We start from the raw sequence: 57671 nt of genomic DNA, 5'->3' as shown, positions 1-57671 counted from the left end.
GCAAAGGATAGACTAAGCTAAGTGCAGTAGCTGTGAAAAGTAGGCTATCTGGCACGGCCTTGAACTCGAAATCGATTGCCGAAAGTGCTAGTAAAAGTATGAAAAGTAGCGCTAAAATAGCGGCTTTGATGATATCTAGCTCGCAGATATACGCGCTCGCGGCTAGCGCGCCAGCTAAAAACTCCACTATGGGATAGCGGATAGAGATTTTTTCTTTGCAAAATGCGCATTTTCCGCCCAAAAACAGCCATGAAAACAGCGGGACATTGTGGTAAAATTTCAGCGGAGTGCCACATTTAGGGCAGTGCGAAGCAGGGAAGTTGATACTCTCGCCACGCGGAAGCCTGTGGATTAAGACATTGCTAAACGAGCCGACACAGATGCCAAAAAGGGCGAAAATCGCCATATAAAGGTAGTATTCCATAAAAATCCATTATTAAGTTGATAAATTTTGCAAACGGCTATTTTACAATTTTTTGGCTAAATTTTGGGCAAATTCGGGAGTGAAATTTAAAATTTACGAAATTTGCTGTCATTGTGTAAATTAATAGTGTTGCTAAATTTGTCATTGCGAGGAGCTGTGTGGTAGCAACGAAGCAACCTACGAGTTAAAAATTTAAAGCATGCAAATTTGCACTCGTTGCGAGCTTTCGTAGAAAACGAAGTAATTTGAAGAATTATCATTGAATTTTGGAATTTTATTTTGGAAATACTGCGCCGAAATTTTATAATTCCAAAATTTTAAAATTCAAAATCTTTTAAATTTTATTAGATTGTTTGAATTTTGTGTATTTTTGTTTTGTGATATTATAAACCACCAAATCTGCGATTTTTGTTTTTAAATTCGCTGATAATTTGCGATAATTCTGCGTTAGAAAATTCTGGCCACAAAGTATCGCTAAATGCAAGTTCGGCGTAACTTGCCTGCCAAAGCAAGAAGTTTGAAATGCGTTTTTCGCCACCTGTGCGGATTAGCAAATCCACATCGCCACTTCTAGCGGTATCTAGGTGCGCTGAAATTTCGCTCTCGCTAAATTCGCCCCCAGCGTTTGAAATTTCACGACACGCTCGCACGATTTCATCACGCGCGCCGTAATTTATCGCCAAATTTAGATTTAAATTCGCACAATTTTGCGTAAAATTTTGCAAATCATAAATTTTGCTTTTCAAATCATCGCTAAATTTCGCTATATCTCCGACGGCTTTGAAATTTATCCCATTTGCCAAAAAACTTTCTTTTTTATCAACCAAAAATTTCGCCAAAAGCTTCATCAAAAACTCAACTTCGCTTTTTGGTCGCTTCCAATTTTCGGTGCTAAATGCGTAAAGAGTTAGATTTCGGATTTTTTCGTTTATGCAAAATTCGCAGACACTCTGCACGACCTGTGCGCCCACTTCGTGCCCGCCAGTGCGCAGAAGGGCGCGTTTTTTAGCCCAGCGCCCATTGCCGTCCATAATGATTGCTAAATGGTTTAATTGATTCACGATTTAGATTTTTTTAAGTTCGTTTGCTAGTTTTAGCGCGATTTCATCTTTGCTCGCAGTGTCTAGCTCGGTAATAAAATCGTTTGTCAAAAGCGTGATTCTCGTGACATCGCCACCTAGTTTTACCACATCATCTAGCGTATTTAGGCACACTGCGTCGAGATTTTTCTCATCTAGCATGCGTTTTGCTTCGTTTAGTGCGGTCTCTTTGTCGGTTTCGAGCTTGAAGCCGATTTTTTTGATATTTGCATGCACTGAGCTTAGGATATCATCGGTCTTGCCAAGGCGCAGGTTCCACACATCGCCGATTTCTGTCTTTTTGACCTTGCCTTTGTAGCGGACTTTTGGAGTGTAGTCGCTAACAGCTGCTGCCATTATCAGGTATGAGCCATCAGGGAATTTCGTGCTATCAAGGGCTGATTTTAGACCGATTGTGCTCTCAAAAATCGTAAGTTTATAAGGCAAATTTGGATAATCCACGCTCGAAATCAGCGTTACATTTGCGCCTAGATAATAAAATGCGTCCGCGATTGCCTTTGAGGTTTTTCCGCTAGAAAAATTTGTAATTCCGCGGATATTGTCGATTTTCTCGGTTGTTGGACCGCCTGTGATGACGACATTTTTGCCTTCCCAAAATTTATCCTTATGGATTGCGCGTTTTACGGTTTGAAGTATCGCCTCTGTGGTGGCTAGGCCACCTTTGCCCTTTTCGCCACAAGCTAGCATTTTTTCGATAGGCTCGACAAACAAGGCTTTGACATTGCTTTTTAAAATTTCAATGCAGTTTTGGGTTATGTTGTTTTCAAGTAGCGCAGGATTGGCTGCTGGTGCGATTACGACCTTGGCTTTGGCGAAGGCTGCGTTTATGGTTTGTAAAAATACATTATCGCAAACTCCCCAAGCAAGCTTGTTTATCGTATTTGCCGTAGCAGGAGCGATTAAGACTAAATCTACTTTTGAGTAGTTTATGTGATTTACCCCTTTTTGCCAGTCTTCGTTGCCGCTGCATAGCACAGGGTGATCGCACAAAGCCTCGAAAGCCTTGTAGCTCACAAACTCGCTCGCACCCTCGCTAAGTGCGACATAAACATCGAAATTCGCCTTTTTAAGCGCAGAGAGAATTTCAAACGCTTTATAAAAACTAATGCTTCCACAAACTGCTAGTAAAATTTTCTTCTTACTCATTGTTGCTCCTAAAAAATTTATAGAAAAATTCAGCTTTGTTTGTTTGTTTTGATCTAGCTATCGCTAGTGCGCCATTTGGGACATCTGAAACGATAGTTGAGCCCGCTGCTATGATGACATCATTGCCTATTTTAACTGGGGCTACGAACTGCGTATCAGAGCCTACGAAGACATTTTTTCCGATTATGGTTTTGTATTTTTTCTTGCCGTCATAGTTGCATGTAATCGTGCCGCAGCCGATATTTGTGCCACTACTAATCTCACAATCTCCAAGATAGCTTAAATGGCCTGCTTTGATATTATTAACCTTTGCATTTTTTAGCTCGACGAAATTTCCGATATGAGTGCCCACAATCTCGCATTTTGGGCGTATGTGCGCCATAGGGCCAAGGTCAGAATTTTTGATAAGTGAGCTTTCGACTACGCTTGAACTTTTGATTATAGAGTTTTCGATCACGCACTCGCCGATAATGCTGACATTTTCTTGCAATTCACACTCGCCGATAAATTTCGCCCTGCAATCGATATAAATCGTGCTAGGAAGGCGCATTAGCACGCCAGCTTTCATCAAGCGCTCTTTTATGCGATTTTGCATAATTTCCTCAGCCACGCTTAGCGCAAATTTATCATTTATGCCCATGAAATTTTGCTCATCAACCCACACAGCAGAGCATTTTAAGCCCATATCCTTGGCAATTTTTATGCTATCTGTGAGGTAATACTCTTTTTGGGCGTTGTTTGGTGCGATTTGAGGCAGTATTTTTTCTAGCACCTTTGTGTCGAAGCAATAGCACCCAGCATTAGCGTCGCAAACTAGTTTTTCTTCCTCGCTAGCGTCCTTTTGCTCGACGATTTTTAAAATTTCGCCGTCTTTTGTGATAACCCTGCCATATCCAAATGGATCTTTTGCGCGAAATACGCTTAGGGCGACATCTGCGTCGCTACTGCAAAGCGAGCGCAAATCCGCGCTGTCGATTAGTGGCATATCGCCGCATACGATTAGAGTTTTTTGGCTATCAAATTTGATATCTTTTAGTGCGCCTGCGGTGCCTGGGAAGTTTTCGTGGTCTTGTTTGTAAATTTTGGTGTTTGGATACTCGCTCAAAACTGCCTCTTTGACACGATCAAATTGATAGTGCAAAATCACGCTCACATCATCGCTAATCTCATACGCGCGCTCTAAAACATGGCTTAACATCGACTTTCCGCAAAGCTCAAATAGGACTTTTGGGCGGTCTGACTTCATACGCGTGCCAAAACCAGCGGCTAGAATTACTACTGAAATTTCACTCATAATTTTCCTAAAAAATAAAAATTTAGGGATTTTATCACAGCAAAGATTAATAAAAGATTACTTTTGCGGGCTGAAATTTTAAAATTTACCGCTAAAAAAATTTGTAATTTAAATTTAAACTCAAATTTTATAAAATCCTTAGAATTTTTAAAATTTTGGGGCAAATTTTGACAAAACTTATCATCGTTACCTTTATTTGGGCGTTTAGCTTTTCGCTGATTGGCGAGTTTTTGCGCGGGATTGATAGCGCGTATTTGGCGCTTTCGCGCGTGGCTTTGGCGTTTGTGTGCTTCGTGCCGTTTATGAAAATTAGGGGTGTAAATTTGCGCCTAGCAGGGCAAATTTGCGCGATTGGCGCAGTGCAAATTGGCATAATGTATATTTTTTATTACAAAAGTTTTGCGTATCTTAAAGTCTATGAAGTGGCGCTTTTTACGATATTTACGCCGTTTTATGTAACGCTGATATATGACGCGTTTGCTAGGCGTTTTCGCTCGCTTTATCTACTTAGCGTCTCATTTGCGGTTTTAGGGGCGTTTGTGATTAAATTTAATGGCATAAATTCTGAGTTTTTAACCGGATTTTTGCTGATTCAAGGGGCGAATTTGTGCTTTGGTGCAGGTCAGAGCGCGTATAAATATCTGTGCGAAAGCAAGGGCCTTGGCGAGCAAAAAGAGCTTTTTGGCTATTTTTTCCTAGGCGCGGTGATTGCGTGCGCGCTTGTGGCGGCGCTTTTTGGAAACGCGGCGAAATTTAATCCAAACGCAGAGCAGGTCGCAATCATAATTTTTATGGGCGTGGTAAGCTCCGCGCTTTGCTATTTTTTGTGGAACAAAGGCGCTTGCGAAGTTGATGCTGGCATGCTTGCGATTATGAATAACGCTCTAATCCCAGCCGCGATTATCGTAAATTTAGCCCTTTGGCATAAAGACGCTGAGCTTGGCAAATTCCTAATCGGTAGCGTGATAATCGCATTTTCACTAATCCTACACAAAAAAATAATGAAATTTTACGCAAAAGCCTAAATTTGGTTAGTTTTGATTAGCTTTCGTAAAATTTAGAGATAGAAATTGTAATTAAAATTTCGCAAAATTTCATTAGGTTTAAATTTGTTCGCTAAAATTGCGGATTTGAATTTAAAAAAAAGTTGGAGAAGATGAAAAAAATAGTCAAAATTTTAGTTATTTTAGCCCTGATTTTGGGCGGATATTTCGCGTATAAAAAATTTGGCGCAAAAGATGAAGCCCCAAAAATCCTAACCACAAAAATGCAAAAAGGCAATATCCGTGGCACCGTGACAGCCACTGGCGAGGTTTATGCGCAAGAGTTAGTCGATGTGGGTGCGCAAGTAGGCGGTCAAATCAAAAAGCTCTATGTCAAAGTCGGCGATGTGGTCAAGGCTGGCGATATGATAGCCCAAATCGACTCAGTTACCCAAGAAAACAATATCGCCAAGGAAAAGGCGCAGTTAAATATCTATGAGGCAAATTTGGTTTCAGCCAAAATAGCTAGCGATAATGCCCAGATCCAATACAACCGCGAGCTTAAACTCTATAAAGCAAACGCGACCTCGAAAGAAGCCTTAGAAAACGCCAAAAACAATCTCGCTGCAAAAGAGGCAGCCAAAAAACAGATCGAAGCGCAAATCGAGCAGACCAAACTCTCTTTAAGCACAGCTGAGACAAATTTAGGCTACACCAAAATCACAGCCCCTACTGGCGGGACAATCGTATCAGTCCCGGTCGAAGAGGGAAAGACGGTCAATGCCAACCAAACCACGCCAACAATCGCAAAAATCGCGGATTTAAGCAAAATGGAGATAAAAATGGAAGTCGCCGAGGGCGATATTTCTAAAATCAGCGTCGGCACGCCGGTAGAATACTATATTCTCTCAAATCTCAACGATGTGCGCCAAGCCCATGTCTCACACATAGACCCAGGTCTTACTACGCTAAGTGATGGCAGCTACGACAAGGCTAGCACGAGCGCGAGCTCATCAAAAAGCGCTGTTTATTTTTATGTCAAATCCTCAATCGACAATAGAGATAATTACCTAAAAATCGGCATGACGACAGAGTGCGAAATCATCGTAAATCACGCAGAAGATACAAACTATCTGCCAACTTCTGTGATTAAACGCGATGAAAATGGGGATTATGTCATGGTAAAAAGGGCTTTTGGCTCAGAGAAAACCTATATCAAAAAGGGTATTAGCGATGATTTAAATACCGAAATTTTGGGTGGTTTGAGCGATGATGATGAGATTATCATCGCAGATGGTTCAAACGCCAATCAAATCGGCGATGGCAGTGGCGGACGCGCTCCTAGAATGAGATTTTAAAATTTAAAATTTAGCCATGATAAAGTTAGAAAATATAAACAAAAAATTCAAACTCGGCGACGATGAGGTTCATATCCTAAAAGATATAAATTTGCATATAAAAGCTGGCGAATTCGTATCAATCATCGGTCAAAGCGGTAGCGGAAAATCCACGCTGATGAATATCATTGGCTGTATTGATACCCCAACTAGCGGAAGCTATAAAATCGACGATAAAGAGGTTGCTAAGCTTAGTTCAGATGAGCTTGCAAGCCTTAGAAGCAAGAAATTTGGCTTTGTTTTTCAAAAATACAATCTCATCGCCTCAATCGACGCTACCGAAAATGTCGCCCTACCAGCCGTGTATGCAGGCGTGCCATCTCATGCTAGGATCAAGCGCGCAATAGAGCTTTTAGAAGGTTTAGAGCTAGGCGATCGCACGAAAAATTTGCCAAACAAACTCTCAGGCGGACAACAGCAACGCGTCTCTATTGCAAGAGCTCTCATAAATGGTGGCGAGATAATCCTAGCCGATGAGCCAACAGGCGCGCTTGATAGCAAATCTGGCGTCATGGTAATGGAGATTTTAAAAAAACTCCACGAAGAAGGTCATACTATAATCGTCGTAACCCACGATAGCAATGTCGCCTCAATCGCTGATAGGATTGTCGAGATCAAAGACGGGCAAATTTTAAGCGATAATGTCAAAATGGGGCGCACCTTTGATTTACATAAAGAAAAGCTAGAAAAAGAAAGCTCGCTTTTCTCCGCCAAAGATCAGTTTATAGAGAGCTTTAAAATGTCAGTTAGCGCGATATTTTCGCATAAGTTGCGCTCGATTTTGACAATGCTTGGAATTATAATCGGAATTGCCTCGGTTATCTGCGTCGTTGCCCTAGGAAACGGCTCAGAGGAGAGGATTTTATCAAATATCCGCTCGATTGGCACAAATACTATCAGTGTCTATCCGGGGCGAAATTTCGGCGATATTAGAGCAGGCGGGATAAATACTCTAACCAAAAACGACTCCCTAGCATTAGCGCACCAGCCTTATGTGGATTATTCTACGCCAAACTCACGCACGAGCGGAACGCTAACTTACGCTAGTATGAGTGCGACGGGGCAGGTTTTTGGCGGTGATGTAAATTCGCTCGCAGTTAGCGGAATAGATGTGGTAGAGGGGCGAAATTTCAACGAAGATGATATAAAATACTCAAATTCTGTCATCATCATCGATCAAAACACCAAAAAAACGCTATTTAAAGGCGTGGAACCACTTGGAAATACGATTTTATTCAACGGCAGGGCTTTACGCATAATCGGCATAGCTGGCGAGGATAAAAACGCCTTTGGTAGTAGCGAGAGTTTGCGCGTGTATGCGCCATATACGACCGTGATTGATAAAATTTCAGGCGATAGGCAGATTAGCTCGATTACGGTCAAAATCAAAGACGATGTCAGCACCGCAATGGCTGAGGAGAGTATCACACAGCTACTAATCCAGCGCCACGGCACGAGGGATTTTCATACGCGAAATTCAGATACGATTAAGCAAACGATAGAGAGCACGACAGGCACGATGAAAATTTTAATCGGCTCAATCGCCTTTATTTCGCTAATCGTGGGTGGAATCGGCGTAATGAATATCATGCTAGTCTCAGTTACCGAGCGCACCAGAGAGATCGGAATCCGCATGGCAATCGGCGCCAAAGAGGGCAATATCTTGCAACAATTCCTAATCGAGGCGATTTTGTTATGCTGGTTCGGCGGAATTTTGGGAATTTTGTTTGCGCTTTTAATCGGATTTAGTTTTAACTCGCTAAGCCCTGATTTTTCGATGAAATTCACCATTGCACCGATACTCGTATCCTTTGCGGCCTCATCTGCTATCGGGATAATTTTCGGGTATTTGCCAGCAAGAAGTGCAAGCAAACTAAACCCAATCGACGCATTAGCACAGGAGTAGAGATGAAATTTAATATATTTGTAAGCGCAGTTTTCGTGGCGTTTTTTGGCGGGTGTGCCGCGATAAATAGCAACCTTGATTACGAAGTGCAAGATAGCTTTATAGACGAAAACGAAACCTATGAAATCGCGCAGGATTGGTATAAGGGATACAATCAGCCATATTTAAATGCCCTTGTTGATGAGGCTTTGGCGAAAAACCACGATTTGCGCGCAGCGGCGTTAAATTTGGAGCGCGCGTATGCGAATTTAGGTCTTAGCAAAGAGGATTTATTCCCTACGCTTGGGGCTTCGTGGGGAGCGGGTACGAACCGCGATATTAGCAGAAGCGATGAGTGGAGCAAGACTTATAGCTCTGGCTTTAATGTCAGCTATGAACTAGATCTTTTTGGGCGGATTCGTTCGAACATAAATGCTAGCGAGTGGGACGCGAGTGCGAGTGTGTTTGACTTGCAAAACGCCCGTTTGACGCTGATAAATTCGGTCGTGAGCGGATATTTTGAGATGCTTTATCTAAACGACGCGCTAAAATGGACGAAGCAAAATTTAAAAGATTATGCGCAAATCGAGCAAATCGTCAAGGCAAAATATGATTACGGCAGATCTGAGCTCATCGAATACAAGCAGGTGCAAAACAGCATTTTGAGCCTTAAAAACCGCGTTTTGGAAATCGAGAAAAATATCGAGGATAACCGCAAATTTATGCGTGATTTAATCTCGCCTGAATTGGAGTTTCGCGCAGATTTGCCAAGCATTGAGAGCGTGAAATTTCTAGGCGCAGACCTTAGTGTGCCTTACACTGCTTTGCATAATCGCCCAGACATTAGAGCCGCGATTTCTAGGCTAAATGCGGCGTTTTATGACCACAGACGCGCAAGGCTAAATTTCTTCCCGCGCGTAAATTTGGGCGCAGGGTTAAATTCAGCAAATACAGATAAATTTAGCGATGGATTTGATTTGAAATTTTTGAGCGGAAATGTCAGCATTAGTCTGCCGTTTTTGGACTATGGACGGCTAAAATCGCAGTTAAGGATAGCTGAGGTGGATTTTTACGCTTACCGAAATTCTTACGAAAAAACCCTAAGTGGCGCAGTAAATGAGACGCTAAATTTGTATAGAATTTACGAAATCAATCGCGCAAGGCTTGCAAATTTAGCCGATACTTACAAAACAGCCAGCGAGATTGAGCGGATTTACCGCGTCAAATACGACGCAGGTGCTAGCGAACTAAAAGATTTTTTGGAGGCTAGATCGAGTGCGATTTCGGCGCGAATAAATCTACTTGCGCAAAGATATGCGAGTATGCAAAATGAAATTTCGATTTACCGCGCTATGGCTGGTAAATTTCGCCAAAAATTTTAAATTTTAAAATTTGTTTAGCATTGAAAAATTTAGTTTTTCAATGCTTTTTAAGTAAAATTTTTGTAAAATCCACACCTTAAATTTTTTAAAAAAGGAAGAATATGAAAAGAACATATCAACCACACAACACCCCTAGAAAGCGCACACACGGCTTTCGTGTAAGAATGAAAACAAAAAATGGACGCAAAGTTATCAACGCAAGACGCGCCAAAGGTAGAGCAAGATTGGCTGCGTAGGTAGTTTCGCTCCGATAAGCGAAAATCAGGTTTTTTCAGAAGTTTATAAAAGTGCTGCGAAATGGCACTGTGATTGCGCTGTCGTGTATTTTATGGACGGCGAGCGCAGGTTTAGTGCGATAGCTAGTAAAAAGATTGGAAATGCGGTTAAGCGAAATCGCACCAAACGCCTGCTAAGAGCGGCGTTTTATAATCAGCAAAATTTATTAAAAGATGGCACTTTTATCATTATCGCAAAAAAACAGATTGAAAACATGAGTTTTAAAGAGATAGAGCGAAGTTTGCGTTGGGCTTTTAAAAAGATAGGTTCGATAAAATGAGAAATTTTTGTGTTTTTTTGATTAAATTTTACAGAGCCTTTATTTCACCTCTTTTACCTGCGAGTTGTCGCTACTATCCCACATGCTCTACTTACGCGCTCTATCAGTTTAAATTTAACCACCCCTTACACGCATTTTTTGCTACATTAATTAGAATTTTAAAGTGCAACCCTTTTTTCAAGGGCGGAATAGATCACCCTATCATCAAGCATAATTTTAAATTTAATTTTTTTTGGGCATGCAAAAACAGTGCTTTGGGCGTAAAACCAAAAATTTGGTTTATACCATATTCAAAAAATCAGTATTATATAATATTTAGGAGATAATCGTGTTAGATCAAATATCCCAACAAAAACGCCTAGGACTAGCTATTTTGCTAGCTTTTTTGTTTTTTGTGGCATACGACCATTTTTATATGTCAAAAGTCAGAGCTGCTATGGAGGCGAACAAAACAGCCACTGTCGCACAAAGTGCGCAAAGCGTGGCAAAACAAGCCCCAACTAGCGCAAGTGCTAGCATAACTCCAAGCGCAAGCGCAGGTGCGAGCGCGCAAAATCAGTTAGTCAAAATCGTCGGCAAAGAGGCGAATTTTACGATTGATAATTTTGGTCGCATTAGCTCATACACACTAAATGATAAAAAATTTACAAAAGATGGCGAACCGATAAATTTAATCAGCAAAGATGGCGATTCAAAACCGCTTGAAATCAGATTCGAAGACGCTAGCTTAAACGAATTAGCATTTTCTACTCCATATACTGCTTCCGCTGATAGATTAGATATCACAAACAGCACAGCTAGCGTGGTTTTGACGCAAAATTTAGGCGATTTTGTGGTTAGCAAAAATTTGAAATTTAACCCAAATGGAAGTTACGAAATCGATATCAAATTTAACCGCCCGACTTCGTATTTTATCACACCTGGCTCTCGCCCTGATGTCGAGGTAGATGGATACACAATCCACGGAATCACAGTTGGCAAAAGCGACGATACAGTCGAGATTTTTGAAGACGGCGATGTGAGCGAAAACGAACGCGTCGAAAACGCTGTATTTGTGGCTAGCTCAGATAGATACTACACAAGCCTATTTTTTGGCGAAAATTTAAACACCACGATTACTAGCGCAAACGATATTTCGCAAGCCTTCATTAGAGCAAACGGCGATTTTAAGAGCATTGGCTATATCGGACCGAAGGATTATGTAACCCTAAAAGAGGTAGATCCAAAGCTAACTAATGTCATTGAGTATGGCTGGTTCACCTTCATCGCAAGGCCTATGTTTAAATTTTTGCGCTGGATTTACAGCCATGTAGGCAACTGGGGCTGGGCGATTGTGATACTTACGCTAATTATCCGCGCAGCACTCTTTCCGCTTAGCTACAAGGGTATGTTATCGATGAATAAGCTAAAAGATTTAGCCCCAAAAATGAAAGAGTTGCAAGAAAAATACAAAGGTGATCCTCAAAAATTGCAAATGCACATGATGGAGCTATATCGCAAAAATGGCGCGAACCCAATGGGCGGATGTTTGCCGATACTACTTCAAATTCCGGTATTTTTCGCGATTTATCGCGTGCTTTTAAACGCAATCGAGCTAAAAGGTGCCGAGTGGGCTATGTGGATCCACGATCTATCGCTAAAAGATCCATATTATATCTTGCCGATTTTGATGACAGCGCTTATGTTTTTACAGCAAAAAATCACGCCTACTTCATTTACAGACCCAATGCAAGAGAAGGTAATGAAATTCTTGCCACTAATGTTTGGTGTATTTTTCCTAATGTTCCCAGCTGGCTTGACGCTGTATTGGACTGTGAATAATATGTGTTCGATAGTGCAACAATATGTCATAAACAAAATCTTTGCTCGCCAAAAGCAAGCCCAAATTTCGGAGAAAAAACATGAAAATTGAAGCGATAAATTTAACGCAAGCTTACCAAAAAGCAGCAGATGAGTTTGGGTGTTCGATTACTGAGCTAAATATTAGGGTAATTCAACAGCCAAGTAGCGGATTTTTGGGCTTTTTTAAGAAAAATGCCATTATCGAGGTTGTCAAAAAGGGTGAGAAATTTCCACAAAGCGAAAATTTAAGCCAAAAACCAAATGACGAGAAAAAACCGCAAAATTCGCAAAAAACTAGAAGTGCAAATTCGCACAAAGTCCGCAAAGAAAAGCCAAAAGCTGCCATAAATGATGAAATTTGCAAAGATATTGAGCAAAAAATCACAAATTTAATCGCACAAAGCGGATTTAATCTTAGTGTTTGCGAGGTTAAAATTCACGATGAAAACAGCGTCTATATCAAAATCGACGGCGATGATAGCGCGCTACTAATTGGCAAGGAAGGCCACAGATACAAGGCGTTTTCGTATATGATTTATAACTGGATTAGTATGAAATACAACCTCTCTGTCGTTTTCGAAGTGGCTGAATTTTTGCAAAACCAAAGCAAACATATCGACTCGTATGTGGGCGCATTAAAAGCGAACGCAAACGGCTCAAAAATCGTAACCAAGCCATTTGACGGGGCATTTGTCAAAATCGCTAGCGACAAGATTAAAGAAAGCTTCCCGGATCGCACGATCGGTATCAAATCCACTCGTAACGGCAAAATCATCATAATCGACGAAAAAAATTAATGAATCAAACAATCGCTGCTATCGCCACCGCTCACGGAGTCGGTGGAATATCAATCGTGCGCATAAGTGGGGCAGGCGCCCTGCAAATCGCGCGCGAAATTTCGCATAAAAATGACTTCGCACCGCGCCACGCCACACTAGCGAATTTATACGGCGCAGACGGGGTGAAATTTGGCGAGGCGATTTTTATATATTTCAAAGCTCCGCATAGCTTCACTGGCGAAGATGTCGTGGAGATCCAAACACACGGCGGACTTATTAGCTCGTCTATGGCGCTTGATAGCGTGGTTGCGCTAGGAGCGCGTATCGCTGAGCCTGGGGAGTTTAGCAAAAGGGCGTTTTTAAACGGCAAAATGGATTTAAGCAAGGCTGAGGCGATTAGCGATTTGATACTTTCTCGCTCAGAAAGTGCGGCTAAAATTTTATCTCGTAACCTGCACGGCGAGCTTGAAGGCTTTGTAAATGACCTGCGCGCTAAGCTTGTCAAAACACTCGCATTTGCCGAAGTTTGCATTGATTATGCTGAGGAGGATTTACCGCACGATGTGCTTGAAAATTCGCTAAAAATGCTAAATGAAAACATAGAAAATTTAGAAAAAATCACCCAGATTAGCAAGAGCAGAAAAGGGCTAATCGAGGGCTTTAAGGTCGCGATCGTAGGCAAACCAAATGTGGGCAAAAGCAGTATTTTAAACGCGCTTTTAAACTACGAGCGCGCAATCGTCAGCGATGAGGCTGGCACGACTAGGGATAGAATCGAAGAGAGCCTTAAAATCGGCACTCACCTAATCCGTATCATTGATACAGCAGGCATTAGGCATGGCGAGAGCAAGACCGAAAATATCGGCATTTCATACTCAATCAAGGCGATTGATGAGGCAGATATTATCCTGGCTGTGTTTGATAGCTCTGCGAAATTTGAGAACGAAGATGAAAAAATCGTCCAAATTTTGGAGCAAAAAAGCGATAAAAAAATATTTTATATCTTAAACAAATCTGATTTAGCGCAAAATTTTGCATATAATTTTGCGCAAAAACCACTTAAAATTTCAGCCAAAAAGGGCGTCGATGAGATTTTAAAAGAGCTTGAAATTTACCTAAATTCGCAGAATTTCGACGGACTTATGCTAAGTAATACTCGCCAAATCAATGCTTGCCAAAACGCACTAAACGCCCTAAAAAGTGCGCGCGAAAAGCTAAACGAGGCCGAGCTTGAAATTTTTGCTTATGAAATGAATCGCGCCATAGAGCAGATTTCATCGATTTCTAGGCCCTTTGAGAGGGACGAAATTTTAGATGAAATGTTTGGGAATTTTTGCTTAGGAAAGTGATTTTATATCTTATTTAGCCAAAATTTACTATAATCACCCCTTTTAATAAGGGTGAAAATGAGAGAAAAATTTGAATATTTCCTAGTCGTAATTTTAATAAAATTAGCCAAAATTCTACCGACAAATTTCTTATATTTTTTCTTTGATTTCTTGGCGAAATTTGCCTTTTTTGCGCTAAAATCACGCGCAAAAATCGCTATAAAAAACCTCAGCCTTGCCTATCCACAAAAATCAGCTGGTGAGATTAAAACCCTAGCGCGCGAAAATTTCCGCTCTATTGCCAAAACCCTGACCCAAACCCTGCTTTTCTACCACGAAAGGCTCGATTTTAGCGCACTTATTGCAAACAAAGACGAGGCGCTAGAAAAGGTAAAAGCGCTAAAAGGCGATAGCAAAAACGGCATTTTGTTTTTCACGGCGCATTTTGGAAACTGGGAAGTTTTAGCCCATTTTTACGGTGCGAACGGCTTTCCTGTGGCGGTTGTGGGGCGCAGGGGAAATAACGAACTCATCGAAGATCGCCTAGTTACGCCATTTCGCAAAAAATACGGCAACGAGCTAATCTACAAAGATGACGCCATGCGCGGGCTTGTCGAGCGTCTAAGGGCGGGCAAAAATGTAGGAATCCTGCCAGATCAAAAGCCGGGCGGAAAAAACAGCCTAAAAACCACATTTTTTGGGCGCGAGTGTTACACCACAAAGACGATTGCGTCGCTGTATTTGAAATTTAACCCAGTCCTAATCCCCGTTTTCGCGCGTCGCATGAGTGATGGTCGCTACGAAATCGTCATCAAAGATTTCACCCCGCCAAGCGAAAATTTAGAAAAATCACAGGCCGAGCAGTTCATAACCCAGCAGTGCAACGATATCTTCGAAGAGGTCGTGCGAAGCGCGCCCGAGCAGTGGTTTTGGATGCATAATCGCTGGAAAGTTGATTGATGAGAGCGCTTATCTTTACCGACGGGCGCAAGGGGCATGAGAGCCAAAGCGTGGCGTTTTGTGAGTTAAAAGGCTTAGAATTTGAGCTTTGCAAAGTTAGCTACAAAAGTAAAATTTTAAAAATTCTCTCATATTTTTTGGATTTTTTGGGGCTGAAATTTAAAATTTTCGAGTGCGAAAACAAAAATTTTGCGAATTTTGACATTTTCGTAGGAGCTGGGTCTGTGACATACTATCCCTTAAAATACTGCGCCGCGAAATTTGGCAAAAAAAGCGTCGCGCTAATGTATCCAAAAGGCTATAAAAAGGACTTTTCGCTCATTTTCGCAAACGCTCACGACACCATGCAAACTGCGCCAAATGTGGTGATTTTGCCGACGAATTTAAACCTTAGCAAAGTGGCGAATTTTTACGCTCCCAAAAAACCTGCCATTGCATTTGTCATCGGTGGGCCAAACGCTTCGTTTGATATGAATAGCGAAATTTGCGAGATTGTGGAGAAAATCAAGGCGAAATTTCCCCGCCACGAATACGCTCTGACTACTAGCCCACGCACCCCGCGCGATATCGAAGCGCAGTTTGAGCGCGCGAATTTCGATTTTAGCGTGATTTATAGCAAAAATCAGATTAATCCAATCGGCGATTTTTTGGAGGGTTGCGAGTGGATTTTTATCACGCAAGATTCTGTTTCGATGATAAGCGAGGCTGTGTGCAATGGTCGCGCAAATGTCGCTGTTTTGGCACTTCCACGCAAAAATTCGCACAATAAATTTGACGATTTTATCGCAAATTTAGCGCAAAATGAGTGTTTGCGAATTTACGCTAAAAACGGCGAGTTAAAACCGACAAAAAAGATAAATTTAAGCCAAATTTTACAAGGAATTAGCCTATGAGAGTGGTGCAAATACTGCCAGAACTTAACGAAGGCGGCGTCGAGCGCGGTGTGGTCGAGCTCACAAGGGAGTTTGCGAAATTTGGTGTGGAAAATATCGTCATTAGCAATGGTGGAAAACTAGTAAGCGAGCTAGAAAAAAACGGCGTGCGCCACATAAAATTCGATGTTTGCTCTAAAAATATATTCACAGCATTTTCCCGCGCTAGTGCGCTAAAAGAAATTTTGCGCGAAATCGCCCCAGATATCGTGCATGTGCGCTCTCGCGTGCCTGCGTGGCTAGTGAAATTCGCCAAAAGGGGGCTAAATTTTGGGCTAGTTAGCACCGTGCATGGGCTAAATTCTGTGAATTTTTACAGCAAAATCATGGTAAAAGCCGATAAAATCATCTGTGTCAGCAACGCTACGAAGGATTATGTAGTGCGAAATTTCGGCGCAGATGTCAGCAAAATCAGGGTGATTCCGCGCGGAATTGATTTGGAAAAATTTAATCCTAGCAATTTAGACGCCGAATTTATGGCGAAATTTCGCGCCGAATTTGGGCTAAAAAAGGGCGATTTCATCGTCGCAAGTGTCGGCCGCATAACGCAACTCAAAGATTATGAAACGCTCATAAAAGCGGGGCAAATTTTAAAGCAAAGCTTTGGAGAGGGGCTAAAAATTTTAATTGTGGGCGGTGTGCGAGACGATAAAAAAGAGTATTTTTTGGGGCTACAAAATTTAGCGCGTGAGTTAAATTTGGCGCAAAGCGTGATTTTTACAGGTTCGCAAAGCAAAATCCCTGAGATTTACGCGCTAAGCAATGTCGTCGTGAGTGCGTCGAAAAAGCCTGAGAGTTTCGGGCGAAGCGTGGCTGAGGCGATCGCGCTAAATGCGCCTGTGGTGGCTTCTAATCACGGCGGCGTGCTAGACATAATCAAATCTGGCGAAAATGGCGAGTTTTTCGCCGTGGGCGATGAGAGGGGGTTAGCTGCGATGATAGAGCGCGCGAAGGATTATAAATTTGACGGATATGGCTATATAGCGGAGAATTTCAGCCTAGCGCAAATGGTGGAGAAAACTATGAGTGTGTATAAGGAGATGGTGTGAGTAAAATTTTGGATTTTATCAGATTAAATCCTTGGCAAAGTGCGCTAAAATTCGGGCTTATAATTTGGCTTTGTTCGATTGCATTTGAAAATAGCGTGTATCAAATTTCGACGTTTTATATAATAGTTTTGGCGATTTTGCATGTTCTAATTTACAAAAATTTCAGCGTTTTAATCGCAAATTTAAAAGAAGTCAAGCTTTTTTCGTTTTTTGTCTTTTTAATCATTGTTTCTATGGTTATCGCAAATCTCCTAAACCCTGAGCTTTTGACAAAAAAATCGTGGCGAAATATCATTATTTTTGTCACTAGATATGGTTTTGTTTTTATCGCATTGGCTTATTTTTATAAGTTGAAATTTTTCTCCAAAAAAGAGATTATTTTATATTTATTGCTTGGAACATCGTTTTTATTGGTATCGGCGATTTATCAAGCGATAAATAATCCAGACTTAATCCTAAGCAAAAAGGTAAATAATATCAAAAAAACAGGTCTAACTGGGCTTTTGGATAATCGCAACAGACTAGGGCTTATGATGGGCATAGGGGCTGTGTTTAGCCTGATTTTTACAAAATACAAGCCAAAGCTTGGCATAGTTTTGTTTTTATTGCATATTAGCGTTTTGGTTTTTACATATTCGCGTTCGTCGTGGGTCGGCGTGAGCGCGGCTATGCTTTTATGGGTGGCTTTAAATTTGAGAAAAAATATAAAATTTATACTTTTAGTTTTGATTTTATTTAGCCTTATTGTTTTGGGGATTTATTTTTATTTTGACGCCGTTGCGATTAGATTTAATCATCTTTTAACTGGGCACACTAGTTACAGAGATATTATCTGGGAATATACTATTGCTCAAATCCAAAACAATCCTATTTTTGGGCATGGTGTGCAAACTTGGATTAGCCTAGAAAAACCAAAAAAACTTACGCAATTTGTCATGGTGCATAATGCTGAGCTTGAAATTTTGCTTTTTACTGGAATTTGTGGTCTTCTAGCATGGCTTGGGGTGCTGTTTTGCGCTATCAAAGAGATATTTAGAAGTAAAAATTTTATCTATTTTTGCGCTTTGGCATATTTTTGCATTGTAATTCAATTTGATTTTAGTCTGTTTGATACAAAAAGGCTGATGAGTTATCTAAGCTTATTTGCGTTTTTGATTTTTGCTGATAAATTTACACAAAAGGCCGGTGTGTGAAAATAGCCTATTTTTCGTGCTCTACAATCTATGGTGGCGTAGAAAAAATCGTTTGCGATAGCCTAAATGAGCTATGCCAAAATTACGAAGTGCTTTTAATCGTGCCAAATGGGTGTTTGTATAAAGATAAAATTTCGCCAAAAGTTAGAATTTACGAGTATAAAAACTATGATAAAAGGTGGAATTTACTTTTATATTTCGAGATTTTAAAAGTATTGAAAAAATTTGGCGCCCAGATTTTACACACTCACGGCGCAAAAGCTTCACAAATGGGTTTTTTGCTAAATAAATTTATGGATTTTACGCAGGTTGCGACTAAACACAATGTGCGAAAGGGCAAAATTTTTAATAAAATTTCAAATGTCATTTCTGTATCAAAGAGCGTAGCCCAAACCATAAATCACAAAAGTGAAGTTATATATTTTGGTATTAAACAAAGGCAAATTTCACGAAATTTAGGCGATAAATTTAGCATTATTGCGGTTGGAAGACTAGATTTTATCAAAGGTTTTGATGAGTTGATAAAATCTGTTAGTAAGCTTGATTTTGACTTTGTTTTGCAAATTGTCGGCGAGGGAAAAGAGAGAAAAAATTTGCAAAATTTAATAAATTCTCTAAATTTGCAAAGCAAAGTGGTGCTCCTCGGATTTAAAGACGATGTCGCACAAAGGCTAGCAAATTCGCACCTACAAATTATATCATCTCGTAGCGAGGGGCTTTCGATTAGCTTAATTGAAGGGATTTTTTATGCTAATGTTTTACTTGGCACCAAAGTGGGTGGAATTAGTGAAATTTTAGATGAGGAATTTTTTATCGATTATGAAAATATGAGCGCAAAAATTAGTAAAATTTACAAAAATTACGATATGTATTTGCAAAAATTTAGCGAAAAACATAAAGAGATAAAAAATAGTCTGAAATTTGAAAATTATATATCCACTCTAAAAAATTATTACGAAAACTGCCTAAAATAGGCAATTTATACGCTAAATCCCAAGTTAAAATCACTCAATGCTCTTGTTTGCTCTAAAAGCTCATTTTGGCTCATGTTTTTTGGGTGCTTTTCGCTTTTGTGTGAGGTTTGTAGCGCTTCTTGCATTTTTTGCATATATTCATCGTATGTGCAAATCGGCCTTGCTGGATTTCCGCCGACAACCGAATTTGGGGCTACATTTTTTGTGATTACGCTTCCGGCTGCGATTATGACCTTATCGCCGATTTTTGTGCGTGGTAAAATAATGCTTCCATAACCGATAAAAACATCGCTTCCTATCTCGACTTTGCCGATTTTAGAGTAGCCAAGGGCCTTTTTTGTGCTTGCATCATGGGCTAAAATTGTAGCGTTTGTAATGGTTACATTATCGCCGATACTGATGAGATGACCGAACGCCTCATCGATGCAAGAGTTGATAATATGGACATTACTGCCCATTTTTATATTTTTGTATGTGGGTTTGCCTTTTAGCTTTTTTATCAAATTTTTAAACATAAATTTTCCTTAAATTTTTTGCCCATTATATAGAAAAAATAATTAAATTTAACGAAGTATAAAGCGGTAATATGAGATAATCGCAGGATTTAAAATTTAGGAAATGGTTTGAAAATCTTACACGCTCTTAATTGGATAAAATTTGCAGGAACAGAAAACGCTTGTGTCCAGCTATGCAACGAATTAGTTAAAGAACACGAAATTTATCTAATGAGCGACAAAAATATTTTAAAATACATAGACAAAAATGTAAAATTAATAGAGATAAATTTTAAAAAAAACAGATACAACCCCATTTTTTTGCATAAAATTGCTAAAATTTTAGATGAAATTAGCCCAGATATCATACACGCTCACAACGCAAAAGTGATAGAGATTATCTATAATGCTAGATTTTTTATGAAAAAGAAAATTCCGCTGATTGCCACAAAACACACTTTGGAATTCAAAAAAAATTATAAATTAGCCGATTTGTGCGTGGCTGTGTTAGATGAAACAAAAAAGATTTTGCCGCCAAATTCTATAATTATCGAAAATGGAATTTTATACAAAAAGCCAGAAAAGATTAAAAAACTAGATAAATTTCACATCATCAGCTCTGGCAGATTAAGCGCCATTAAGCAAATGGATGTGGTCATTAAAGCGCTTAGTTTGGTAAAATTTGACTTTGTGTGCGAGATATTCGGTCAGGGTGAGAAGCAAGGTGAGCTAGAAAGGCTAATTAGTGAGCTAAAACTTGATAAAAATGTCTTTTTGCGTGGTTTTGTGGATAATATAAATGATCATTTAGCAAGCTGCGATTTGCAAATCATCGCTTCGAAATTCGAAGCTTACGGACTTGTGGCGATTGACGGGGTTTATTATTCGCCACTTATGATTTCGACGAATACTGGCATTTGTGAGCAAATTTTGCCTAGTGAGTTAAAATTTAGCGCCACGCCAGAAAATTTAGCTCACAAACTAGATGAAATCCACGCAAACTACGATAAATTCGTGCAAATTTTCGCCCCTATCAAAGCCAAAAAGGACGAATTTAGCGTAGCAAAAATGGCGCAAAATTACATAAATGCGTATGAAAATTTGATAAAGGATTTTAAAAAATGATATATTTTTTCGCAATTTTAGCTGTGGCGTTTATAGCGTTTTCGTGCAGGTATAACTGGTGGCGGATCCCGCAGGGCTGGGACAAGGCGCGCGTGCTGATGTATCATAGCATAAGCGAGCATAAGGGCGATAAATTTGATAAATGGCGCGTTCGCCCAGCTGATTTTGAGGCCCAAATCGCATGGCTAGCCAAAAACGGCTTTACTACTTTCACGCTTAGCGAGCTAGCAAATTTAGCCCAAATCCCGCCAAAATCGGTCTGTATTACCTTCGATGACGGATTTATGGATAACTACACAAACGCCTTTGAAATTTTGAAAAAATATAATTTCAAAGCCACGATTTTTGTGGTGGCTACCGCTACGCAAAACGACTGGGAGCGCGGAAATACCGAGCATTTAAGCCAAATTTTAACTAGCGATGAGATAAATTTAATGCACCGCTCAAATTTAATCGAGTTTGGCTCTCACACGCTAAGCCACGCGAATTTAGATCGTTTGTGGGCGAGCGAGCCCGAAAAAGCGCGAGATGAAATCGAAAAATCCAAAAAAGAGTTAGAAAAAATCACTGGGCGCGAGTGCAGAGTTTTCGCCTATCCTTACGGCAAATTTAATGATGAAATTTTATCGCTTACGCGAAATTCAGGATACTGCGCCGCGGTCGTGGTAAAGCGCGGACTTTACGAAGCGGGCGATGATAAATTTGCCATTAAGCGAATTGGCGTTTTGGGGACGGAGAGTTTTTTTGATTTTTGGCTGAAATTTACGCGCATAAGGAATAAACTATGATAAATGCAAGTGTCTATGCAATCGTGCAAAACGAAGAAAAACATATCGAACGAATGCTAAAAAGTGTCGCGGATTTCGCTGAAATCATCATCGTCGATAGCGGCAGCACCGATAAAACGCTAGAAATTGCGCAAAAATACGGCGCGAAAATCCACCACCACGATTGGCAAGGCGAGGGTGTGCAAAAAAACTATGCTTTTTCACTCTGCTCACACGAGTGGGTGCTAAACCTTGACGGCGACGAGGAAGTAAGCAAAGAGCTAAAAGCTGAAATTTGTGAGTTTATGGCGCAGAGCGAATTCGACGGGCTTGATATTAAATTTCATGAATTTTATATGGGCGGGATCGTCGATGATAGAGTGCGCAAAAACACCCACATTAGATTTTTTCGCAAAAGTGCTGGCGAATACCGAAATTTGGGCGTGCATGCGCAAGTTAGCATAAATGGCAAGGCGCGAAAATCTCGTGGCGTGATTTATCATTTCAGCGATAAACCAATCAAAGAGCTAGTGAGCAAAAACAACAACTATTCGAGCCTGCGCGCACAGCAAAAATTTGAAAAAGGCAAAAAACCGAGCCTAGCCAAACTGCTTTTTATCTTTCCGCTTGTCTTTTTCAAATCGTATTTTTTAAGGCGAAGTTTTTTTGACGGCAAAAAAGGCTTCATAATCGCCGTTATAAACGCATTTTACGCATTTATGAAAGAGGCAAAATTGTATGAAATTTGGCTTAACAAAAAAGGAAATTAAGCAAAATTTAGCTATTATAAAAAGTTATTAAATTCCACTAAAAGGGCGATAAAATGGATAAAAAAACCATTGCGGCACACAAAATCAGCGAAGACGAATATGCGAAAATTTTAGAAATTCTAGGGCGTGAGCCGAATTTGCTAGAACTTGGCATTTTTTCGGCTATGTGGAGCGAACACTGCTCATATAAATCAAGCAAAAAATACCTAAACGGCTTTCCGACCAAGGCTCCATGGGTCATACAAGGTCCCGGTGAAAATGCCGGTGTCATCGACATTGGCGGTGGCATGGCGGCTGTTTTTAAAATGGAAAGCCACAATCACCCTAGCTACATCGAGCCGTTTCAAGGCGCAGCCACAGGCGTAGGCGGAATACTGCGCGATATTTTTACAATGGGCGCAAGAGTTGAAGCAAATCTAAATTCGCTTCGTTTTGGCGATGTCGTGGGAAATTCCAAAACAAATCGCTACCAAAGATATTTAGTCAAAGGCGCAGTTAGCGGTATCGCACACTATGGTAACTGCATGGGAATCCCTACGATAGGCGGCGAAACGACATTTGATAGCAGTTTTAATGGAAATATTTTGGTAAATGCCTTTGCTCTTGGAATTGTAAAAAGTGATGAAATTTTCTACGGCAAAGCAGAAGGCGTGGGAAACTCAGTCATTTATGTAGGCTCAAAAACAGGCAGGGACGGGCTTGGCGGAGCTGTTATGGCAAGTGATAGCTTTAACGATGAAAACAAATCTCTTCGCCCAACCGTGCAAGTTGGCGATCCGTTTGCCGAAAAACTTTTAATGGAAGCTTGTTTGGAGCTTTTTAAAACTGATTTCGTCGTTGGAATTCAAGACATGGGCGCGGCGGGTCTTACTTCTAGTAGCTTTGAAATGGCAGGGCGAAGCGGAAGCGGTATGAAAATGCACTTAGATAAAGTGCCAATGCGTGAAAGCGGTATGACGCCATACGAGCTAATGCTAAGCGAAAGCCAAGAAAGAATGCTAATTTGCGCGAAAAAAGGTTGCGAAGATAAGATAAAAGAGATTTTTGCGAAGTGGGATTTAGACGCAGAAGTCATCGGCGAAGTAACCAATACCGGTAAAATGGAGCTTTACTGGCATGGCGAGCTAGCTGGCGAGATTCCAATCGAGCCTTTAAGCGAAGCTGCACCTGTTTTAGACCGCCCTACAAAACGCCCAGCGTATTTGGACGAAATCGCAAACCAAAATTTATGCACATGCTCTGATAAATTTGACATAAACGCCGATTTTGATAAGGTTTTTTCGCACCCAGATGTGCTAAATAAATCGCTCATTTACGATCAATACGACGCAAATGTCGGGCTAAACTCGGCCAAACGCCCGGGCAAACTAGGCGCTGCGGTAATGAGAGTCAAAGAAAATGGCGCAAAACTCGCAATCGCTATGGATTGCAACACCCGCATGAACTATATCGACCCATACACTGGCGCGGCTCTTGCTGTGGCTGTGAGCGGACGCAAGGTGGCTCTTAGTGGCGCGACACCGCTAGCCATAACTGACTGCCTAAACTACGGCAATCCGCAAAACCCAGAGGTTATGTGGCAGTTCGCACAGGGCGCAGAGGGTATCAAAGAGGCCTGCAAGGCTCTAAATACGCCAGTTGTGAGCGGAAATGTGAGCTTGTATAACGAAACAGAGGGTGTGAGTATCCAGCCGACCCCAGCTATCGTAACTGTGGGTGTAAATAATGGCGAGATTATCCCTAGCGATTTCACTCAGGCTGATACTAGCGTCTATTTGGTGGGCGATACACACGGCGTGTTTTCAGGTTCGCTGTATCAACAAGCCGTAAAAGGCGCAATCGGAGGAATGCTACCAAAGCTAGATTTAGCCAAAGAGCGCAAACTTTGGGATTTTGCGATTAAAGCGGGCAAGCAGGGTGCATTGCGCTTCGCAAACTCCGTAGGAATCGGTGGCGTGGCAATCACCCTAGCCAAAATGGCGTGTGTGGGCAAAATGGGTGGCGAGTTTAAAATGCCGTGCGATGATGAGAGAGATATTTTCGACGAGAGCTTTACTCGCGCGATTTTCGGCGTAAAAGATGAAGCAAAATTTGAAAGCTTGGCGCGCGAAGCAGGGCTAAATTTCGTAAAACTTGGCATTACTGGTGGTAAAATTTTCCAAATCAATAGCATTTCGCGCGATTTGGGAGAGTTGAGCGAAATTTATTTCAACGAATTTGCGAAAATAATTAGAAGCGAAGATTAATAGTGTCGAGTATTTTTTATCTATTTTTGGCTTTTTTGCTTTATCATTTTATAAAGGGATTTATAAGCGGTATTAGCGGAAATTCCGGCTATGAGAGAAAAGAGCCAAAAATGAGCCTTGAAGAGGCGAAAATTTTAATCACCCTAACTGCAAAGGTCGCCAAAAGCGACGGCGTGGTAAATGAAACAGAAGCCACGATGATAGGCGAGATTTTGGACGATTTGGTTCGCAAAATGGGTGGCGGCGAAAACGAGAGAAAACTTTTGAAGCAAGTTTATAAGATAAACAAAGACAAAGAGCACGATATCTACTCTCTCGCGTTTCATTACAATCAAAAATTTCACCTAAGTTCGAGCCGAAAAGCGGCGCTAATTTATTTTTTCTTAAACATAGCCTATATCGATCGCTCATTTAGCGAGCAAGAGCGAGATATAATCGCCAAAATCGCGCGCGGATTTGGTATGCCTTCACATGTGGTAAGTCAAATTTTTGCTATGTTTGAGGCGAGTTATTATGGCACATACGGCGGTTCTAGCCAAAACTATGACAACCGCGGGCGTGGTGGCTACCAAAATAGCCGAAATTCTGGCGGTTATCAAAACGGTGGCAGTTACGGCGGAAATTACGGCGGCGGATATCAAAATTCTAGCTCTGGTGGCGGATATGGTGGCTCTGCGCGAAATACAAGCTCGAAAAAAGACCCTTACGAAGTCCTGGGCGTGGATAAGGGTGCTAGTTTTGGCGAAATAAAGAAAAAATACCGCGAACTAGTCAAAAAATACCACCCAGATATTTTAATGGGTAAGGGCGCAGATGACGAGATTATCCAAGAAGGCACGAAAAAGCTTCAAGAAATCAACGAAGCGTATGAGAGCCTAAAAGAAAAATTTGGCGAGTAAAATTTAAATAAATTTCAATTTATAAAGGAGTGAGCATGAGAGCGTTAATCAGCGTTAGCGACAAAGACGGCGTAGTGGAGTTTGCCAAAGATTTAGTGGAACTTGGCTGGGAAATTTTGAGCACAGGTGGCACTTATAAGCTACTTTGCGAAAACGGCGTAAATGCTGTGGAAGTGAGTGTCTACACAGGAAGCCCTGAGATGTTTGAAGGCAGAGTAAAAACCCTGCACCCAAAAATTCACGGCGGAATTCTGCACAAAAGAGACGATAAAAACCACGCCGAACAAGCCCTAAAACACGGCATTGGCGGGATTGATTTGGTGTGCGTGAATTTATATCCTTTCAAGCAAACCACGATTCGCACAGATGATTTTGATGAGATTATCGAAAATATCGACATCGGCGGACCTGCCATGGTGCGAAGTGCCGCAAAGAATTTCAAAGATGTTTTGATAGTAACGGACATTTTGGATTATGATTTAGTTATCGAAAAAATCAAAGCAAAAGCCGATGATTTAGAATTTCGCCGAAGCCTTATGATAAAAGCCTACGAGCACACTGCTGCGTATGATAGCATGATAGCAAACTATATGAACGAGCGATTTAACGGCGGTTTTGGCGCTAAAAAATTTATCACAGGCTCAAAGGTCATGGCGACAAGATACGGCGAAAACCCGCACCAAAAGGGCGCACTCTATGAATTTGAAAACTTTTTTAGCCTAAATTTCAAAGCTCTAAAAGGCGAAGCAAGTTTTAACAATATGACCGATATTCACGGCGCAGTTATGTTAGCAAGTAGCTTTGGCGAAGCCCCAGCAGTGAGTATCTGCAAACATGCAAATCCGTGTGGTTTTGCCATAAAATCAAATTTGCTCGAAAGCTACACCGAAGCCCTAAAATGCGATCCTGTTTCGGCTTATGGTGGCGTGGTGGCGATAAACGGCACACTTGATAAGGCTTTGGCTGAAAAAATCAATGAAATTTTTGTGGAAGTCATAATTGCAGCCAATGTCGATGACGCCGCACTTGAAGTTTTTGCAAACAAAAAACGCATTAAAATTTTCACGCAAGAGAATAAATTTTTAATGCGCGAAAATGATAAATATGACTTTAAATTCATAGACGGCGGATTTGTCTATCAAGAACGCGACTATGTGGGTGCTGATGAGGTCAAAAATGCTAAATGCGTTACCAAGCGTTCGGCGAATTCGGGCGAATTTACCGATTTGCAAATCGCGTGGCAGGTGGCAGCTCTGACTAAATCAAACTGCGTTGTGTATGTGAAAAACTCGGCAATGGTGGCGATCGGCATGGGTATGACAAGTCGTGTCGATGCTGCGCGCGCAGCTGTGGCAAAAGCAAGAGATTTGGGCTTAGATTTGCAAGGTTGTGCGCTGGCAAGTGAAGCGTTTTTTCCTTTCAAAGATAGCATAGAAATCGCAAATGAAGTGGGCGTAAAATCCGTAATCCAACCGGGTGGCTCAATCCGTGATGATGAAGTAGTTGCAGCAGCAGATGAGTTTGGCATGGCGATGTATTTTACGGGAATTCGCCACTTTTTGCATTAGGATTTGCAATTCCCCAAACTTGAACGGATTAAATATCAAAATTTGAACGCTCACTGCGGGTCATTACCGCAAGGTAACTCCCTTGTGAGCGTCAAATTTGATAACTACTACGCCTATTTTACAGAAACTTGCGACTTTGTCGCACCGCTTCGCTTGTTTTGTCTTGAATATTTTTGCAGGATATTGAATTTAATTTGTTTGATTTTTCATTAAAATTTTCGTAGGGTTGGCATCCTTGCCTACCACAAATGAAATGTAAGGAATTTTGGTAGGATATAAATGCCAACGCTACGGTGCTATGGAAGTTCTATCTTATTTTCTTGTGCGATTTTTCTTATATTTTCACCACAATTTTTTAGTCCAATATTTGAGCATAGGTGTGGAAAAACTATAAATCTTGTCTGAACAAATAAACACTTTTTCCCGTTTTTATATTTGGATATAGCATAATCAAAATCCGAGTTTTTTTCGCCGTCATAATGTTTAATATCATCATTTTTAATGCCAAAAGCTATTTTAAATTTATCAAATGTTTTTCCGGTGCAAATTATGATTTTTGGTTGATATTTTTCCTTTAATTCTTTTAATAGTTTAAATCTTTTATGGCATTCTTCTATGTAATGGTTATAGTCCTTAAAACCTATTGCTTGTGCTGTTTTATTTCTTTTATCAAAATCTCTTGTATTTGGAAAAGAAATTGGCAATAAATTCATTTTGAAAAATCCAATTTCATTTTTTCCAAATGGCTTAAAATCGTTATTAAATTTTTTATAATCTCCATTGTAACCAAGCATGTGTGAAAGTATTTTTATAGCATTTCTATTATATGGATATTTGATATTATCATACAAATCTTCAATTCCTGCAAAAAAGTTTTTATTATTTTCAATGATATTATTTAAAGGTATATAGTTACAAAGAGTATTTTTTAAATCTTCGATATTATTGTATCCGAGACCCCACTCGATACCACATAGCCAAATGCTTTGTCTTTTGGGGCTTCCTAAATCCCCGCCGTCAAAACCTACACTTGAAAGTAGGAAATTTCTAACCTTTTCATTTATCATACAATAAAACCTTTATTGATTAAAATAAATTCATTCTTTTATTATTGTAAAGAGCGCTCCAAAAAAATAACATTCCTGCTGCATCATAAGTATTAATTCCAGATATTTGCGGTTTTTTTCCGATAATGCCCCTTCTGTATTCAATCCCTGCTATTTCAAAATTTTCGTTTGTTTTATTTAATGCAAATTTAAATACCATATCAAAATATTCAGTTTCTTTTATTGTTTGTTTAAATTCTTCATATTTTAAGTTTGCTTCTTTAATTCGTCTTTCTTTATTTTGTGCGAAAATTTCTCTTCTTTCTTGATATTTGGCTTTTTCTCTTTCTATTTGCTTGTCTCTATCTTCGATGATTTCGTCTTTGAGATATTGCAAATTTTCTTTTGCATTTGCCAATTTTTCACTATGTTCTTTTTGGATTTCTTCATTTTCAAATTCCATTTGTTTTCTTTTTTTATCCACTTTGGCTTGGCATTCTTTCATAAAATCGTCCGCATAAGCTTTGCCCTTATGTTTGAGCCAATATTTATAATCCGACTTGCACATATCATCAAACATTTTTACTTCCGCTGCTATGCCAGTAGCGCTATTCATCCACTCTGTTTGGTTGGTTTTGGCTTTGTCTGCATTATTTAATTGTCGTTGATATGATTTTTCTATCCTGCTTAAATCTTGTTCAGCTTTTTGGGTTATGGAATTTATTTTTTGATTTGTTTCTTGTTCATCTTGTATGGCATTATCGGCTAAATTTTCAGCTTCTTCTACGATTTTTTGAAAATATTCATTACCTTGCGTTACGAACTCATTTTTTAATTTACAACTTGCTTCAACCACAATTCTTCCATTTGAAGCCTTTATTTCTTCCCATTTTGTGCCTTCACACATTTGATAACTATCTATAACATCGCCTATCGTTAAACTTGGATCTAATTTTTCAAATATGGTGTTTTTAGCTTTGCCGATATTTCCGCCAAAACCAAAAAACGCATACGAATTAACACACAATATTAAAAGTAAAGCCATTTTTTTCATTTGAAAATCCTTATTTTAAATTTACCTAACCATAGTTAGTTGATAAGAAATTATAATATTTATATACTTACAGTTAGTTTAACCATAGGTAGGCGAAATTGAAAGACTGCACCATTACGGACGAGCAAATGGAGCAAATTTACAAAACAATCGGCGAAAATGTCAAACGCATACGCACACAAAAGGGTGTTTCGCAGTTAAGCCTAGCTATGGCGATAGGACACAAGGCAGTCGGCACGATTTCTATGGCTGAACTTGGCATAAATAAAAAACACTTCAATATAGAACACCTAGTCAAAATCGCAAATGTCCTAGAAGTCAGTGTTTGCGAGTTTTTCAAATCAATCAAAATTTAAATTTGCTTGTCATTGCGAGGCGTGAAACGCCGAAGCAATCCAGAGAAATTTAAAGGGCTCTTGAATTTTAAAATTTTTGAATTTAAAAATTTCGGGGCAGTGTTACTGGAATAAAAATTTTAAAATTCAATAGATTATTCTTTGGATTACTTCGCTTTGTTTGCAATGATAAATTGATTATGAAATTTTACTGGATTGCCACGGCGACAAGTCGCCTCGCAATGACAAACTACGCAAATTCTCACAATTACAAACCAAACAACTAAACCCAAATTCCTTATAAATTTATCTCATTTCTAAGCCATAGTATTTCACTACGCTATTAAGTAAATTTAAACCTATAAAAGGCTATAATTTGGGCTTTTTCAAACCAATAAAAAGAGGGTTTTAAGCAGATGAATTTCTTATCATTGCCCAATGCCGGGCGACAAAACGAGTTGGATATAGCAAGGGGTCTTGCTGTAATCTTTATGGTGCTAATCCACTGCGTGGAATACTTCTACAACGGCGAAGATTCCGTGTTTTTCAAGGTCGCAAACTTCCTAGGCTCACCGCCTGCTGCGCCTGTTTTTATGTTTATTTTGGGTTGCGGTATTGTGTATTCTAGGCGTAGTGCGCCGGGACTACTTTTTAAGCGTGGCGTGATATTTTTGGTGCTATCTTATGTCTTTAATGCGCTTGTGTATGTGCTTCCATACTACATTAGCTCTAAGCTAAACGATGACGCTGAAATTTTCGAAGAAAACTGGACACAGATTTACGATGCGGATATTTTGCAGTTTGCGGGACTTGCGTTTATATTTTTTGCGCTAATGAAAAAGCTAAATTTATCAAATTTAGGCTATCTCATAGTGGGAATCATCTGCTCGGGCGTGGCAATGTATCTAGGCGAGAATTTCGCAGAGTTTGAATCAACTTGCCTACAAGCCGTAACAGGGCTATTTTGGGGCACACACGAGGGAAGCTATTTTCCATTTTTAAGCTGGATTGCCTATCCGATAGCTGGGTATTTATTCGCTGATATTTTAATCTACACTCGCCCAGAAGATAAAGGCGCACTATATACAAAACTAAGCCTTATTTGCGCGGTTATCTTTATCGCCTCGGCTGTGGTGTTGGCGAAGTTTTATGCGTGGGACGATATGATGGACGGCGATCCATACTATCACCAAAACATATTTTTTAACATAATGTTTATCGCCTTTGTTTTGGCGTGGATTGGGCTAATGTATCTGGTAGCCAAAGTGCTTCCAAATATCATTATGTCGTGTTTAAAAACGATAAGTGTGCTTGTAACGCCGTTTTATGTGTTGCAATACATTTTCATCATTTATATTGCTGTGCTTGTTTTTGGCGACGAAGCAGAGTGGGATATGAATCCTGTGCTATTAATGTTTGTAGCTGTGAGCGTGCTATCATACATCGTGGCGGTAATCTACTCAAAAATTCGCAAAGCATAAAAAAAGGCTACCGAAATTTCGGTAGCCCAAATTTTAAAATTTTAATCCTAAATTTAACTAAAAAACAGCAAATTTACCATTATTATGATTATCGCAAATGGCGCGATAAATCTTAGCGAAAAATACCAAAGCTCAAACGCACCCTTGCCCATATCCTCGCCAAAAAACTCCGCTAAAAGGGATTTTTTCATCACAAATCCGACGAAAATCGCCGAACTTAGCGCACCAAGAGGAAGCATGATATTTGAGGTCAAAAAGTCTAAAATATCGAAAAAACCCTTGCCAAAAAATGTAAAACTCTCGCCAAATTCCGCGTTCATCGATAGCGTGCAGCACGCTCCTAGCGCGCCTACGACTATGCCTGATAACCTGCACGCTCTGTTTCTAGAAATGCCAAAATGATTGACAAGATATAAAATAAATGGCTCTATCATCGAAACCGCGCTCGTAATCCCAGCAAAAAACAGCGACACAAAAAACAAAATCGCTAAAATTTGCCCCATAAAGCCAAGCTTGGCAAACATTGTGGTTAGGGATACAAACACCAATCCCGCACCCTGAGATGGGCTAGCGTTAAATTCAAAGATAAATGTAAATACGATTAGTCCCATCATTAGCCCGATTGCGATATTGATAAATACGATATTTACGCAACTTTTCACTAGCTTTACACCCTCTCCAAGGCTAGCAGCATACGCAGCGATACAGCCAATCCCGATACAAAGGGTAAAAAGTGAAAGTCCAAGCGCGTCAAGCACGCTAGCGACGGTGATTTTGGAAAAATCAGGCGTGAATAAAAACTTCACCGCCTCGCCAAATCCCTCCATAAAAACCGCATATCCTAGCATTAAAAGCAAAAGCACGAAAAGCAGGGGCATCATTATCAAATTTAGCTTTTCTATGCCACTTTTGATTCCGCGCGATACCACAAAAAGTGTCAGCGCAAGCCCTAACGCATAAAATGCAAGACTTGAAAATAGCGAGTGCGAAATCACGCCTCCAAAGAGTGCGCCAGCCTCATCTACTGAGGCAGGAAGCGCGCTAAAACCGATGAAAATGTATCTCATAACCCAGCCAAGGATTACGAGATAAAATGACAAAACAAAAATTCCGCCCACTATGAAAATTCCAGCGAATTTCCACTTTTCGCCGTTTTTGGGGTCGAGATATCTATACGCGCTAGGCAAATCAGCTCTGCTAATGCGCCCGATCGCCATTTCGGCTAAAAATAGGCTAAATCCAATCCCAAGCGTGAGCACGAGGTATAAAAGCACAAACGCGCTTCCGCCGTTGCTACCGACTAGGGTTGGAAACTTCCACGCATTTCCAAGCCCCACAGCACCACCGGCGACCGCTAAAACAAAGCCGATTTTGCTAAATTTATCGTTCATAATCTTTCTTTAAATTTCAAATTTGACTATCCAAAATTTACGATTCCAAGCTCTCTTAGCGCGATTACAAAAATCGCAAGCGGAGATACCACGCGAAGTAGGACGAAATACCAAATTTTAAATCCGAAATCTCCCATATATGGCGAAAGTAGGGCATAAACGCCGTCTTTTTTAATGACATATCCTACGAAAATGACAATGATTAATCCGCCAAGTGGCATTAAAATTTTAGATGTCAAATAATCCAGCGCGTCGAAAAACGGCTGTCCTGCGATGACGAAATACTCGCTTGTCGCGCCATAGTATCCCAAAATGCAGGCAATCCCTAGCACATAGGTAAATACAAAAACCGCCACGCAAGCTTTCGCGCGAGAAAATGCGCGGGATTTGACTAGGTAATAAACAGCTGGTTCAATCATCGAAATCGCTGAGGTAATGGCGGCGAAAAGTAGGGTTAGGAAAAACGCAAACGCCAAAATATGGCCGATAAAGCCAAGTTTGCTAAATAGCACGGCAAGGGAGACGAAAATCAGCCCAGGACCTGATTGGGCTGGATCGCCGTTAAATTCGAAAATAAATGTGAAAACAACAAGACCCATCATAACGCCAATCATTACATTGATTAAAACGATATTAATGCTCGAAGTTAGGATATTGGTGCGTTCTGGTAGGCTTGCAGCGTATGTCAAAATCGTAGTTACGCCAAGGCTAAGTGTGAAAAACGCTAATCCTAGCGCGTCAAGCACGCTTTGTGAATTTAGCGCGCTAAAATCAGGCAAAAGCAAGAATTTTGCGCTTTGTGCGAATCCGTCGAAGCTAGCCGAATACAAAACCATAAGCACAAGCAGGATAAAAAGGCTAGGCATCATCCAGATATTTAATCTCTCAATGCCGTTTTTGATACCCTTTGAGACGATCAAAAAGCACACAAGCGACATTATCGTAAAGCAGATAATCGCTACAAGCGGTGAATTTGAAATCAAAGCGTTAAACATCGCACCGCTATCGTCTAAATTTTGTGGCAACGAAAAAATCGATGTGGCTGTGTATTTTAAGATCCAGCCCATTACGACGCTGTAAAATGAGTAAATCAAAAGCGCAGTAATCATCAAAAATCCAGCCTTGCTCCAAAGCTCTTTGTTGCTAGGGGCAAGTCTTCGGTAGCTATCGACTGGATCGCTCTCGCCAAGGCGTCCAATGGTGATTTCGCCGATAAAAATGACAAAACTTACCAAAAATGTGAGCAAAAGATAGAGCAAAATAAATGCGCTACCGCCGTTTTGACCTACGAGTGTGGGGAATTTCCAAGCGTTTCCAAGTCCCACGGCCGAGCCTGCGACCGCCAAGATAAAACCAATGCGTGTGAATTTGTCGTTCATACTTTTCCTTTTGGTAAAAAATTTGCCAATTTTATCAGAATTTAGCTTACATTAAGCTATTTAAATTTGATTAAATTTATAAAATTTTGGCTAAAATCACGCGTTATAAAATTTAATCAAGGAAAATTTATGGAAGTAAAACTTTTGAATTTCACGCCACTTTGGGTATGCTCAAACGCCATAAGAACTTGCTGGCAAAGCTTTGAGCGGGGCGATAACGGCGGCGAAAAGGACTTAGCACTAATCAACCGCGTGGGAAATGAAATGAAGCACTCCTCCACGCTCGAACACATTTTTTATAATTTTTATATCAAGGGCGTTTCGCGCGCGCTTTTGCAAGAATTAGCGCGGCATCGTATGGCTAGCCTGAGCGTGAAATCCACCCGCTACACGCTAAAAGAGCTAAGAAATGAGCCTGAAATCACAAGCGATAGTGCCGCAAAATACATCGTGCTAACAGGCAACGAGGCCGTCGATAGCGCAAGCATAAAAGCTCTAAATAATCTAAGGGAAATTTTGGGCGCAAACACTAGTCTAGATATCGCCAAATACTGCCTGCCAGAGTGCTATAAAACCGAGTTAGCGTGGAGCATAAATGCTAGAAGTTTGCAAAACTTCCTTTCTCTTCGTTCTAGCAAATCGGCACTCTGGGAGATACGCGCACTCGCAAATGCGCTCTTTGCAGCACTGCCAGAAGAGCATAAATTTATCTTCGAGCATTGTATGTATAAGGGAAGTGGCGAAATTTAGGAATTTGTTTAAATTTGGCAAATTTTGCTTAATCTGTCATTGCGAGAATTTTGCGTCAGCAAAATTCGTGGCAATCTACGAGCAAAAATTACCAAAATACAAATTTTGTGTCATTGCGAGCGAAGCAAAGCAGAGTAATTGGGGCTCCTTTCCCCTTTACAGAGAATTTCAAAATTAGCCTAAAATTCAAAAAATCGTTCAATACTAAATTTAAGTAGAATTTTGGATTTAAATTTTTCTGGATTGCTTTTTGAAAACTTCGTTTTCTCGCAATGACATTTTATGTAAATTTAATTTCGGTCAGTATTTTAAAATACCGAATTTATCAAATTCACAAATTTAAACTCAAATTTGATAGTTTGGGTTTAAATTTGCAAAATTTTACCAACTGTTTATGTTTATTATTTGTAGCCTTGCTTCTAGCTTGTCTAGCTCGATTTGAGCAACTGCTTCTCTACTCATTGTGTTTCCTTATTAGAAAATTTTTATTCTTTCAAGTTTTTTTATATCTTTATCCAAATTCAGATGAAAAATTGCGAAAAAATATTTTTTCAATAAATCGTGATCGTTTTGATTAAAAAAGCATATTGTTGCACCAGGTGTTACTATCCTTCCGCCATCTTTCCAGCCTATATCAATCACGAATTTCTGTGAATATTCCAAAAAATTTGCCAAATTTGTATTTGATTTTTTATAAACCAACATACGAAATAAAACATCATACATAGTCGCTGAAAATACAACGAATATGCACACAAGCAAGCCTATAATAAAATCACTATCGAAAGTAAATAAAAAGCCAGTTATAGAAAAGATTAAAAATGGATAAACAAATACATTTTTTATTCTATTTATCGCATATAAAAATGATGAAAATTCCTTATTTCCGAGCAAACTATAAATTTTGTATATTTTCAAATCGGCATTATAATAAGTTGCTTTTGTATTAGAAAGCGATACACGGCGTTCTTTTGATAAGAAAATAATCGAATAATCAATCAATAAAAGCACTATAAATATCGTAAGCCAAATAAGAATTTTTTCCATTATATCGTTAAAATCTGCATAATTTTTTATTCCTAAAATAGCCATAAAAATTATCAAAGAAATAAGAAAAAATATAGAATTTAAAATATTATGAAAGGTAATTTCTCTGCTATAATCGCGTAAAATCAATGGCTCTTTATCATAATCTCTCAAATTTCTGTTTTTGTTAAAAAAGTCGTTTTTAGAATTTAAATTTTCCAAAATTTATCCTTTTTATAAAATTTCCGTCATTGCGAGAGTTTGAAAAACTCGAAGCAATCCAGCACGCCGTCAGGCGTTTTAAATTTTGCAATCTCTGGATTGCTTCGGCGATAAATCGCCTCGCAATGACAGCGAATTTAGCGTTTTGGTTATTTTTTACTCGTAGATTGCTTCGTCGCTTCGCTCCTCGCAATGACAAATTAGGCAAAATTTGTATAATCTGTCATTGCGAGAATTTTGCGTCAGCAAAATTCGTGGCAATCTACGAGTAAGAAATTTCGGCGCAGTATTTTTGCAAAATTTCGGCGCAGTATTTTTGCAAAATTTCGGCGCAGTATTTTTGCAAAATTTAATGTGGAATTTTACTCTAAATTTCAACTATCCAAATTTTCTTTTTTTCGCCTTAACGCCTCTTTGCGTTTTTCTTCCATTTTCACAGCTTCGTTGAGTGCGTCCTCGTCGTCGAATTCTGTCCCGCCAAGAAATTTCGAATAATCATCGAATTGATGATTTTTCAGTGCCCACAAAAGCCCGCCTAACACGCAAAATCCAAGTATTAGCGAAATCGTAACCATAGTCATTAGCACGGCGTTACTCATAGTTTTATCCTTCTTAAAAGCATTGAGTTTGCGACCACGATTACCGAGCTTAGGCTCATCGAGAGTGCCGCAAACAGCGGGATTGCGTATCCCAAAAACGCAAGTGGAATCGTGATTAGATTATAAAGTAGCGAAATAGCGATATTTTGGCGGATTTTACTGCCTGTTTTGCGCGCGATACGCATGGCGCGCACGAGGCTCGTCATATCGTCTTTGATAAGCACGACATCGCTTTTTTGCACGCTAAGATTCGCGCCACTTCCTAGGCAAATCCCAGCGTGAGCGAGGCTAAGCGCGGCTGCGTCGTTTATCCCGTCGCCTACCATTACCACTTTTTTGCCAATTTTAGCGAGGTTTTGGATATAGCTAGCCTTTTCATCTGGCAAAATTTGCGCGCCAAATTTCACTATTTCTAGCTCGCGCGCTATCGCACTGACGGCGTTTTGGTGATCGCCACTGATGATATGAAGCTCGTAACCTAAATTTTGTAGCGTTTTTATGGCCTTTTTGCTATCATTTTTAAGTGGCGCAAGAAGCCAAAATTTGGCTAAAATTTGCCTATTTTGCATGAAAAAATACTCGCTTAAATCCCCGCTAGCGACATTTGCGCCAAGTTCGCACATAAATTTCGCGCTTCCGCCATAAATTTCATTTTCGCCAAATTTCGCACTAAGACCCTTTGCTGGGTGGTTTGTGATATTTTCTAAATTCGCAGGCGCAAATTTTGCAAATTCGCCCGAATTTAAAAATTCAAGCACGGCCTCGGAAATAGGGTGGTTTGAGCTTTGTAAAAGCCCTTTTAGCGCGCCAATATCGCAGTGGGGCGAAATTTCGCTTTTTTTGACGATTAGCGCAGAGCTTGTGAGCGTGCCTGTTTTGTCAAAGACGATGGTATCGGCGCTGGAAAGGATTTCTAGCATTTTGGCCTCTTTGAAGATTATGCCATGCCTTAGCGCCACAGAGATCGCGCACAGCGTCGCAATCGGCGTGGCAAGGGCTAGGGCGCAAGGGCAGGCGATGATGATGACGCTAACGCTGATTAGTAGCGCGCTTGCAAAGCCTGCTTTGGCATACCAAAACACAAACGCCACAAACGCCACGGCTATGACAAAAATCGAAAAATAGCCTGAAATTTTATTGGCCAAAATTTCAAATTTTGGTTTTTTTAGATTTGCGTTTTCTAAAAGCTCGACGATTTTGCTTAGCAATGAGCCCTTAAAATCGGCGTTTGCGCGGTATTTTAGTGAGCCAGATAGGCAGAGCGAGCCTGATTTGATTTCATCGTTTTTGCCTAGCGATACTGGGATACTCTCGCCCGAAATGCCCGAATAATCGAAACTCCCCTCGCCACTACTTACCACGCCGTCGATTAGGACGCGATCGCCTTGGTTTATGAGAATTTCATCGCCGATTTGCACCTCGTTTGGGGATTTGTTTGCATAACTTCCGTCAAAGTCAAGTGTGCAAACCTCGCCAAGAAGCATGTTTGAAAGTGAGCTTAAATTTTCGCCAGCTCTTTTTTGGCTTAAAATTTGCAGATATTTTCCCGCAAAAACAAAGGTGATTATCATCGCTACGGATTCGAAATATACCTCGCCATTGCGCGAAAACATAACATAAAGCGAATAAATATAAATTACCAAAGCCCCAAGCCCAACGAGCAAGTCCATATTCGGGGTGCGAGTTTTAAGCGCATAAAATGCACCCTTAAAAAATACCGCCCCAGTATAGAAAAGCACAGGCGTAGCTAGGATAAACTCAGCAAAGTGCAAAATATCCTTCGTGCCCTGCTCGATCCCCGTGAAATACCCACCATACAGCGCGATTGAGATCCACATTATATTCATCACGCAAAAAATTCCAACCAAAAGCCTAGCGTAAAATTCCCTGCGTTTTGCCGTGTCTTTGGCGTTTTGGGTGTTTGTGTCATAAGGGTAGGCATCGTATCCAATCGAGCGGATTAAATTTAAAATTTCAGCTAAGGATATTTGCTCTTCGTCCCATACAATGCGCGCTTTGTGCGAGGCTGCGTTTAGGCTTACTTCGATTATACCGGTGGCGTTATTTAGGATTTTTTCGTTTAGCCAGACGCATGCTGAGCAGTGAATTCCGTCGATTAAAAGCGAAATTTGGTTAAATCCGTCTTTATCTTTGGTGACATAGTTTTTGTAAATACTGCTAGCTGGTCCCTGAATTTGGGCATTTTGTTTGGCTGGGCGCAGGGTATTTTTGCCAAGGCGCTCGTAAAATTCGCCCAAATTTTGCCCCTGCAAAAGATAATAGACATTTTTGCACCCATTACAGCAAAACTTATGCCCCGCCTCATCGCTAAAAAGCTCCGCGCTCTCAAACGAGCCGTGGCAGTGATCGCATTTTTCCATTGAATTTGTCCGTCCAAGAATTTCGCGCGATTATAGCATTTTTTTACATCCAATCAAGGATTTGCGAAATTTCCGTGGCGTGAAAAATTTTAAGCCCTAGCGAATTTTGCGGTTTCATCGGCGAGATTATGTTTTTAAATTTTTGCAAACTAGCCTCTTTTATGCGCGCATCAAGGTTGAAAATTTCACGAATTTCGCCATTTAGGCTAACTTCGCCAATAAATGCGCTCTCTTTGCTAAGTGGGCGGTTTTTAAAGCTACTTACGATCGCAGCGACCACGGCTAAATCGCAGGCGGTTTCGGTGATTTTGACCCCGCCGATGACATTTACGAAGACATCGTATCCGCCAAGACCAATTTCAAGCTTCCTATCCAAAAGCGCTAAAAGCATATCGAGGCGGTTTTTGTCATATCCTGTGGCAGAGCGTTTGGGATACGAGCTTTCGCAAACTAGGGCTTGAATTTCGACTACCAGGGCGCGCGAGCCCTCCATAGTCACGGTGATTGCTGAGCCTGAGGCAGGTTTGGTGCGAGTGAAAAATTTACTTGCGACATCTTTTGCGCTAATTAGCCCTTTTTCGCTCATTTCAAAAATCCCAACCTCACTTGTCGAGCCAAAACGATTTTTAAAACCACGCAAAATTCGCAGCTCCTTGCTCGCGTCCCCCTCGAAATACAGCACCACATCGACCATGTGCTCTAAAATCCTAGGTCCTGCGATTGAGCCTTCTTTGGTAATATGCCCGATGATAAAAATGCTAATCCCGCGCTCTTTGGCTAATCGCATTAGCTCAAATGTGATCTCACGCACCTGTGTAACAGAGCCCGGGGCTGATGAAATTTTGTCGCTATAAAGGGTCTGAATACTATCAATGATTACGCTTTTGTAGTTTTTGCTTGAAATTTCATCTAAAATCGTGTTTAAATTTATCTCAGTTAGCAAGAATAAATTTTTATTGATTGCGCCTAGGCGATCGGCTCGCATTTTGATTTGGCTGGCACTTTCTTCGCCACTGACATAGAGTGCGGGCGAATTTGGGCTGGCTAAATTTGCAGCGATTTTGAGCAAAAGCGTGGATTTACCAATGCCAGGACTTCCGCCAATTAGCACGAGTGAGCCCTCTACAAGCCCGCCACCTAAAACCAAATTTAACTCAGCGTCTTTGGTATCTATGCGCACGACATCTTCGATTTGGATTTCATCTATTGCTTTTGCGCCACTCGCGCCTTTTTTTTGCTCTAATTTTTCTATCTCTTTTAGGGTTTTAATCTGCTCGGCTTTAAGCTCCACGAAACTATCCCATGCGCCACAATCAGGGCATTTGCCAAGCCATCTGGATTGTTGATTTCCGCAGTGTTGGCACTCGAAAAGTGTTGATTTTGATTTTGCCATTTTGTTTTACCTTGATAAATTTATTAAATTTCGCGCGATTATAGCAAAAATTTTTGCCTTAAATTTTTAGTAAAAATAAAATTTAAATGAAATTTAAATTAAATAATGAGAAAATGAACGATTAAATTTTTGATAAGGAGATTTCATGGACAGAAAGCTTACCAAAAAAGAGTTTTTTACCATTGCTTTAATGCTTTTTGCTATGTATTTTGGTGCTGGAAACTTCATTTTTCCGCCGATTGTGGGCAAAAACGCAGGCGATAACTTTTTCGTGGGAATTATGTTTTTTTGCTGTGCCGCGATTTTAATCCCAGTCCTTGGCGTCGCAGCTGTGGCTAAATCAAAGGGTCTAGCGAATTTAGTCGAGCGTGTAGATCCCGCCTTTGCGCTGATTTTCACAGTCGCATTGTATCTGACTATCGGACCGCTTTTTGCGATACCGCGTGCTGCAAATATGCCATTTGATATCGTCGTGCGTGAAAATGTCGCCGAAACATCGGTGCAGATGTGGCTTTTGATCTATTCGGCTGCGTATTTTGCGCTAAATTTTGTTTTATGCTTAAATCCATCAAAACTCGTCGATTTGCTCGGACGCTACCTTACGCCTGTGCTTTTGATTTTGATTTTGGGGCTTTTCGTATCGTCATTTTTGACCCCTATGGGCGAATTTGTCGCTCCAAACGAAGCGTATAGAGATCACGCAGTCGCAAGTGGTTTCGTCGATGGATACCAGACTATGGACGCTTTGGCTTCACTAGCCTTTGGTATCATTATCGCAAATGCGATGAGAGCGCGCGGTGTTAGTGATGAGGGACATATCGTCGTATCTATGATAAAAGCAGGTATGTTTGCGGGCGCGCTTTTAGCCGTGATTTATCTGATGATTTCATATCTTGGTGCGAGTGCAGCTAGCCTTTTCCCTGATGTAACAAACGGCGCACAATACCTTAGTAAAATCAGCCACTATCTTTTTGGCAGTGTCGGCACAGCCTTGCTAGGGCTTGCATTTTTCCTAGCCTGCCTTACTACGACTTTGGGTTTAATCAGCTCATGTAGCCAGTATTTTGAAAACCTAGTAAAAGGTAAAATTCCATATAAAATTTGGGTTGTGATACTTTGCCTTGTATCATTTGGCGTGGCAAATTTCGGACTTACAACGATTATTAGCGCGAGTATCCCTGTGCTAATCGCGATTTATCCAGCTGCGATTATGCTTATAATTTTATCGCTAATCGATCCGCTAATCGATACAAGCAAGTTAGTTTATAGGGCTTGCGTGTATGCGAGCTTCGCTGTGGGTATCGTAAATGGACTAGATGTCTTAAAAATCAAAATTCCAGGTATTACTAATTGGGTTAGTAGCTTTCCATTTTATGATGCTATGCTTGGCTGGATTGTGCCTAGCGTAGTGGCTTTTGTGATTAGCTTTTTGATACATATCCTTACGAAAAAATCATTTTAACCAAATTTAGGCTTGCGCGCGTTCGCAAGCCTTTTTAAATTTTGCCTTAAATTTAATCAAAATTCTTACAAAAATATAAAATTTAATCAAATTCTTTAAAAAATTCTTAGAATTTAATCTAAAAAATAATAAAATACTCAGTCATTTCATAATTAGGATTGAACATGGAGAAATTAAACGGTTCGCAGATGATTATCGAGGCGCTTCATCAAGAGGGCGTTGAGGTAGTATTTGGATATCCTGGTGGCGCTGCGCTAAACATATATGATGAAACATACAAACAAACATATTTCAAACATATCCTGGTGCGCCACGAGCAAGCTGCGGCTATGGCGGCTGACGGATACGCGCGTGCTAGCGGAAAGGTCGGCGTAGCTATCGTAACAAGCGGTCCTGGTTTTACAAATGCAATCACAGGCCTTGCCACTGCGTATGCAGATTCTATCCCAATCGTGCTAATTAGCGGACAGGTTGCTGGTTCGCTTATCGGAACTGACGCATTTCAAGAGATTGATGCGGTTGGAATTTCAAGGCCATGTGTCAAACACAATTTCCTAGTAAAAACCGTTGAAGAGCTTCCAATGGTGCTAAAACAAGCATTTTATATCGCACGCTCTGGCAGACCGGGTCCTGTGCATATCGATGTGCCAAAAGATGTTACGGCTAAGCTTGGCGAGTTTATCTATCCAGATGAGATAAAAATGCAAACATATCGCCCGACTTACAAAGGCAACGCAAAACAGATAAAAAAAGTAGCTGAGCTAATAATGGCGGCCAAACGCCCGATAATTTATATCGGCGGTGGCGTGATTTTAAGCGAGGCTAGCGAGGAAGTAAGGCAACTAGCGCATATCACGCAAATCCCAGTAGTAGAAACCCTAATGGCGCTTGGCGCGATGAGAAGCGATGATGAGTTAAATTTGGGCTTAGTGGGAATGCATGGAAGCTACGCAGCCAATATGGCGCTTAGCGAAACTGACCTTATAATCTGCCTTGGAGCGAGATTTGATGATAGGGTAACTGGAAAACTTGAAGAATTCGCCAAAAACGCAAAAATTATCCATGTCGATATCGATCCAAGCTCGATTTCAAAAATCGTAAATGCGCATTTTCCAATCGTAGGCGATGTAAAATCCGTCTTAGCAGAGCTAAATCCTAGATTAAAGGACGAAGCAGAGCCTGCAAACTACGCCAAATGGCGCGAACAAATCAAAATTTATAAAGAAATTCACCCGCTAAAATACACAGATAGCGATGAGGTTTTAAAACCACAATGGGTAGTGGAAAAAACTGGCGAAATCGCAAGCGATGACGCTATAATCGTCACAGATGTCGGACAGCACCAAATGTGGGTAGCGCAGTTTTATCCATTTAACCGCCCTCGCACGCTTCTTACAAGCGGTGGGCTTGGCACTATGGGATATGGCTTGCCTGCTGCAATGGGAGCGAAAGCTTACGCTGGCGAGAAAAGGCAGGTTATAAATTTCACAGGCGATGGCTCAATTTTAATGAATATCCAAGAGCTAATGACGCTTAGCGAAAATAATCTTGGTGTCGTAAATATCATACTTAATAACAACTTTTTGGGTATGGTTAGGCAGTGGCAAAGTATGTTTTATGGTGCGAGATTTTCATCGACAGATCTTAGCAAACAGCCAGATTTCGTAAAACTCGTAGAGAGCTTTGGCGGGCTTGGATTTAGCGTTAGCACAAAAGCTGAGTTTGAAAGCGCGCTAAAAACTGCGCTTGAAAGCAATAAGGTTTGCTTTATCGAGGTTAAGGTCGATCGCTTCGAAAATGTTTTCCCAATGGTGCCAGCAGGTGGCGCGCTATATAATATGATATTTGAATAGGATTTGATTATGAATAGTATAAAAAGAATTATTTCAGTCATAGTTTTGGACGAACACGGCGTGCTTTCTCGTATTTCTGGGCTTTTTGCAGGGCGCGGATATAATATCAACTCCCTAACCGTCGCACCTATCCCAAATACAAATTTATCTAGGCTTACGATTGTAACCTTGGGCGATGAGCGCATTATCGAGCAGATTACAAAGCAACTTCACAAGCTAATCCCGATTTATAAAGTAATCGAGGAGGCAAATTTTGTCGAAAAAGAGATGGTTTTAATAAAAATCGCATTAAACGAAAATTTAGCCGGACTTGATGCTTTGCTAAAAGCGTATAACGGCTCTATCGCAAACAGCGACGAAAACCATATCGTGCTTATGGCGTGCGATGATGCTGATAGAATCGAGAGTTTTTTAAAGACCGTGAAAAAATACAACCCAATCGATATCGTCAGAAGCGGTAGCGTCGCACTTGATATGTAGGAGAATATATGAAACTTTCTGAAATTGTTAAAATTTTAAGAATGGATTTTGCTAGTTTGGGGATCGAAGATGCCGAAATCACAGCGATAAATTCACTGCAAAATGCAAGCGGGAGCGAGCTTAGCTACTGCGATAGCGAAAAAAATGAAAAATTTATCGCCGATAGCAAGGCGTGCGCTGTTTTGGTAAAAAAGGGCGTAGAGGTTCCAAAAAACATAATCAAAGTCGAGTGTGTCAATCCGCACCTAGCCTTTGCCATACTGAGCAAATATTTTGCAAAACCGCTTATCAGGGAGCCTCGCCCAAGCGCGATTGCTAAAAGTGCGCAAATCGCAAAGGGTGTTTATATCGGCTCAAATACCCAAATCGGCGAGAGAGTCGTGATTTGCGCTGGTGCGTATATCGGCGATGATGTCGTTATCGGCGATGATTGTGTGATACACCCAGGGGTCGTGATTTACAACGACACGATTATAGGGGCTCGTTGCCATATCCTAGCAAACGCAGTTATCGGCTCGGACGGCTTTGGCTACGCGCATAGAAGCGACGGCACGCATGTTAAAATTTATCACAATGGAAATGTCGTGCTCGAAGATGAGGTCGAAATCGGCGCGAATACCACGATAGATAGGGCGGTTTTTGGCTCTACGATAATTTCATCTTGCACCAAAATCGACAATCTAGTCCAAATCGGACACAACTGCGAGCTAGGTGAAAACTGCCTAATCGTCTCACAAGTGGGACTTGCAGGATCAACTATACTTGGTAGAAATGTCGTCCTTGGCGGTCAAGCAGGCAGTGGCGGACATGTCAGGGTAGGGGATTTCGTCCAAGTCGCAGCCAGAGGCGGGATTAGCAAAGACCTGCCAGCTGGTAAAAATTTCGCTGGCCACCCGATAATGGAGCTAAAAGAGTGGTTTAAACTCCAAGCCAAGATCGCGCGATTTTTCAAAGATAAATAAGGATTAAAAATGACGCTAGAAGAGTTAAATGATACAATCGCTAGAATTTTGCTAGAAAGCCCCGAGCTTAGGGGTTGTGAAGTGGAAGTCGTGGGTGAGAAAAAACACGAAATTTTCGCAATCTATGTCGATGAAAACGCCAAAAAAATAGTCGTAGAAATCTAAATTTAGCCCAAAAATGGGCTAAATTTCATTTCAAATTTTTTATTAATTCCTCAATTTCTCTGCTTTGTCCTAGTCTATACAGCGCAAAATCATATTTTATCGGATCGTGCGGGTCGAACTCGCGCAGTTTTGCGCTAAGAGCGCTAACAGCGCGAAAATCATAAACCTTCCTATCTATTAAGCCCAAGGCTAGCGAGACCTTGTGCGTGTGAGTATCGAGCGGTATGAGCAGTTTGGACGAACTTATGCGCGAAAACAGCCCCAAATCTATATCACTTTTGCGCACCATCCAGCGCAAAAACAGATTGTAGCGTTTGTATGGCGAGGTTGGTTTAGTGGTGAAATTTTTGCCGAAGAAAAACTCATATCCAGCCGAGCGATACTCTGAAAGCTCGTAAATTTGGGCTATGAGCGCATTTATGCCGTTTATGATTTCGCCATTTTTCATACCATTTAAAATGATTTTTTCTATATCGCACTCGCAAAGCCTGCGAAGCGTGAGAAAAATCTCCGCCACATCGCGCTCGCTTTGAAAGCGGTATTTTTTGCCTTGCAAAGCTGATTTTATCGTCTTTTCATCGCTTCCAAGCAAATCAAAATTTAGCGAATTTAAAAATTTTACTATCTGCCCTGCGTTGCCATAGGCAAAAAGTGCGCAAATTAGCGCGATTACGGGCGCGTGCGGGGCGCGGGCGAGAGGTTTTAGCACTTGCAGTGGATCTGGGGCGCTAAAAAGATTTTCATCAGTATTACTACGCGCCGAATAATACTCCAAAAGTGCCTTCATTTCGGCACCGCTAAGGTTTTTTGAAATTTTATTTTGCATAGTAAGATAGTGTCGTGGCGCCAAATTTTTTGGATTTTAAAAGGCTAAATTTTGCGATATTTGCTTCAAATTTCACCTCACTTGCGTGCTCGATTATCACAAATTTCACCCTCTCGCACTCGCAAATTTCGCAGATTAGGCCCACTACGCGCTCGTAAATTCCAGCAAAACCCTCTCTGATATCAAATGGCGGATCAAGGTAGATGAAAATTTTTTCGTTGTCTAAATTCGCCAAAATTTGTGGCAAAAGCGCGAAACAATCGCCATTTAGGGCATTTTTTTCCACGCCAAAAAGGGCGAAGTTACGCCTTGTGATTTCGTAAGCTTTGCGGTCTTTTTCGATAGCGAAAACCTCTTTTGCGCCGTTGCTAAGGGCTTCGAGTGCCATGCCGCCGCTTCCGCCAAAGCCCTCGATAAAGCAGCTGCCTTCTAACTCATACCTAAATGAGTCGAAAAACGAGCCCTTTACGATCGATTTCGTGCTGCGCGTAGTCCCTAGGCTTGGGAGTTCCAAGCTTTTTCCTTTGTAAATTCCGCTTGAAATTTTGCCTCTAAATTTTGCCACTTTGTTTCCTTAAAATTTCTAAAATTCGCGCCTTAAACTCATCAAATACTGCGCCGATTTGCGCTTCTAAATCCAAATTTTGTGAAAACTCAAATTTATTATAGCTAGCTTGCACGATCTCACTCGCGCTAAAATTTTTAAGCGCCAAAACAAGCTGTTCTTTGCTAAACGGCAATTCTAAATCGCCGTTTTTAGCGATGATAAAGAGCGGTTTGGCACTTGCTCTGGCAGTGTCTGTCACGACAAAATCGGCCTCGCCTAAATTTTGCACGGCAAAATTTGCCAAAAACATTTCGAGGCTTTTTTGCATAATCTCGCATTCGCAATCGATAAAAACTCTCATTAAAATCCTTTTAAAAACTCGATAAATTTGAACTTTTCGCCAAATTCATGGCGCAGGTGATTAAACTGGGCTAGGGCATTTTGATAGCCGTTTTGACCCAAATTTTGCGCAAATTGCTCCAAAATTTGCGTCGCGCCAAATTCGATTAAGGCTTTTTCAAAGCTCATAAATCTGCCAATTTTCGCGCCAGTATTCTCAAAAGCGCGCGATAAAATTTCAAAATCTACATTATAAGTAATGTCGCTTACCCCGTAAAATTCGGCTAAATTTTGAATTTCAAACAAATTATAAACTTGGTGATTTTTGTAAATTCTAAGCGAAATTTCCCCGCTCGCACCCATTTTGCCATAATCAAATGCCAAAAAGGCGAATTTTTGCGCATTAATGCTACTAGCAAATTCCTCGTATCCAAGCGGAATTTCTGTGCCCCCAGCGCTAAATTTTAAAATTTCATTATCGCAAATTTCGCGCCAAATTTGTTTAAAATCCTCGATATAAAGCATTTTGCCATCTTTTACGACCTCGCATTTGAAGGTGTCAAAAAGCTCGTTTGCGATAAAAATCGCCTCGCTAAATTTCGCTTCTTTTAGCGAAGCGAAATGTTTTAGCGTGATTTCATCGCCAAATTTTTTAGCGAAATTTTCGCTTTGGATTTGGCGCAGCCTCTGGTGTGGCTCGATGATGACAAACTCAAATTTCGCCAAAGAATTTGGGTCGAAAGTAAAAAGCGCTTGCGCTATATCAGCGAGCAAAAATCCCTCATTTGCGCCGATTTCGACGAGTGAAATTTCGCCAGCAAAATTCGCACTAAGGCGCAAAATTTCGCGCCCCAAGCAAATCCCAAAAAAGCTTCCCACGCTAACAGCGGTGTAAAAATCGCCCTCTTTGCCGATTTTAACGCCATTTGCGTAGTAGCTATCATTTAGCCATGCTTCGAAAAAATCGCTAAATTTCAATCTTGAAGCTCTTCAAGAGTCTTGCGCAAAATTTCAAATCCTGCTTTTATCTCTTTTTTCTTTATGTTTAATGGCGGTAAAAATCTTAGTGTTTTGCTACCTGATTTTAGCACCAAAAGTCCGTTTCTTAGGCACTCGGCAAAGAGTATGCTTAGATATGTGCTGTCTTTTAAAACTAGTCCTTGCATTAGTCCAAGCCCTGTGCGAGATTCGAAGAAATTTGGGAAATCTTTTAAAATTTTGTCTAAATTTTCCTCAAATTCGGCGATAGTTTTTTTAAGCTCGCCACTTTCGTAGAGGTATTCTAGCTCGCGCAAAACGGCGTTTGCGGTCGATGTGGCTAGGTGGTTGCCGCCAAATGTGCTTCCATGCTCGCCAGGGGCAAAGATATTTTCCCTAGCCACGCACGCGCCGATTGGCACGCCACCTGCTAGCCCTTTGGCAAAGGTGATAATGTCAGGCTCTATGCCATAGAGCTTGCTTGCGACAAACTCGCCCGAGCGATAGACGCCACATTGGACCTCGTCGGTGATTAGAAGTAGGTTTTTTTCTTTCAAAACTTTGGCTAGTTTTTGGACTGATTTTTTATCCAGCGGGCAAATTCCACCCTCGCCCTGGATTAGTTCTATCATCACAGCGACCGTTTTATCGCTGATATTTGCGATGATTTCATCGATTCCGTCGTAAAATTTAAATCCCTCAATGTATGGAGCGAAAATTTCAGGGTGAAATTTATCCTGTCCTGTGGCACTCAAAGTAGCCATAGTGCGCCCGTGGAAGGAATTTTTCAAAGTCAAAATTTCATATTTTTTGCTCTCAAATTTAGTCGTGCCGTATTTGCGCGCCATTTTTATGGCTGCTTCGTTCGCCTCAGCCCCAGAGTTGCAAAACACAGCGTATGTTTGATAGCCCAAAAGATTGCTGATTTTTTTGGCTAGCACCTCTTGTGGCAGGACTCTATAAATGTTCGAGCTATGGATTATCATCGCGCTTTGCGTGTTTATGGCCTCTATCACCACAGGGCTTGCATGCCCTAGGCTGCACACCCCAATTCCAGCGGCGAAATCAATGTATTTCTCGCCGTTGCTATCCCATAGCTTCGCACCTTTACCCCTAGTAAAAGCGACATCGACCCTAGAAAAATTACTCATTAAATACTTCATTTGTTATACTCCACTTTTGGCAAATGCCAACCCCTATAATACGCAAACATTCTAACTACAATCCCAGCGAAAAATAGTGCCAAAATCGTGTAGATATTCGCCAAGTCAAGCCAGTCTAAGATAAAATAAACCAGCCCGACACCCATACTTATCGTCCCATAAAGTCCCGTGCGCAAAAACCACGGCACCTCGTTTAATAGCACATCGCGCAAAATTCCGCCCCCAACGCCATTAAAAAAGGCGATAAGTATCGCCCCAAAAACATTTAATCCATACTCAATCGAAACCATAGCCCCGACAATCGAGAAGCAAATCACATCGATTGCGTCGGAGAAAATAAATATAAATCTGCCTTGCAGTTTTTTGGTCTGGGCTGCGAAAATATGCGAGGCGATAAGCACCGCAATGACGATGATTACTGGCATATAGTGCGTGAAGGAATACAGCGGTCTGCCCACCGTGATATCGCGCACAATCCCGCCACCAAGGGCGGTCAAAAACGCAGCCAAAAAAATCCCCAGCCAGTCGCAGTCCCTTTTAACCGCGAATAAAAATCCGCTCAAAGAAGCCGAGGCAATGCCGATGTATTCGATATATAAAATGATATTATGCTGTGTCATCGGCGTGGATAAATTCTAAAATTTAGTAAAATTTGGGCTAAAATTTGCATTAAATTTCGCCCTTGTTTTGGAAAAACCACAAAAACGCCGCCACTAGCCCAGAGGCTCGCACGATTTTTTCATCATACATAAATTTTTTAGCTTCATCTAACGGCAAAAAATACAGCTCGATATTCTCGCCATCGACCCCGCCACCTGCGCCTTTTTTCATACTCTCATCAATCTCGCCGTAAAATAAAATTTGGCGATTTGCGCCAAAACCAAGTGCGCTGTAAAAGCTCGTGATAAACTCCAAATTTTTAAGCTCATATCCGGTTTCTTCGTAAATTTCCTCGATTGCGGTTTGTTCCTCGCTAATGCCTTTGTCTAAAATCCCAGCGCACAGCTCGTAGGTAAAGCCCTTTTCATCGCAGTTTATTAAATTTTCGTCTTGGTAAAACCACACACTTGGGCGAAACTGCTTAACGAGCAAAAACGCCTTTTTTTCGCTGTGATATAGCAGTATTGAGACGCTATCATGCACTTTGACGCAATCCCACGCTCGCGCCTCGCCGTTTAATTCGAAATTTAGCCTAAATGGCTTAATGAAATTCGAGTGTTCGAGTTTTGAAATTTTAAAATTTTTTATATCAATATCCATGTCGCAAGTCCTAAAAAGCTAAAAAATCCCACTATATCAGTAACCGTGGTCAGCAAAACCGAGCTTCCCACAGCTGGATCGATCCCAAAACGGCGCAAGGCAATCGGAATAATCGCGCCAAAAAATCCAGCCAAGGTCAAATTTATCACCATTGACATCGCAATCACGACGCCAAGAAGCTTCATACCAAACCATACCCACGCCACAATTCCCATTGCCACGGCAAAAATCGAGCCATTTACCAGTGAAATGGTAACTTCGCGCGTGATTACCGAGCGGATATCGCGCGCCTCGATTTCGCCAAGGGCTAGGCGACGAACCGTAACGGTGAGAGCCTGCGTGCCTGTGTTGCCACCCATGGAGGCCACGATTGGCATAAGCACGGCAAGGGCGACGAGTTGCTCGATTGTAGCGTCAAAAAGTCCGATGATAATCGAGCTAATAATCGCCGTGCATAAATTCACGCCCAGCCACGATGCACGCGCCTTTCCAGCTGAAAATGCAGTATCTTCCTCCTCAGCCTCATCATTGACACCGGCAAGGTTGTAAATTTGCTCTGTGGCGCGCTCTTGAATCAAATCATGCACATCATCGGCTGTGATTCGCCCAATCAGCACGCCGTTTGCGTCCAAAACAGGGATTACATTTAGGTCAAATTCCTCGAAATCCTTGATGACATCTTCGATTTTATCGGTATCGGTGGCGAAATGCACCTTTGCGTCTGCGTTAAATTTTTGCGAAATTTCTTTTAGCGTGAGCGAAAAATCGTATAAAATCAAATCCGAGGTCGAAAATGCGCTTAGCATGTGGCCCTTATCATCTAAAACAAAGAGCTGAAAAACATTTTCGATATCGCCGTTTTGGCGCATTACCCTTAGCATATCGACAGCTTCGCCTAGGGTTTGGTTTTCGCGTGCGCTAAAAACCTCGGTTTGCATATACGCGCCAGCTTCGTCATCGTCGTATTTGTTAATCGTCAAAATATCGTGGCGATCGTCCTCATCAAGCCCGTAAAAAAGCTCCTTTGCCTTATCCTCGTCGATTTCTTCGATACTTTGGAGTAGTTCTGCTTGATCATCACTTTCTAGCTCTTCGATAGCTTCGACGATTTTTTCGCTAGGAAGGGTTTCGATGATATCTTCGAGCATGTGATCTGGCATTTCAAGCGCAGCGTCAGCAAGGTCCTCGGGGTCGAGTTTTTCTAGGAATTCGACATATTTTTCCTCGTCGTGTTTTTTAAGCGCCTTTAAGTGATCTGCAAGGTCCGCTGGGCTTAGCTCTTCTTCTATCGTATCGCCGATATGCGCCTCTAAAAGAGCTTCGGCCTCTTCGTAATCTGTCAAAAATTCTTTATCTTTTGCTTCCATTTTTGCCTCTAATTTATGCTAACTAAATTTTCATAAGGTTCAAATTTCGCTGGGTTTTTCGAGCCGTCTTTAACCGCGTCAAATTTAGCGTTCATATCCTTTACCAACGCCTTAAATTTGCGCTCTTCCTCGCTTACGAAATTTGATTTTGTGATTTTTATGGTTTTTAGGGGATCGACTGGCTGGTTGTTGCGATACAGACCCAAATGCAAATGCGGTCCCGAGCTTAGGCCTGTGGAGCCTACATAGGCGATTAGTTGGCCTTGTTTTACGCTCATACCGACTTTTAACCCTTTGGCAAATCCGCTTAAATGCGCATACAGCGTAACCAAACCTCCGCCGTGGTTGATTTCGACGGTGTTTCCATAGCCGTTTTTGCGCCCTACGAAGGTTACTTTGCCATTGCCTGCGGCATTTACTTTTGTCCCTTTTGGCGCAGCATAATCCACGCCTAGGTGCGCGCGGTATCGTTTAAGCACCGGGTGGAAGCGTTTAGGCGTGAAACGAGATGAAATTCTAGTATAAACAAGTGGCGTGGTAAGCACGAAATGCTCGACCTTTTTGCCAGTTTCGTTGTAGTATTTGTCCTCGAAATAATAAAGCGATTTTGGTTTTTTGGCTTCCTCGATTGTGCCGGCTAGGATTTTAACCCCGCCAAATGGGCGTCCAAGGCGAGTTTTTTGCTCGTATAAAATCGTAAGGCGATCGCCTTTTTGCAGTTTTTTGAAATTTACCTCGTTTTTAAAAACGCTCGAAAATTCGTTTGCTAGCGCGATACTTCCGGTAGCCTTTAAAATGTCATTTGAGGGCGATGAAGTAATCTCAATGCTTAAAGCGTAAGAGTGTTGTTCATAAACAATCGGCGTGTAGATAAATTTGTAAATTCCCTTTTTGTCGCGGTAAATTTGGATTTGAAGCTCGTCGTTTATGGGGATTAGGACTTGGACGATTTTGCCAAGCGGGTCTTTTAGCATCATGCACTCGACATCTGCGCGCACTTCGGCGGCTAATTCTTGATCTTCTTTGTCTAAATCATAATATGTCGAGAGCGGAATAGAGAAATTTTCCATAAATTGTAGCAAGCTCACGCCTGAGGGCCATTTAAATTTTTCCACACTCGAAGAACTGGCAAATGAAAGGCTAAAAAGTAAAAAAATCAGTGCAAAAATTCTCATCATAAACCGCTTTAAAATTGAAATTAAAACCTCAATTCTAGCCAAATTTGGTTTATATTTGGCAAATATCCCTTGCCGTTTGTTGTAAATTCTTATGTATAATTGGCGAAAATTTTATTTTAGGAGTTAAATTTGAAACGAATTTTACTTGCTTTGGGGCTATTTTTATCATCTGTTTTTGGGGCTGAATTTTACATGCCGCCTTATGAAACGCTGATTTTTGATGTGCAAAATGGCGAAGCCGTAATCGCTGATAATCCCGCTATCATGGTAGGAAGCGCTGGGATTGTAATGCATGATTTCGGCAACGGCGAAAACGCTATCATCGCGCGCGCAGTAGTCAGCGAAAAATCCGGCGCAAAGGCAAAAATCAGATTCGAAGTCTTTGGTATGTTGGAGCAAAAAGCTCTGCCACTACCAAAAATTTTGCCAGCTAATGGCGATAAGGTGATTTTAAACTACCTTTATGACCGCGCCCTAATCGTGGCTCCAAATGCCGAAATTTACGCACAAATCGTGCAGGCTTTCCCAAATATCGAGTTTATTCACCCTGACCTTGGCGGAGCGTATTTGAGGCTAAATTCTAAACCAAATCCGAGCCGTGATGATTTCCGCAAAATTTGCGCGAAAAACAGCACTGGGCTAATTTTTGTCGCAATGAACGAAAAGAGCGTATTCGCAGACTGCGGCAGCTTCAAACCACTTCGCACTTATGAAAGTGGCAAGGTTGCTTACTACACGCTTCCGTTTTATTCACGCGTAGGGGATATCAAAACCGTGTTTTGGGATTTCACAAATGGTCCGATTAGCGACTATGACAAGCACTATTCATATCTTTTGGGCTTAGATGATGAATAATTCTGATATAGAATTTTTTACAAATTTACTAGGCGAGCAAAACGCCTATTTTGACGAAGCGCATAAAATCGCCTACTGCTATGACGCGACTAGAAGGCGCTTTAAGCCAGACGCTGTGCTTTTCCCGCGAGATGAAAGCGATGTGAGCGAGATTTTAAAATACTGCAACGCTCACAATCTGCCAATTATCCCGCGCGGGGCTGGAAGTGGCTTTACAGGTGGTTCTTTGGCGCATGAGGGCGGGATAATTCTAGGCTTTGAAAAGCACATGAATAAAATTTTAGAGATTGATTTGCAAAATTTAGTCGCCGTCGTCCAGCCGGGCGTGATAAATAAAGATTTGCAAAATGCAGTCGCCAAAATGGGACTATTTTATCCGCCAGATCCTGCGAGTGAGGCATACAGCACGCTTGGTGGCAATGTCGCTGAAAACTCAGGCGGTATGAGAGCGGCGAAATACGGCATAACCAAAGACTATGTCATGGCTCTACGCGCTGTGCTTCCTAGTGGCGAAATCATACGCGCTGGCAAACGCACGATAAAAGATGTCGCTGGGTATAATATCGCTGGAATTTTAATTGCTAGTGAGGGTTCGCTTGCCGTGATTACCGAAATCACGCTAAAACTCATCGCAATGCCAAAATTCAAAAAGACTGCAATGGGAATTTTCCCAAGTGTTAAAAATGCAATGGACGCTGTGTATAAGACAATGGCAGGTGGCGTAACGCCAGTGGCAATGGAGTTTTTGGACAATCTATGTATAAAGGCTGTCGAGCAGAAATTTCATAAAGGCTTGCCAACTAGCGCTGGGGCGATACTAATCTGCGATGTCGATGGCAATATCGAAGATAGCTTAGAAGCCGATTTGCGCGTGATCAAAGATAGTTTTATGGCAAATGGAGCTAGTGAATTTCGTGTGGCAAAAGATGAAAAAGAGAGTGCGGATATTTGGTTTGCGCGCAGAAACTGCTCGCAATCAATCACCTGCTACGGCTCTTTGAAGCTAAACGAAGATATCACCGTGCCACGCTCGAATTTACCTGCGCTTTTGGATAAAATCGCTGAAATTTCGGCTAAATATGGGCTTGTTACGCCGTGTTTTGGACACACTGGCGATGGCAATGTCCATACAAATGTCATGGCTGATAAAAGCAATGTCGAAGAGGTCAAAAAGGCTCACCTAGCTATCGAGGAGATTTTCGCAGCGACCGTGGAGCTTGGTGGCACGCTAAGTGGGGAGCATGGGATTGGCATTTCGAAGGCTCCGTATATGAAAATGGCGTTTAACGAGGCTGAAATGGAGCTTTTCCGCGCGATTAAAAAGGCTTTTGATCCAAACAATATCCTAAATCCAAACAAAATGGGGCTGTAAAATTCGGCTCATTTGCGGTGGGCAAGTATGCCCACCCTATGATACTATTTGATTTCAATTTACTCATATATTTCCATTAAATAAACTGATTATATATTCTTTTTTATCTACGCATTTAACAAATAATTTATTATCTATAATTTCATAACTATTTATAATTTCGCCAAAATCCACTCTCCATACTTCTTTGCTTCCAAAATAACATATAATGTTACACTCACAGACTACACATAGATATTCGCTGTTTTCATCGTAGAGCATTTCGAAAAATGGAAAAATCAACTCTTCATTAAATAAAATTTCGCCGCCGTCTATATCTATGCAGATAAAATTTTGACTAGCACCTATGTAAAGTAAATTCTTTCGCACATTTAAGCTTATTTGGGAATTTGTGCCATAGTTAAAATATGCTACACCATAAATTTGACCGCCACAGCTAACACACAAAAATTCATTATATTCATCGTCTCCACAGAATATAATATTTTCTTTTGGCACTTTTTCTTGTAAAAATTTTAAATTTTCAATAAAACGCATTGTAATTAGTGGCGTTTTCATTTGCTATCCTTTACAATAACGGTCAGCACCGTAGGGTGGATATCCTTGCTACACATAGAATAAATCCACCAATGCTTCTAAAATTTTTCCATCTGAATTCAATTCATAATTTTCATCAAAGCCTTTTATCTCTAATTCATCAAGAGCCCACTCTCTAATGCTTTCTGCTGTATCTATATCTACACATACTTTTATAAAATTCTTATTTTTGATAGTTAATATTTTTTTTGCAAATTCACAATTTTCCATTAAATATTCAAATTCTAGTAATGTTAGTTTGACTTCCATTATTTTTCCTCGTTTAACAAAGCTCTTGCTTTTGACGATAAAGCACCGTAGGGTGGCATTCTTGCTCACCGAATTTTATATTTTTATCAAATTTTATCATTATTTCAAATTTGGTGCAGTATTTCTAGCTTGCGGAGCGAAATTTGGCTAAATTTCAAATTTCACTCTTCGTTAGGGGCGAAATTTTCGAAAATTTCTCTATGCAAAATTTCCTCCAAAATCACCGTCGCATACGAGCCTTTTGGTAGATAAAAGCTAAATCCAAACTGCGCCTTTTCCTCGTCGTAGCTGTGCGAGATATCCTCTATATAGCTCCACGCATAGCGATATGAGCCGTTTGTTTGCGCCAAATACGCCTCAGCCTCGGCGAAAATCTCACTCTCAAATCTATTCGCCACGCCACTTGCGCGCAGTTTTTGTGCCCCGGCGATGAGCCCAGCGCTCGTGATATCGCGGCGCACAAACCGCTCTACCTCCGCGCCTAAATCCTCGCAGGTAAAAAACGCCCCGTGCGGGAAATGCCCCAAAATCTCGCCGGGAAGTAGCTTGTAAAATTGCGCCTGAGTGGCGATAGATTTGGCAAGGGCTTTGTCAAATCCGTAAATTTTGGCAAACTCGCTCACACTAAATTCGCTAGCAAATTTTGAAATTTCAACCCTTTTGGCTAGCCAAGCGTTAAATAGCTCACTTTGATACGCACTGATTAGGAAGTCGCGCATTTTAGGGTTTTTAATGCGCTTTTCGCCACGCAGTATCGCTAGACCTGTCTTAGCGTTGTCGCCAAATTTGCCAAAGCGCTGGAAGCCAAAATAGTTCGCAAACCCCTGCGCGCCGAGTGTTTCAAGAGCTTCACGCAGTTTTAAAGCGTCAGTTGGCAAGACCTTTTTTAGGCGGATAAAAAAATTATTTCCCTTTAAATGTCCGATTTTTAGCTTGTTTTTGTGGCGATTAAGGCTTAAAATTTTGATTTTTTCGTGCGAAAAACTCTCTAAATTTTGCGCGAATTTGAAAGGAAATGTAACAAACTGGCTAGTTAAGCCCTCTTTATCTTTTAGCCCTGCATAGCCAAAATCGCGCATCTTCACGCCTAAATGTTCGCTTAAAATTTGCAAGGCTTCCCAGGTGGTTAGGTCCTTTTTTTGCAGATGTATCATCGCATGCTCGCCATCGCCGCTAGGCTCATACAGCGGGACTTCGCGCACGACGAAATCGTTTGAGTTTTTGCTAAAATGCGCGTTTATGGGCGCGTGGTTTAAGGTATATAAAAATTTCATATTAATTTCACTTTTTGGCTAAAATAAAAGCGATTATTATATAAAATTGCGCCTAAAAATCTAATTATTAGCCAAATTTTAGTAGAATTTTGGGCGCAAAAAGGAGCAGTTATGTTGGAGATCAGGCTTTTCAGATTTGACCCTAAAATCGATGTTTTAAGCTATTTTAAGCCATATATTTTTGAGCGCGAAAATTTCGCTAGTGTGGGTGAGCTTTTGGGCGAGATAAAAGCGGGCGATCCGTATTTTAGCTATGAGGGCGTGAGTTTTGTCAAAATTAATGGCGTGGTCGCGAGCGTGGAGGAGCCATTTGGTGGGATTTTGGCGCGCTTTGGCAGGATTTTATACATTGCGCCACTTAGCGGAAAAGAGGCGCGCAAGGATTTAGAGTGTGGATTTGAGAGTTTTTACTCTAAATTTCAGAGTTTTTCTGCTATCGCTAATGGCGATACTTTCGAGTTTTACAAGGAATTAGCGCCATATTTTTACAGCTCAAATTTAAGGAAGTTTAGCGAGATTTTTTTGGGAAACAGTGCCTTTGTTTTTGCGAATTTTCTGCTCGAAAATTTCCCGCAAAAAAGGGGCGAAATTTTA

At 41.0% G+C, this 57671-nt stretch carries 57 protein-coding genes and 1 pseudogene (2 of these 58 only partly in view); 32 read left to right on the top strand and 26 right to left on the bottom strand.

The features are described 5' to 3' along the window. The 4 genes from OFO12_RS04625 to glmU form a co-directional block, all read right to left on the bottom strand. Positions 1 to 424 carry the 5' portion of a prepilin peptidase gene (locus OFO12_RS04625; RefSeq protein ID WP_270869650.1) on the bottom strand. It extends 329 nt beyond the left edge of the window, so only the first 424 of its 753 coding nucleotides appear in the window; its start codon is at positions 422 to 424; the stop codon falls past the left edge of the window. A 383-nt stretch (positions 425 to 807) separates the two neighbouring features. Beyond that, the gene (gene uppS / locus OFO12_RS04620) at positions 808 to 1485 is read right to left on the bottom strand and encodes a polyprenyl diphosphate synthase (RefSeq protein ID WP_270869649.1); all 678 of its coding nucleotides are present in this window, start codon (positions 1483 to 1485) and stop codon (positions 808 to 810) included. A gap of 3 nt (positions 1486 to 1488) precedes the next feature. Continuing rightward, on the bottom strand, positions 1489 to 2670 hold the full coding sequence (gene coaBC / locus OFO12_RS04615) for a bifunctional phosphopantothenoylcysteine decarboxylase/phosphopantothenate--cysteine ligase CoaBC (protein ID WP_270859075.1): 1182 nt from the start codon (positions 2668 to 2670) through the stop codon (positions 1489 to 1491). Then, the gene (gene glmU / locus OFO12_RS04610) at positions 2663 to 3964 is read right to left on the bottom strand and encodes a bifunctional UDP-N-acetylglucosamine diphosphorylase/glucosamine-1-phosphate N-acetyltransferase GlmU (protein ID WP_270869648.1); all 1302 of its coding nucleotides are present in this window, start codon (positions 3962 to 3964) and stop codon (positions 2663 to 2665) included. Before glmU ends, coaBC begins: the two co-directional genes overlap by 8 nt. A gap of 167 nt (positions 3965 to 4131) precedes the next feature. On the opposite strand from glmU, the gene OFO12_RS04605 reads away from it, so the two are divergent. The 15 genes from OFO12_RS04605 (at position 4132) to OFO12_RS04535 (ending at position 19224) form a co-directional block, all read left to right on the top strand. Beyond that, the gene (locus OFO12_RS04605) at positions 4132 to 4989 is read left to right on the top strand and encodes an EamA family transporter (RefSeq protein WP_270869647.1); all 858 of its coding nucleotides are present in this window, start codon (positions 4132 to 4134) and stop codon (positions 4987 to 4989) included. A gap of 131 nt (positions 4990 to 5120) precedes the next feature. Next, positions 5121 to 6305 (top strand): efflux RND transporter periplasmic adaptor subunit, encoded by a 1185-nt coding sequence (locus OFO12_RS04600; protein WP_270869646.1) that lies wholly within the window; start codon positions 5121 to 5123, stop codon positions 6303 to 6305. A gap of 16 nt (positions 6306 to 6321) precedes the next feature. Next, entirely contained in the window at positions 6322 to 8250 is a 1929-nt protein-coding gene (locus tag OFO12_RS04595; RefSeq protein WP_270869645.1) for a MacB family efflux pump subunit, read from the top strand. A 2-nt stretch (positions 8251 to 8252) separates the two neighbouring features. Then, on the top strand, positions 8253 to 9611 hold the full coding sequence (locus OFO12_RS04590) for a TolC family protein (protein ID WP_270869644.1): 1359 nt from the start codon (positions 8253 to 8255) through the stop codon (positions 9609 to 9611). A gap of 101 nt (positions 9612 to 9712) precedes the next feature. Continuing rightward, entirely contained in the window at positions 9713 to 9847 is a 135-nt protein-coding gene (rpmH, locus tag OFO12_RS04585) for a 50S ribosomal protein L34 (protein ID WP_270859069.1), read from the top strand. Then, a complete protein-coding gene (gene rnpA / locus OFO12_RS04580) occupies positions 9835 to 10167 on the top strand; it encodes a ribonuclease P protein component (RefSeq protein ID WP_333720327.1) in 333 nt (110 codons plus the stop codon). The genes rpmH and rnpA overlap by 13 nt, the downstream gene beginning before the upstream one ends. Further along, positions 10164 to 10493 carry a membrane protein insertion efficiency factor YidD gene (gene yidD, locus OFO12_RS04575; protein WP_270859068.1) on the top strand — a complete coding sequence of 110 codons (330 nt, stop codon included), beginning with the start codon at positions 10164 to 10166 and terminating at the stop codon, positions 10491 to 10493. The genes rnpA and yidD overlap by 4 nt, the downstream gene beginning before the upstream one ends. Positions 10494 to 10495: 2 nt before the next feature. After that, complete coding sequence (yidC, locus tag OFO12_RS04570) at positions 10496 to 12079, top strand: membrane protein insertase YidC (RefSeq protein ID WP_442867981.1); 1584 nt, start codon at positions 10496 to 10498, stop codon at positions 12077 to 12079. Next, positions 12069 to 12806: a Jag N-terminal domain-containing protein gene (locus OFO12_RS04565; protein WP_270866149.1), complete on the top strand. Its 738-nt coding sequence runs from the start codon at positions 12069 to 12071 to the stop codon at positions 12804 to 12806. The genes yidC and OFO12_RS04565 overlap by 11 nt, the downstream gene beginning before the upstream one ends. Further along, positions 12806 to 14137, top strand: coding sequence for a tRNA uridine-5-carboxymethylaminomethyl(34) synthesis GTPase MnmE (mnmE, locus tag OFO12_RS04560; protein ID WP_270869643.1), 1332 nt, complete (start codon positions 12806 to 12808; stop codon positions 14135 to 14137). Before OFO12_RS04565 ends, mnmE begins: the two co-directional genes overlap by 1 nt. Before the next feature lie 57 nt (positions 14138 to 14194). Continuing rightward, a complete protein-coding gene (locus tag OFO12_RS04555) occupies positions 14195 to 15076 on the top strand; it encodes a lysophospholipid acyltransferase family protein (protein ID WP_270869642.1) in 882 nt (293 codons plus the stop codon). After that, positions 15076 to 15969 (top strand): ELM1/GtrOC1 family putative glycosyltransferase, encoded by an 894-nt coding sequence (locus OFO12_RS04550; RefSeq protein WP_270869641.1) that lies wholly within the window; start codon positions 15076 to 15078, stop codon positions 15967 to 15969. Before OFO12_RS04555 ends, OFO12_RS04550 begins: the two co-directional genes overlap by 1 nt. Then, on the top strand, positions 15966 to 17057 hold the full coding sequence (locus tag OFO12_RS04545) for a glycosyltransferase family 4 protein (RefSeq protein ID WP_270869640.1): 1092 nt from the start codon (positions 15966 to 15968) through the stop codon (positions 17055 to 17057). Before OFO12_RS04550 ends, OFO12_RS04545 begins: the two co-directional genes overlap by 4 nt. Beyond that, positions 17054 to 18250, top strand: a complete 1197-nt coding sequence (locus OFO12_RS04540) for an O-antigen ligase family protein (RefSeq protein WP_270869639.1) — start codon at positions 17054 to 17056, stop codon at positions 18248 to 18250. Before OFO12_RS04545 ends, OFO12_RS04540 begins: the two co-directional genes overlap by 4 nt. Continuing rightward, positions 18247 to 19224 (top strand): glycosyltransferase, encoded by a 978-nt coding sequence (locus OFO12_RS04535; protein ID WP_270869638.1) that lies wholly within the window; start codon positions 18247 to 18249, stop codon positions 19222 to 19224. Before OFO12_RS04540 ends, OFO12_RS04535 begins: the two co-directional genes overlap by 4 nt. Before the next feature lie 152 nt (positions 19225 to 19376). Here the strand turns inward: OFO12_RS04535 and OFO12_RS08070 are convergent. After that, positions 19377 to 19535, bottom strand: a pseudogene (locus tag OFO12_RS08070) (DapH/DapD/GlmU-related protein); the annotation flags it as partial. 312 nt (positions 19536 to 19847) lie between these two features. Between OFO12_RS08070 and OFO12_RS04525 the strand changes: the two are divergent. The 6 genes from OFO12_RS04525 to purH are packed head-to-tail and all read left to right on the top strand — an operon-like array spanning position 19848 to position 27093. Next, positions 19848 to 20843, top strand: a complete 996-nt coding sequence (locus OFO12_RS04525; RefSeq protein ID WP_270869636.1) for a glycosyltransferase — start codon at positions 19848 to 19850, stop codon at positions 20841 to 20843. After that, a complete protein-coding gene (locus OFO12_RS04520) occupies positions 20840 to 21631 on the top strand; it encodes a polysaccharide deacetylase family protein (RefSeq protein ID WP_270869635.1) in 792 nt (263 codons plus the stop codon). Before OFO12_RS04525 ends, OFO12_RS04520 begins: the two co-directional genes overlap by 4 nt. Further along, on the top strand, positions 21628 to 22380 hold the full coding sequence (locus OFO12_RS04515; protein ID WP_270869634.1) for a glycosyltransferase family 2 protein: 753 nt from the start codon (positions 21628 to 21630) through the stop codon (positions 22378 to 22380). Before OFO12_RS04520 ends, OFO12_RS04515 begins: the two co-directional genes overlap by 4 nt. Positions 22381 to 22433: 53 nt before the next feature. Then, positions 22434 to 24626 carry a phosphoribosylformylglycinamidine synthase subunit PurL gene (gene purL / locus OFO12_RS04510; protein ID WP_270869633.1) on the top strand — a complete coding sequence of 731 codons (2193 nt, stop codon included), beginning with the start codon at positions 22434 to 22436 and terminating at the stop codon, positions 24624 to 24626. 2 nt (positions 24627 to 24628) lie between these two features. Next, positions 24629 to 25525, top strand: coding sequence for a DnaJ domain-containing protein (locus tag OFO12_RS04505; protein ID WP_270869632.1), 897 nt, complete (start codon positions 24629 to 24631; stop codon positions 25523 to 25525). 35 nt (positions 25526 to 25560) lie between these two features. Continuing rightward, positions 25561 to 27093, top strand: coding sequence for a bifunctional phosphoribosylaminoimidazolecarboxamide formyltransferase/IMP cyclohydrolase (purH, locus tag OFO12_RS04500; RefSeq protein ID WP_270869631.1), 1533 nt, complete (start codon positions 25561 to 25563; stop codon positions 27091 to 27093). Positions 27094 to 27389: 296 nt separating this feature from the next. On the opposite strand, the gene OFO12_RS04495 is transcribed toward purH, so the two are convergent. Then, positions 27390 to 28160 (bottom strand): hypothetical protein, encoded by a 771-nt coding sequence (locus OFO12_RS04495; RefSeq protein ID WP_270869630.1) that lies wholly within the window; start codon positions 28158 to 28160, stop codon positions 27390 to 27392. A 19-nt stretch (positions 28161 to 28179) separates the two neighbouring features. Further along, positions 28180 to 29193 (bottom strand): hypothetical protein, encoded by a 1014-nt coding sequence (locus OFO12_RS04490; RefSeq protein ID WP_270869629.1) that lies wholly within the window; start codon positions 29191 to 29193, stop codon positions 28180 to 28182. A 98-nt stretch (positions 29194 to 29291) separates the two neighbouring features. On the opposite strand from OFO12_RS04490, the gene OFO12_RS04485 reads away from it, so the two are divergent. After that, on the top strand, positions 29292 to 29549 hold the full coding sequence (locus OFO12_RS04485; RefSeq protein WP_270861853.1) for a helix-turn-helix domain-containing protein: 258 nt from the start codon (positions 29292 to 29294) through the stop codon (positions 29547 to 29549). Between the two features lie 437 nt (positions 29550 to 29986). Continuing rightward, positions 29987 to 31009, top strand: a complete 1023-nt coding sequence (locus OFO12_RS04480) for an acyltransferase family protein (protein ID WP_270869628.1) — start codon at positions 29987 to 29989, stop codon at positions 31007 to 31009. A gap of 53 nt (positions 31010 to 31062) precedes the next feature. Here OFO12_RS04480 and OFO12_RS04475 read toward each other — a convergent pair whose 3' ends face one another. Both OFO12_RS04475 and OFO12_RS04470 read right to left on the bottom strand, forming a co-directional pair. Next, on the bottom strand, positions 31063 to 32400 hold the full coding sequence (locus OFO12_RS04475) for a sodium-dependent transporter (RefSeq protein ID WP_270869627.1): 1338 nt from the start codon (positions 32398 to 32400) through the stop codon (positions 31063 to 31065). 26 nt (positions 32401 to 32426) lie between these two features. Then, positions 32427 to 33779 carry a sodium-dependent transporter gene (locus OFO12_RS04470; RefSeq protein WP_270864512.1) on the bottom strand — a complete coding sequence of 451 codons (1353 nt, stop codon included), beginning with the start codon at positions 33777 to 33779 and terminating at the stop codon, positions 32427 to 32429. A gap of 129 nt (positions 33780 to 33908) precedes the next feature. On the opposite strand from OFO12_RS04470, the gene thyX reads away from it, so the two are divergent. Continuing rightward, positions 33909 to 34529: an FAD-dependent thymidylate synthase gene (thyX, locus tag OFO12_RS04465; protein ID WP_270869626.1), complete on the top strand. Its 621-nt coding sequence runs from the start codon at positions 33909 to 33911 to the stop codon at positions 34527 to 34529. Positions 34530 to 35003: 474 nt separating this feature from the next. On the opposite strand, the gene OFO12_RS04460 is transcribed toward thyX, so the two are convergent. The 5 genes from OFO12_RS04460 to radA form a co-directional block, all read right to left on the bottom strand. Further along, positions 35004 to 35777, bottom strand: coding sequence for a hypothetical protein (locus OFO12_RS04460; protein WP_270869625.1), 774 nt, complete (start codon positions 35775 to 35777; stop codon positions 35004 to 35006). A gap of 156 nt (positions 35778 to 35933) precedes the next feature. Next, a complete protein-coding gene (locus OFO12_RS04455) occupies positions 35934 to 36155 on the bottom strand; it encodes a hypothetical protein (protein ID WP_270869624.1) in 222 nt (73 codons plus the stop codon). Continuing rightward, the gene (ccoS, locus tag OFO12_RS04450; RefSeq protein ID WP_270869623.1) at positions 36152 to 36376 is read right to left on the bottom strand and encodes a cbb3-type cytochrome oxidase assembly protein CcoS; all 225 of its coding nucleotides are present in this window, start codon (positions 36374 to 36376) and stop codon (positions 36152 to 36154) included. Before ccoS ends, OFO12_RS04455 begins: the two co-directional genes overlap by 4 nt. Continuing rightward, positions 36373 to 38757, bottom strand: coding sequence for a heavy metal translocating P-type ATPase (locus OFO12_RS04445; protein WP_270869622.1), 2385 nt, complete (start codon positions 38755 to 38757; stop codon positions 36373 to 36375). The genes ccoS and OFO12_RS04445 overlap by 4 nt, the downstream gene beginning before the upstream one ends. Before the next feature lie 43 nt (positions 38758 to 38800). Beyond that, positions 38801 to 40150 (bottom strand): DNA repair protein RadA, encoded by a 1350-nt coding sequence (gene radA, locus OFO12_RS04440; protein WP_270869621.1) that lies wholly within the window; start codon positions 40148 to 40150, stop codon positions 38801 to 38803. A gap of 145 nt (positions 40151 to 40295) precedes the next feature. Here radA and brnQ point away from each other — a divergent pair, with 145 nt between their 5' ends. From brnQ to OFO12_RS04415, 5 genes are all read left to right on the top strand, one after another. Further along, positions 40296 to 41612 (top strand): branched-chain amino acid transport system II carrier protein, encoded by a 1317-nt coding sequence (gene brnQ, locus OFO12_RS04435; protein ID WP_270869620.1) that lies wholly within the window; start codon positions 40296 to 40298, stop codon positions 41610 to 41612. Positions 41613 to 41776: 164 nt separating this feature from the next. After that, the gene (locus OFO12_RS04430; protein ID WP_270859040.1) at positions 41777 to 43465 is read left to right on the top strand and encodes an acetolactate synthase large subunit; all 1689 of its coding nucleotides are present in this window, start codon (positions 41777 to 41779) and stop codon (positions 43463 to 43465) included. Between the two features lie 9 nt (positions 43466 to 43474). Continuing rightward, positions 43475 to 43945 carry an acetolactate synthase small subunit gene (gene ilvN, locus OFO12_RS04425; RefSeq protein ID WP_270859039.1) on the top strand — a complete coding sequence of 157 codons (471 nt, stop codon included), beginning with the start codon at positions 43475 to 43477 and terminating at the stop codon, positions 43943 to 43945. Between the two features lie 8 nt (positions 43946 to 43953). Beyond that, the gene (lpxD, locus tag OFO12_RS04420; protein WP_270869619.1) at positions 43954 to 44907 is read left to right on the top strand and encodes a UDP-3-O-(3-hydroxymyristoyl)glucosamine N-acyltransferase; all 954 of its coding nucleotides are present in this window, start codon (positions 43954 to 43956) and stop codon (positions 44905 to 44907) included. Positions 44908 to 44916: 9 nt separating this feature from the next. Next, complete coding sequence (locus tag OFO12_RS04415; RefSeq protein WP_270869618.1) at positions 44917 to 45072, top strand: hypothetical protein; 156 nt, start codon at positions 44917 to 44919, stop codon at positions 45070 to 45072. Positions 45073 to 45097: 25 nt separating this feature from the next. Here OFO12_RS04415 and OFO12_RS04410 read toward each other — a convergent pair whose 3' ends face one another. Genes OFO12_RS04410 through OFO12_RS04370 form a run of 9 tightly spaced genes read right to left on the bottom strand, consistent with a single transcriptional unit; the run spans position 45098 to position 52730 of the window. Beyond that, on the bottom strand, positions 45098 to 45898 hold the full coding sequence (locus tag OFO12_RS04410; RefSeq protein ID WP_270869617.1) for a TIGR02757 family protein: 801 nt from the start codon (positions 45896 to 45898) through the stop codon (positions 45098 to 45100). Next, positions 45888 to 46463, bottom strand: a complete 576-nt coding sequence (rsmD, locus tag OFO12_RS04405; RefSeq protein ID WP_270869616.1) for a 16S rRNA (guanine(966)-N(2))-methyltransferase RsmD — start codon at positions 46461 to 46463, stop codon at positions 45888 to 45890. Before rsmD ends, OFO12_RS04410 begins: the two co-directional genes overlap by 11 nt. After that, complete coding sequence (locus OFO12_RS04400; RefSeq protein WP_270869615.1) at positions 46450 to 46806, bottom strand: hypothetical protein; 357 nt, start codon at positions 46804 to 46806, stop codon at positions 46450 to 46452. Before OFO12_RS04400 ends, rsmD begins: the two co-directional genes overlap by 14 nt. Next, positions 46806 to 47762: an SAM-dependent methyltransferase gene (locus tag OFO12_RS04395; protein ID WP_270869614.1), complete on the bottom strand. Its 957-nt coding sequence runs from the start codon at positions 47760 to 47762 to the stop codon at positions 46806 to 46808. Before OFO12_RS04395 ends, OFO12_RS04400 begins: the two co-directional genes overlap by 1 nt. Then, positions 47759 to 48925 carry an aspartate aminotransferase family protein gene (locus OFO12_RS04390; protein WP_270869613.1) on the bottom strand — a complete coding sequence of 389 codons (1167 nt, stop codon included), beginning with the start codon at positions 48923 to 48925 and terminating at the stop codon, positions 47759 to 47761. The genes OFO12_RS04395 and OFO12_RS04390 overlap by 4 nt, the downstream gene beginning before the upstream one ends. After that, on the bottom strand, positions 48922 to 49545 hold the full coding sequence (locus tag OFO12_RS04385; protein ID WP_270859031.1) for a trimeric intracellular cation channel family protein: 624 nt from the start codon (positions 49543 to 49545) through the stop codon (positions 48922 to 48924). The genes OFO12_RS04390 and OFO12_RS04385 overlap by 4 nt, the downstream gene beginning before the upstream one ends. A gap of 49 nt (positions 49546 to 49594) precedes the next feature. Then, the gene (locus OFO12_RS04380) at positions 49595 to 50185 is read right to left on the bottom strand and encodes an NUDIX domain-containing protein (protein WP_270859030.1); all 591 of its coding nucleotides are present in this window, start codon (positions 50183 to 50185) and stop codon (positions 49595 to 49597) included. Then, complete coding sequence (gene mgtE, locus OFO12_RS04375; RefSeq protein ID WP_270864498.1) at positions 50170 to 51552, bottom strand: magnesium transporter; 1383 nt, start codon at positions 51550 to 51552, stop codon at positions 50170 to 50172. Before mgtE ends, OFO12_RS04380 begins: the two co-directional genes overlap by 16 nt. Before the next feature lie 8 nt (positions 51553 to 51560). After that, positions 51561 to 52730: a peptidoglycan DD-metalloendopeptidase family protein gene (locus OFO12_RS04370; protein ID WP_270861835.1), complete on the bottom strand. Its 1170-nt coding sequence runs from the start codon at positions 52728 to 52730 to the stop codon at positions 51561 to 51563. Positions 52731 to 52859: 129 nt separating this feature from the next. Here OFO12_RS04370 and OFO12_RS04365 point away from each other — a divergent pair, with 129 nt between their 5' ends. Both OFO12_RS04365 and OFO12_RS04360 read left to right on the top strand, forming a co-directional pair. Then, positions 52860 to 53585, top strand: coding sequence for a plasminogen-binding N-terminal domain-containing protein (locus OFO12_RS04365; RefSeq protein ID WP_270869612.1), 726 nt, complete (start codon positions 52860 to 52862; stop codon positions 53583 to 53585). Beyond that, a complete protein-coding gene (locus OFO12_RS04360; protein WP_270869611.1) occupies positions 53578 to 54957 on the top strand; it encodes an FAD-linked oxidase C-terminal domain-containing protein in 1380 nt (459 codons plus the stop codon). Before OFO12_RS04365 ends, OFO12_RS04360 begins: the two co-directional genes overlap by 8 nt. 63 nt (positions 54958 to 55020) lie before the next feature. On the opposite strand, the gene OFO12_RS04355 is transcribed toward OFO12_RS04360, so the two are convergent. From OFO12_RS04355 to truD, 3 genes are all read right to left on the bottom strand, one after another. Beyond that, positions 55021 to 55515 (bottom strand): hypothetical protein, encoded by a 495-nt coding sequence (locus OFO12_RS04355; RefSeq protein ID WP_270869610.1) that lies wholly within the window; start codon positions 55513 to 55515, stop codon positions 55021 to 55023. 48 nt (positions 55516 to 55563) lie between these two features. Beyond that, entirely contained in the window at positions 55564 to 55803 is a 240-nt protein-coding gene (locus OFO12_RS04350) for a hypothetical protein (RefSeq protein WP_270869609.1), read from the bottom strand. A 161-nt stretch (positions 55804 to 55964) separates the two neighbouring features. Then, on the bottom strand, positions 55965 to 57077 hold the full coding sequence (truD, locus tag OFO12_RS04345) for a tRNA pseudouridine(13) synthase TruD (RefSeq protein ID WP_270869608.1): 1113 nt from the start codon (positions 57075 to 57077) through the stop codon (positions 55965 to 55967). A gap of 111 nt (positions 57078 to 57188) precedes the next feature. Between truD and OFO12_RS04340 the strand changes: the two genes are divergently transcribed. Next, on the top strand, positions 57189 to 57671 hold the start of the coding sequence (locus tag OFO12_RS04340) for an HdrB C-terminal domain-containing protein (RefSeq protein WP_270869607.1). It continues 558 nt past the right edge of the window; the window shows 483 of its 1041 coding nt (coding positions 1–483); its start codon is at positions 57189 to 57191; its stop codon lies off the right edge, out of view.

Origin of the sequence: Campylobacter sp. JMF_04 NA10, from assembly GCF_027737655.1 — a bacterium.
In the GTDB taxonomy this organism is placed as follows: Bacteria; Campylobacterota; Campylobacteria; order Campylobacterales; family Campylobacteraceae; genus Campylobacter_B.
Note: the sequence above shows the minus strand (reverse complement) of the source record. Positions and strands in the feature narration are given on the sequence as shown.

Bases quoted from the DNA above. Each gene is read 5' to 3' on its own strand.
- coaBC (WP_270859075.1), bottom strand. From the start codon at position 2,670: ATGAGTAAGAAGAAAATTTTACTAGCAGTTTGTGGAAGCATTAGTTTT.
- glmU (WP_270869648.1), bottom strand. From the start codon at position 3,964: ATGAGTGAAATTTCAGTAGTAATTCTAGCCGCTGGTTTTGGCACGCGT.
- OFO12_RS04600 (WP_270869646.1), top strand. From the start codon at position 5,121: ATGAAAAAAATAGTCAAAATTTTAGTTATTTTAGCCCTGATTTTGGGC.
- OFO12_RS04595 (WP_270869645.1), top strand. From the start codon at position 6,322: ATGATAAAGTTAGAAAATATAAACAAAAAATTCAAACTCGGCGACGAT.
- OFO12_RS04590 (WP_270869644.1), top strand. From the start codon at position 8,253: ATGAAATTTAATATATTTGTAAGCGCAGTTTTCGTGGCGTTTTTTGGC.
- rpmH (WP_270859069.1), top strand. From the start codon at position 9,713: ATGAAAAGAACATATCAACCACACAACACCCCTAGAAAGCGCACACAC.
- yidD (WP_270859068.1), top strand. From the start codon at position 10,164: ATGAGAAATTTTTGTGTTTTTTTGATTAAATTTTACAGAGCCTTTATT.
- OFO12_RS04565 (WP_270866149.1), top strand. From the start codon at position 12,069: ATGAAAATTGAAGCGATAAATTTAACGCAAGCTTACCAAAAAGCAGCA.
- mnmE (WP_270869643.1), top strand. From the start codon at position 12,806: ATGAATCAAACAATCGCTGCTATCGCCACCGCTCACGGAGTCGGTGGA.
- OFO12_RS04555 (WP_270869642.1), top strand. From the start codon at position 14,195: ATGAGAGAAAAATTTGAATATTTCCTAGTCGTAATTTTAATAAAATTA.
- OFO12_RS04550 (WP_270869641.1), top strand. From the start codon at position 15,076: ATGAGAGCGCTTATCTTTACCGACGGGCGCAAGGGGCATGAGAGCCAA.
- OFO12_RS04545 (WP_270869640.1), top strand. From the start codon at position 15,966: ATGAGAGTGGTGCAAATACTGCCAGAACTTAACGAAGGCGGCGTCGAG.
- OFO12_RS04520 (WP_270869635.1), top strand. From the start codon at position 20,840: ATGATATATTTTTTCGCAATTTTAGCTGTGGCGTTTATAGCGTTTTCG.
- OFO12_RS04515 (WP_270869634.1), top strand. From the start codon at position 21,628: ATGATAAATGCAAGTGTCTATGCAATCGTGCAAAACGAAGAAAAACAT.
- purL (WP_270869633.1), top strand. From the start codon at position 22,434: ATGGATAAAAAAACCATTGCGGCACACAAAATCAGCGAAGACGAATAT.
- purH (WP_270869631.1), top strand. From the start codon at position 25,561: ATGAGAGCGTTAATCAGCGTTAGCGACAAAGACGGCGTAGTGGAGTTT.
- OFO12_RS04495 (WP_270869630.1), bottom strand. From the start codon at position 28,160: ATGATAAATGAAAAGGTTAGAAATTTCCTACTTTCAAGTGTAGGTTTT.
- OFO12_RS04490 (WP_270869629.1), bottom strand. From the start codon at position 29,193: ATGAAAAAAATGGCTTTACTTTTAATATTGTGTGTTAATTCGTATGCG.
- OFO12_RS04475 (WP_270869627.1), bottom strand. From the start codon at position 32,400: ATGAACGATAAATTTAGCAAAATCGGCTTTGTTTTAGCGGTCGCCGGT.
- OFO12_RS04470 (WP_270864512.1), bottom strand. From the start codon at position 33,779: ATGAACGACAAATTCACACGCATTGGTTTTATCTTGGCGGTCGCAGGC.
- thyX (WP_270869626.1), top strand. From the start codon at position 33,909: ATGGAAGTAAAACTTTTGAATTTCACGCCACTTTGGGTATGCTCAAAC.
- ccoS (WP_270869623.1), bottom strand. From the start codon at position 36,376: ATGAGTAACGCCGTGCTAATGACTATGGTTACGATTTCGCTAATACTT.
- OFO12_RS04445 (WP_270869622.1), bottom strand. From the start codon at position 38,757: ATGGAAAAATGCGATCACTGCCACGGCTCGTTTGAGAGCGCGGAGCTT.
- radA (WP_270869621.1), bottom strand. From the start codon at position 40,150: ATGGCAAAATCAAAATCAACACTTTTCGAGTGCCAACACTGCGGAAAT.
- brnQ (WP_270869620.1), top strand. From the start codon at position 40,296: ATGGACAGAAAGCTTACCAAAAAAGAGTTTTTTACCATTGCTTTAATG.
- OFO12_RS04430 (WP_270859040.1), top strand. From the start codon at position 41,777: ATGGAGAAATTAAACGGTTCGCAGATGATTATCGAGGCGCTTCATCAA.
- ilvN (WP_270859039.1), top strand. From the start codon at position 43,475: ATGAATAGTATAAAAAGAATTATTTCAGTCATAGTTTTGGACGAACAC.
- lpxD (WP_270869619.1), top strand. From the start codon at position 43,954: ATGAAACTTTCTGAAATTGTTAAAATTTTAAGAATGGATTTTGCTAGT.
- OFO12_RS04415 (WP_270869618.1), top strand. From the start codon at position 44,917: ATGACGCTAGAAGAGTTAAATGATACAATCGCTAGAATTTTGCTAGAA.
- OFO12_RS04410 (WP_270869617.1), bottom strand. From the start codon at position 45,898: ATGCAAAATAAAATTTCAAAAAACCTTAGCGGTGCCGAAATGAAGGCA.
- OFO12_RS04400 (WP_270869615.1), bottom strand. From the start codon at position 46,806: ATGAGAGTTTTTATCGATTGCGAATGCGAGATTATGCAAAAAAGCCTC.
- OFO12_RS04390 (WP_270869613.1), bottom strand. From the start codon at position 48,925: ATGAAGTATTTAATGAGTAATTTTTCTAGGGTCGATGTCGCTTTTACT.
- OFO12_RS04385 (WP_270859031.1), bottom strand. From the start codon at position 49,545: ATGACACAGCATAATATCATTTTATATATCGAATACATCGGCATTGCC.
- OFO12_RS04380 (WP_270859030.1), bottom strand. From the start codon at position 50,185: ATGGATATTGATATAAAAAATTTTAAAATTTCAAAACTCGAACACTCG.
- mgtE (WP_270864498.1), bottom strand. From the start codon at position 51,552: ATGGAAGCAAAAGATAAAGAATTTTTGACAGATTACGAAGAGGCCGAA.
- OFO12_RS04370 (WP_270861835.1), bottom strand. From the start codon at position 52,730: ATGATGAGAATTTTTGCACTGATTTTTTTACTTTTTAGCCTTTCATTT.
- OFO12_RS04360 (WP_270869611.1), top strand. From the start codon at position 53,578: ATGAATAATTCTGATATAGAATTTTTTACAAATTTACTAGGCGAGCAA.
- OFO12_RS04355 (WP_270869610.1), bottom strand. From the start codon at position 55,515: ATGAAAACGCCACTAATTACAATGCGTTTTATTGAAAATTTAAAATTT.
- OFO12_RS04350 (WP_270869609.1), bottom strand. From the start codon at position 55,803: ATGGAAGTCAAACTAACATTACTAGAATTTGAATATTTAATGGAAAAT.
- truD (WP_270869608.1), bottom strand. From the start codon at position 57,077: ATGAAATTTTTATATACCTTAAACCACGCGCCCATAAACGCGCATTTT.